Annotated in this window: 52 protein-coding genes and 2 tRNA genes (1 of these 54 only partly in view); 33 read left to right on the top strand and 21 right to left on the bottom strand. The window is 59.6% G+C overall.

From position 1 onward, the window contains the following. Window positions 1-3 precede the first annotated feature (3 nt). Window positions 4-951 carry a bile acid:sodium symporter family protein gene (locus JOE29_RS16720; RefSeq protein ID WP_057405489.1) on the bottom strand — a complete coding sequence of 316 codons (948 nt, stop codon included), beginning with the start codon at window positions 949-951 and terminating at the stop codon, window positions 4-6. Between the two features lie 96 nt (window positions 952-1,047). Next, window positions 1,048-1,968 carry a recombination-associated protein RdgC gene (gene rdgC / locus JOE29_RS16715; protein WP_003317427.1) on the bottom strand — a complete coding sequence of 307 codons (921 nt, stop codon included), beginning with the start codon at window positions 1,966-1,968 and terminating at the stop codon, window positions 1,048-1,050. Window positions 1,969-2,139: 171 nt separating this feature from the next. Between rdgC and JOE29_RS16710 the strand changes: the two genes are divergently transcribed. The 5 genes from JOE29_RS16710 (at window position 2,140) to JOE29_RS16690 (ending at window position 4,841) form a co-directional block, all read left to right on the top strand. Further along, window positions 2,140-2,215 (top strand) — tRNA-Val (locus JOE29_RS16710). 21 nt (window positions 2,216-2,236) lie between these two features. Next, a tRNA-Asp gene (locus JOE29_RS16705) sits at window positions 2,237-2,313 on the top strand. Window positions 2,314-2,681: 368 nt separating this feature from the next. Continuing rightward, the gene (locus JOE29_RS16700; protein WP_210079715.1) at window positions 2,682-3,077 is read left to right on the top strand and encodes a hypothetical protein; all 396 of its coding nucleotides are present in this window, start codon (window positions 2,682-2,684) and stop codon (window positions 3,075-3,077) included. A 125-nt stretch (window positions 3,078-3,202) separates the two neighbouring features. Continuing rightward, window positions 3,203-4,393, top strand: a complete 1,191-nt coding sequence (locus tag JOE29_RS16695) for a CoA transferase (protein ID WP_210079714.1) — start codon at window positions 3,203-3,205, stop codon at window positions 4,391-4,393. Between the two features lie 55 nt (window positions 4,394-4,448). After that, window positions 4,449-4,841, top strand: coding sequence for a VOC family protein (locus tag JOE29_RS16690; RefSeq protein WP_003346527.1), 393 nt, complete (start codon window positions 4,449-4,451; stop codon window positions 4,839-4,841). Window positions 4,842-4,873: 32 nt separating this feature from the next. Here JOE29_RS16690 and JOE29_RS16685 read toward each other — a convergent pair whose 3' ends face one another. Then, window positions 4,874-5,392, bottom strand: coding sequence for a hypothetical protein (locus tag JOE29_RS16685; protein WP_044311743.1), 519 nt, complete (start codon window positions 5,390-5,392; stop codon window positions 4,874-4,876). 246 nt (window positions 5,393-5,638) lie between these two features. Here JOE29_RS16685 and JOE29_RS16680 point away from each other — a divergent pair, with 246 nt between their 5' ends. The 5 genes from JOE29_RS16680 to JOE29_RS16660 all read left to right on the top strand — a co-directional run bounded on the left by JOE29_RS16680 (window position 5,639) and on the right by JOE29_RS16660 (window position 9,653). Then, window positions 5,639-7,048: a DUF4329 domain-containing protein gene (locus JOE29_RS16680; RefSeq protein WP_058444063.1), complete on the top strand. Its 1,410-nt coding sequence runs from the start codon at window positions 5,639-5,641 to the stop codon at window positions 7,046-7,048. Between the two features lie 206 nt (window positions 7,049-7,254). Beyond that, a complete protein-coding gene (locus JOE29_RS16675) occupies window positions 7,255-8,025 on the top strand; it encodes an FKBP-type peptidyl-prolyl cis-trans isomerase (RefSeq protein ID WP_057407554.1) in 771 nt (256 codons plus the stop codon). Window positions 8,026-8,390: 365 nt separating this feature from the next. Further along, window positions 8,391-8,843, top strand: a complete 453-nt coding sequence (locus tag JOE29_RS16670) for a YkvA family protein (RefSeq protein ID WP_003317434.1) — start codon at window positions 8,391-8,393, stop codon at window positions 8,841-8,843. A 100-nt stretch (window positions 8,844-8,943) separates the two neighbouring features. Beyond that, entirely contained in the window at window positions 8,944-9,285 is a 342-nt protein-coding gene (locus JOE29_RS16665; protein WP_058444065.1) for a helix-turn-helix transcriptional regulator, read from the top strand. Beyond that, the gene (locus tag JOE29_RS16660; protein ID WP_003390904.1) at window positions 9,282-9,653 is read left to right on the top strand and encodes a hypothetical protein; all 372 of its coding nucleotides are present in this window, start codon (window positions 9,282-9,284) and stop codon (window positions 9,651-9,653) included. Before JOE29_RS16665 ends, JOE29_RS16660 begins: the two co-directional genes overlap by 4 nt. Window positions 9,654-9,670: 17 nt before the next feature. Here JOE29_RS16660 and JOE29_RS16655 read toward each other — a convergent pair whose 3' ends face one another. Then, window positions 9,671-11,443, bottom strand: a complete 1,773-nt coding sequence (locus JOE29_RS16655) for a GGDEF domain-containing protein (RefSeq protein WP_024684444.1) — start codon at window positions 11,441-11,443, stop codon at window positions 9,671-9,673. Between the two features lie 117 nt (window positions 11,444-11,560). Beyond that, a complete protein-coding gene (locus tag JOE29_RS16650; RefSeq protein ID WP_003317439.1) occupies window positions 11,561-13,642 on the bottom strand; it encodes a carboxy terminal-processing peptidase in 2,082 nt (693 codons plus the stop codon). Window positions 13,643-13,780: 138 nt separating this feature from the next. Between JOE29_RS16650 and JOE29_RS16645 the strand changes: the two genes are divergently transcribed. Then, the gene (locus JOE29_RS16645) at window positions 13,781-14,743 is read left to right on the top strand and encodes an NAD(P)H-quinone oxidoreductase (RefSeq protein WP_003409516.1); all 963 of its coding nucleotides are present in this window, start codon (window positions 13,781-13,783) and stop codon (window positions 14,741-14,743) included. 19 nt (window positions 14,744-14,762) lie between these two features. Here the strand turns inward: JOE29_RS16645 and JOE29_RS16640 are convergent, their stop codons facing one another. From JOE29_RS16640 to JOE29_RS16615, 6 genes are all read right to left on the bottom strand, one after another. Continuing rightward, window positions 14,763-15,416: an HAD family hydrolase gene (locus JOE29_RS16640; RefSeq protein WP_003409519.1), complete on the bottom strand. Its 654-nt coding sequence runs from the start codon at window positions 15,414-15,416 to the stop codon at window positions 14,763-14,765. A gap of 85 nt (window positions 15,417-15,501) precedes the next feature. Beyond that, window positions 15,502-16,491 (bottom strand): ABC transporter ATP-binding protein, encoded by a 990-nt coding sequence (locus tag JOE29_RS16635; RefSeq protein WP_058444067.1) that lies wholly within the window; start codon window positions 16,489-16,491, stop codon window positions 15,502-15,504. A gap of 1 nt (window position 16,492) precedes the next feature. Next, entirely contained in the window at window positions 16,493-17,290 is a 798-nt protein-coding gene (locus JOE29_RS16630; protein ID WP_198711775.1) for an ABC transporter permease, read from the bottom strand. Continuing rightward, entirely contained in the window at window positions 17,277-18,119 is an 843-nt protein-coding gene (locus tag JOE29_RS16625) for an ABC transporter permease subunit (protein WP_024692267.1), read from the bottom strand. Before JOE29_RS16625 ends, JOE29_RS16630 begins: the two co-directional genes overlap by 14 nt. After that, window positions 18,116-18,922: an alkaline phosphatase family protein gene (locus JOE29_RS16620; protein ID WP_024665717.1), complete on the bottom strand. Its 807-nt coding sequence runs from the start codon at window positions 18,920-18,922 to the stop codon at window positions 18,116-18,118. Before JOE29_RS16620 ends, JOE29_RS16625 begins: the two co-directional genes overlap by 4 nt. Window positions 18,923-19,000: 78 nt before the next feature. Beyond that, window positions 19,001-20,068, bottom strand: a complete 1,068-nt coding sequence (locus JOE29_RS16615) for an ABC transporter substrate-binding protein (protein WP_003317446.1) — start codon at window positions 20,066-20,068, stop codon at window positions 19,001-19,003. A gap of 354 nt (window positions 20,069-20,422) precedes the next feature. On the opposite strand from JOE29_RS16615, the gene JOE29_RS16610 reads away from it, so the two are divergent. Both JOE29_RS16610 and JOE29_RS16605 read left to right on the top strand, forming a co-directional pair. After that, window positions 20,423-21,142 (top strand): UTRA domain-containing protein, encoded by a 720-nt coding sequence (locus JOE29_RS16610; protein WP_058444070.1) that lies wholly within the window; start codon window positions 20,423-20,425, stop codon window positions 21,140-21,142. A gap of 460 nt (window positions 21,143-21,602) precedes the next feature. After that, the gene (locus tag JOE29_RS16605) at window positions 21,603-25,619 is read left to right on the top strand and encodes an Ice nucleation protein (RefSeq protein WP_210079713.1); all 4,017 of its coding nucleotides are present in this window, start codon (window positions 21,603-21,605) and stop codon (window positions 25,617-25,619) included. 255 nt (window positions 25,620-25,874) lie between these two features. Here the strand turns inward: JOE29_RS16605 and JOE29_RS16600 are convergent, their stop codons facing one another. The 5 genes from JOE29_RS16600 to minC all read right to left on the bottom strand — a co-directional run bounded on the left by JOE29_RS16600 (window position 25,875) and on the right by minC (window position 30,096). After that, complete coding sequence (locus JOE29_RS16600; protein ID WP_003368366.1) at window positions 25,875-27,164, bottom strand: M18 family aminopeptidase; 1,290 nt, start codon at window positions 27,162-27,164, stop codon at window positions 25,875-25,877. A 167-nt stretch (window positions 27,165-27,331) separates the two neighbouring features. Beyond that, complete coding sequence (locus JOE29_RS16595) at window positions 27,332-27,967, bottom strand: RluA family pseudouridine synthase (protein WP_003317452.1); 636 nt, start codon at window positions 27,965-27,967, stop codon at window positions 27,332-27,334. Window positions 27,968-28,057: 90 nt separating this feature from the next. Further along, a complete protein-coding gene (gene minE, locus JOE29_RS16590) occupies window positions 28,058-28,312 on the bottom strand; it encodes a cell division topological specificity factor MinE (protein WP_003317453.1) in 255 nt (84 codons plus the stop codon). Then, window positions 28,312-29,124, bottom strand: a complete 813-nt coding sequence (gene minD / locus JOE29_RS16585; RefSeq protein WP_003317454.1) for a septum site-determining protein MinD — start codon at window positions 29,122-29,124, stop codon at window positions 28,312-28,314. Before minD ends, minE begins: the two co-directional genes overlap by 1 nt. Before the next feature lie 231 nt (window positions 29,125-29,355). After that, window positions 29,356-30,096, bottom strand: a complete 741-nt coding sequence (minC, locus tag JOE29_RS16580; RefSeq protein WP_003421295.1) for a septum site-determining protein MinC — start codon at window positions 30,094-30,096, stop codon at window positions 29,356-29,358. A 120-nt stretch (window positions 30,097-30,216) separates the two neighbouring features. Between minC and JOE29_RS16575 the strand changes: the two genes are divergently transcribed. Both JOE29_RS16575 and JOE29_RS16570 read left to right on the top strand, forming a co-directional pair. Then, window positions 30,217-31,149 carry a lipid A biosynthesis lauroyl acyltransferase gene (locus JOE29_RS16575; RefSeq protein ID WP_074952269.1) on the top strand — a complete coding sequence of 311 codons (933 nt, stop codon included), beginning with the start codon at window positions 30,217-30,219 and terminating at the stop codon, window positions 31,147-31,149. Window positions 31,150-31,181: 32 nt separating this feature from the next. Beyond that, the gene (locus tag JOE29_RS16570) at window positions 31,182-32,363 is read left to right on the top strand and encodes a patatin-like phospholipase family protein (RefSeq protein ID WP_003421307.1); all 1,182 of its coding nucleotides are present in this window, start codon (window positions 31,182-31,184) and stop codon (window positions 32,361-32,363) included. 67 nt (window positions 32,364-32,430) lie between these two features. On the opposite strand, the gene JOE29_RS16565 is transcribed toward JOE29_RS16570, so the two are convergent. From JOE29_RS16565 to JOE29_RS16555, 3 genes are all read right to left on the bottom strand, one after another. Further along, complete coding sequence (locus JOE29_RS16565) at window positions 32,431-33,285, bottom strand: pirin family protein (protein ID WP_024959119.1); 855 nt, start codon at window positions 33,283-33,285, stop codon at window positions 32,431-32,433. Between the two features lie 189 nt (window positions 33,286-33,474). Beyond that, window positions 33,475-33,885: a PA2817 family protein gene (locus tag JOE29_RS16560; protein WP_003317460.1), complete on the bottom strand. Its 411-nt coding sequence runs from the start codon at window positions 33,883-33,885 to the stop codon at window positions 33,475-33,477. Window positions 33,886-33,961: 76 nt separating this feature from the next. Continuing rightward, window positions 33,962-36,409 (bottom strand): acyl-CoA dehydrogenase, encoded by a 2,448-nt coding sequence (locus tag JOE29_RS16555; RefSeq protein ID WP_003415665.1) that lies wholly within the window; start codon window positions 36,407-36,409, stop codon window positions 33,962-33,964. A gap of 162 nt (window positions 36,410-36,571) precedes the next feature. Here JOE29_RS16555 and JOE29_RS16550 point away from each other — a divergent pair, with 162 nt between their 5' ends. The 10 genes from JOE29_RS16550 (at window position 36,572) to murB (ending at window position 45,649) form a co-directional block, all read left to right on the top strand. Next, window positions 36,572-37,195: a glutathione S-transferase gene (locus JOE29_RS16550; protein ID WP_058444083.1), complete on the top strand. Its 624-nt coding sequence runs from the start codon at window positions 36,572-36,574 to the stop codon at window positions 37,193-37,195. A gap of 183 nt (window positions 37,196-37,378) precedes the next feature. Next, window positions 37,379-38,311, top strand: coding sequence for an ABC transporter ATP-binding protein (locus tag JOE29_RS16545; RefSeq protein WP_003317464.1), 933 nt, complete (start codon window positions 37,379-37,381; stop codon window positions 38,309-38,311). Next, a complete protein-coding gene (locus JOE29_RS16540) occupies window positions 38,308-39,096 on the top strand; it encodes an ABC transporter permease (protein WP_010405533.1) in 789 nt (262 codons plus the stop codon). Before JOE29_RS16545 ends, JOE29_RS16540 begins: the two co-directional genes overlap by 4 nt. A 136-nt stretch (window positions 39,097-39,232) precedes the next feature. Continuing rightward, window positions 39,233-41,449 carry a DNA internalization-related competence protein ComEC/Rec2 gene (locus JOE29_RS16535; protein ID WP_210079712.1) on the top strand — a complete coding sequence of 739 codons (2,217 nt, stop codon included), beginning with the start codon at window positions 39,233-39,235 and terminating at the stop codon, window positions 41,447-41,449. 42 nt (window positions 41,450-41,491) lie between these two features. Continuing rightward, the gene (locus JOE29_RS16530) at window positions 41,492-42,208 is read left to right on the top strand and encodes a MotA/TolQ/ExbB proton channel family protein (protein ID WP_003317467.1); all 717 of its coding nucleotides are present in this window, start codon (window positions 41,492-41,494) and stop codon (window positions 42,206-42,208) included. Then, window positions 42,205-42,636 (top strand): biopolymer transporter ExbD, encoded by a 432-nt coding sequence (locus tag JOE29_RS16525; RefSeq protein WP_003317468.1) that lies wholly within the window; start codon window positions 42,205-42,207, stop codon window positions 42,634-42,636. The genes JOE29_RS16530 and JOE29_RS16525 overlap by 4 nt, the downstream gene beginning before the upstream one ends. After that, a complete protein-coding gene (lpxK, locus tag JOE29_RS16520; RefSeq protein WP_024648606.1) occupies window positions 42,636-43,631 on the top strand; it encodes a tetraacyldisaccharide 4'-kinase in 996 nt (331 codons plus the stop codon). Before JOE29_RS16525 ends, lpxK begins: the two co-directional genes overlap by 1 nt. A 17-nt stretch (window positions 43,632-43,648) precedes the next feature. Then, entirely contained in the window at window positions 43,649-43,834 is a 186-nt protein-coding gene (locus JOE29_RS16515; protein ID WP_002552679.1) for a Trm112 family protein, read from the top strand. Then, window positions 43,831-44,595 carry a 3-deoxy-manno-octulosonate cytidylyltransferase gene (gene kdsB, locus JOE29_RS16510; protein WP_003317470.1) on the top strand — a complete coding sequence of 255 codons (765 nt, stop codon included), beginning with the start codon at window positions 43,831-43,833 and terminating at the stop codon, window positions 44,593-44,595. The genes JOE29_RS16515 and kdsB overlap by 4 nt, the downstream gene beginning before the upstream one ends. Before the next feature lie 34 nt (window positions 44,596-44,629). Next, window positions 44,630-45,649, top strand: coding sequence for a UDP-N-acetylmuramate dehydrogenase (murB, locus tag JOE29_RS16505; protein WP_044311729.1), 1,020 nt, complete (start codon window positions 44,630-44,632; stop codon window positions 45,647-45,649). Between the two features lie 150 nt (window positions 45,650-45,799). Here murB and rne read toward each other — a convergent pair whose 3' ends face one another. Beyond that, complete coding sequence (gene rne / locus JOE29_RS16500) at window positions 45,800-49,105, bottom strand: ribonuclease E (protein ID WP_058444089.1); 3,306 nt, start codon at window positions 49,103-49,105, stop codon at window positions 45,800-45,802. Window positions 49,106-49,831: 726 nt separating this feature from the next. Here rne and rluC point away from each other — a divergent pair. Genes rluC through sppA form a run of 3 tightly spaced genes read left to right on the top strand, consistent with a single transcriptional unit; the run spans window position 49,832 to window position 52,463 of the window. Beyond that, window positions 49,832-50,788, top strand: a complete 957-nt coding sequence (gene rluC, locus JOE29_RS16495; RefSeq protein WP_003317474.1) for a 23S rRNA pseudouridine(955/2504/2580) synthase RluC — start codon at window positions 49,832-49,834, stop codon at window positions 50,786-50,788. Beyond that, window positions 50,778-51,440, top strand: a complete 663-nt coding sequence (locus JOE29_RS16490; RefSeq protein WP_016567559.1) for an HAD-IA family hydrolase — start codon at window positions 50,778-50,780, stop codon at window positions 51,438-51,440. Before rluC ends, JOE29_RS16490 begins: the two co-directional genes overlap by 11 nt. Window positions 51,441-51,464: 24 nt before the next feature. Then, complete coding sequence (gene sppA, locus JOE29_RS16485; protein WP_210079711.1) at window positions 51,465-52,463, top strand: signal peptide peptidase SppA; 999 nt, start codon at window positions 51,465-51,467, stop codon at window positions 52,461-52,463. Window positions 52,464-52,520: 57 nt separating this feature from the next. On the opposite strand, the gene JOE29_RS16480 is transcribed toward sppA, so the two are convergent. Next, a complete protein-coding gene (locus tag JOE29_RS16480) occupies window positions 52,521-53,099 on the bottom strand; it encodes a Maf family nucleotide pyrophosphatase (RefSeq protein ID WP_058444095.1) in 579 nt (192 codons plus the stop codon). A gap of 106 nt (window positions 53,100-53,205) precedes the next feature. Here JOE29_RS16480 and JOE29_RS16475 point away from each other — a divergent pair, with 106 nt between their 5' ends. The 5 genes from JOE29_RS16475 to fabG all read left to right on the top strand — a co-directional run. Next, complete coding sequence (locus JOE29_RS16475) at window positions 53,206-53,733, top strand: YceD family protein (RefSeq protein WP_003390869.1); 528 nt, start codon at window positions 53,206-53,208, stop codon at window positions 53,731-53,733. Between the two features lie 13 nt (window positions 53,734-53,746). Further along, window positions 53,747-53,929 (top strand): 50S ribosomal protein L32, encoded by a 183-nt coding sequence (gene rpmF, locus JOE29_RS16470; protein WP_002552688.1) that lies wholly within the window; start codon window positions 53,747-53,749, stop codon window positions 53,927-53,929. Between the two features lie 4 nt (window positions 53,930-53,933). Further along, window positions 53,934-54,956 carry a phosphate acyltransferase PlsX gene (gene plsX, locus JOE29_RS16465; protein WP_017279271.1) on the top strand — a complete coding sequence of 341 codons (1,023 nt, stop codon included), beginning with the start codon at window positions 53,934-53,936 and terminating at the stop codon, window positions 54,954-54,956. 116 nt (window positions 54,957-55,072) lie between these two features. Next, complete coding sequence (gene fabD, locus JOE29_RS16460) at window positions 55,073-56,011, top strand: ACP S-malonyltransferase (RefSeq protein ID WP_210079710.1); 939 nt, start codon at window positions 55,073-55,075, stop codon at window positions 56,009-56,011. Between the two features lie 15 nt (window positions 56,012-56,026). Beyond that, window positions 56,027-56,752: the 5' portion of a 3-oxoacyl-ACP reductase FabG gene (gene fabG, locus JOE29_RS16455; RefSeq protein ID WP_003318510.1), read on the top strand. It continues 18 nt past the right edge of the window; 726 of the gene's 744 nt are visible here — the first part of the coding sequence; it begins with the start codon at window positions 56,027-56,029; its stop codon lies off the right edge, out of view.

Below are 56,752 nucleotides of genomic sequence, written 5' to 3'. Positions count from 1 at the left end.
ACATCAACGGGCGGACGTATTCTCTTCCTCCGGCATCGTCCTGAAATACGTCGACAGCAACGCCCCGGAAATATTGTGCCAGACACTGAACAGCGCACTTGGCACCGCCGCCAGCGGCGAGAAATGCGCACTGGCCAGCGCAGCGCCCAGCCCCGAATTCTGCATGCCGACCTCCAGCGCCAGCGACTTGCGTTGTGCTAATGGCAGCTTGAAAACCTTGCCAGTGAAATAACCCAACAGAAAACCGAACGTGTTATGCAGAATCACCACCGCCATGATCAGCAGGCCGGATTCAGCGATTTTCGCCTGACTGGCCGCGACCACAGCGCAGACGATCATCACAATACTGACCACCGACACCAGCGGCAGCACGTCCACCGCATAGCTGACCCGCGCGCCCAACAGACGCTGGGCAACCACGCCCAACACAATCGGCAGCATGACCAGTTGCAGGATCGACCAGAACATATCGAGGAAAGACACCGGCAGCCACGCCGAAGCGAGGAACCAGATCAAGGTCGGGGTCAGCAGCGGGGCGAGCAGGGTAGTGACCGCAGCGATCGCCACCGCCAGCGCCAGATCACCCTTTGCCAGCCAGGCCATGACGTTGGATGAAGTGCCGCTCGGACAGCAGCCGACCAGAATCACGCCCACGGCGATCTCCGGCGGCAGTTGAAACACCTGACACAGCAACCAGGCCACACCGGGCATGATCACGAAGTGCGCAATCACACCCAGCGCCACTCGCCACGGGTTACGCGCCACTTCGGAAAAATCGTCGAGTTTCAGGGTCAGGCCCATGCCGAACATGACCAGCCCGAGTAGCGGCACGATCCAGCTCTTAAGGCCAATGAATGCCTGCGGAAACAGAAATGCCAGAATGGCGAACAACAACACCCAGTAGGCAAACGTGTTGCCGACAAAGCGACTCAAGGCTGCCAACGCACGCATGGCCTGTTCCTTCTGGTTGAATAACCGGGATGAAATGAATGCGCCGTCTGACGTGACGGCGCAGTGTTTCGAGCGGCAGTGTTGCAAAAGCGCGTATCAGATGCCTTGCGGAATCTCTTCGCCGCCCAATGCCTCGAACAGCTCCGGCAGAAATTCGCCGAAGGTCAGCATCATCAGCGTGAAGCTGGCGTCCAGTTGCCCCAACGCTTCGTCACCACCGTCCTGTTCGGCCTGATCCTGCAGCAGGTCCTCGAACTTCAGACGCTTGACCACCAGCTTATCGTCCAGCACGAACGACAGCTTGTCCTGCCAGGCCAGCGACAGCTGGGTCACGACCTTGCCTGTGCTCAGGTGCAGCTGGATTTCGTCGCCGGTCAGGTCCTGACGTTTGCAGCGCACGATGCCGCCATCTTCATGGGTATCGCGCAGCTCGCACTCGTCCAGCACGAAGAAGTTGTCGGCTGCTTTCTGAGTCTTGACCCAGTCAGTCATGGTCGCACTCGGTGAAACCTTGACCGTCAGCGGACGTACCGGCAGCGAGCCGATGACCTCGCGCAGGGTGGACAACAGGTCCTCGGCGCGTTTCGGGCTGGAGGCATTGACCAGGATCAGGCCCTGTTTCGGCGCGATGGCGGCGAAGGTGGCGGAGCGGCGGATAAAGGCGCGCGGCAGGAAGGCCTGGATGATTTCATCCTTGAGCTGATCGCGTTCCTTCTTGTAGACCTTGCGCATCTGCTCGGCTTCGATCTCGTCGACCTTTTCCTTGAGCGCGTCACGCACGACGCTGCCCGGCAGAATGCGTTCTTCCTTGCGTGCAGCGATCAGCATGAAGTCCTGACTGATGTGTACCAATGGAGCGTCTTCGCCCTTGCCGAAAGGAGCGACGAAACCATAGGTGGCTACCTCCTGGCTGGCGCAGGCGCGCGCCGGCTTGGTCGCCAGTGCTGTCTCCAGCGCTTCGGCATCAAAAGGCACGTCCTGGGTCAGGCGATAGACAAGCAGGTTTTTGAACCACATGAGGTGAATCTCTCTTTCTATACAAAGGCGGGCATTATTCGCTCCTCAGCCGCTGGGGCCAACCCTGTACAGAGCGTTTGTAAGCCTTTGGAAGGATTATAAAAATTATTTAAAAAAGTGCTTGCCAGAGTACAGGTCGCTCCGTAGAATGCGCGCCACACCGAGAGTGAAGGGTGATTAGCTCAGCTGGGAGAGCAGCTGCCTTACAAGCAGCGGGTCGGCGGTTCGATCCCGTCATCACCCACCAAACTCGCTTTTAGTGTTACGCGCAGCGGTAGTTCAGTCGGTTAGAATACCGGCCTGTCACGCCGGGGGTCGCGGGTTCGAGTCCCGTCCGCTGCGCCATATTCCGCTTCAAGGCCCTTGAACTCCTTGAAGCAAACAGAAAGCCCGCCTAGTGCGGGCTTTTTGCTTTCTGTCGTCTGGAAATCCCGCCCCCCTCGTGCAACGTGCAATGCCCCTGCTGCAGTTCTATTGAAGTTTTGTAAGAATTATTCTGCGCGGATGTAAGTAACATCCTTAATTATTGAAGTTTAAACCAGGCCTGCTAGTTAGCCTTGGTGAACGCTTGATTTATTCTCTTTGCTGGTATTAGCTGAATGGGTTGATGGGGTATTCAGTCATCAGAAGTTCTCTTGATGACCCCAAATAATTAATCCAGACCGACCGCAGAATCGAGGCGGTCTGATACTTCAGTGAGTAAAGGGATGACTATGAAAAATCGTTTTAAACTGTTTATAGGCACTACGGCCTTGATCCTGTCTGCGAGCGCGCTGGCCAAGCCAGTGCTGCACACCGCGACCATCGACCAGCGCGGTAATGTTGTTGCTCAGTCGTCCCCTTGGATCAAGTCTGTAAGTTACAGCAGCCAGAAAGACTACTTCGCAACCTATAAAGTGTTCTTCAAGGAAGGACAGTTTAAGAACTCTCCAGGTTTCTGCTCGGTGTCTTCCATTGATACCAGTGATCATGAACGGCTGTTCTATGGGCACGCCAAGTTGGGCAGCGCGGCAACTACGGAGCAGGTCAATGTATTGGGGCTTATGGTCGGTAAACGGGGGGGCTCGGGTGATTCCTCGATGAGTTTCCAGTTAGCCTGCAGCAATTGATTTAATGAACCCCGCCTGGTGCGGGGTTTTTACGGCGGTCTGGTCTGGCAGCGCACTGTCCGGCTTTCCATCCAGCGCATTTGCGCAGATCATTCCTCCACCTCCCAAACAAGAAAGGACGTGTCATGAGCCTACCTCTTCAGGGCATCAAGGTGGTGGAGCTGGGCCAGCTCATTGCCGGTCCATTCGCGGCGAAGATCCTCGCCGAGTTCGGTGCCGAGGTCATCAAGGTCGAGCCGCCGCTGACCGGGGATCCCCTGCGCAAATGGCGTTTGCTGCATAACGGCACGTCCGTCTGGTGGGCGGTGCAGTCCCGCAACAAACAGTCGGTGACCCTTGATCTGCGCCAGCCTCAAGCGCAGGAAATGGCACGACGGTTGATCCGGGATGCCGATGTACTGGTCGAGAACTTTCGCCCCGGCACGCTTGAAGGCTGGGGGTTGAGCTGGGAAGCGCTGCACGCCCTCAATCCGAAACTGATCATGCTGCGTGTCTCTGGCTACGGGCAGACCGGGCCGTATCGCGACCGGCCGGGTTTTGGCGTGATCGGCGAGGCCATGGGCGGTTTGCGTCATCTGTCGGGCGAGGCAGGGCGCACGCCAGTGCGTGTCGGCGTATCGATTGGCGATTCGCTGTCTGCGCTGCACGGTGTGATCGGCGTTCTGCTGGCGCTTCGTCACCGTGAGCAGAATGGCGGCGAGGGGCAGCAAATAGATGTCGCGTTGTACGAGTCAGTGTTCAACATGATGGAAAGCCTGATTCCCGAGTATTCGGTATTCGATACTGTCCGCGAGCCGGCTGGCAGCAGTCTGCCTGGCATCGCTCCGAGCAATGCCTACCGCTGCAATGACGGCAAGTACGCGCTGATCGCGGGCAATGGCGACAGTATCTTCCGGCGCCTGATGGAAAGGATCGGTCGCATGGATCTGGCCAGCGACCCCGAGCTTCAGCACAACGACGGGCGGGTCCGGCATGTGGCGCGCATCGATGCGGCCATTTCGACCTGGACCGCCGAGCGCTCGATGGACGAAGTCCTTGCGGCGCTCAACGAAGCACGTATCCCGGCAGGCAAGATCTACGACGCTGCCGACATCGCCAGTGACCCGCATTATCAGGCGCGAGACATGCTGTTGCAGGGCACGCTGGGCGACGGAACACCCGTCACCCTTCCGGGGATTGTGCCTAAACTTCAAGACACGCCGGGTCAGGTACGATCGTCTGCGCCGACACTCGGCCAACACACCGATGCCGTGCTTGAAGCCCATGGTATCGATGCTGGCACACGTGCCGAGTGGCGTCGGCTTGGCATTATCTGATCCGAAACGTGGCCGTTGTCGTAAACAGAACTCTATTCCAAACGGAGCTGATCCCGTGATTGATCATCTGGACCACCTGGTACTGACCACTGCCGATATCGACGCCTGTAAGGACTTTTACGTACGCGTTCTGGGTATGACCCCTGAACGCTTTCGTCAGGGACGTCTGGCATTCCGCTTCGGCAATCAGAAAATCAACGTCCATGAACGCGGCAAGGAATTCGAGCCCAAGGCTCATTTGCCGGTGCCAGGTGCGCTGGATCTGTGTTTCATCGCCACCATCCCGCTCGAGCAGGTGATTGTGCACCTGCAGGAGCAGGACTGGCCGATCGTCGAAGGTCCAGTCGAGCGCACCGGTGCTACCGGGCCGATCTGGTCGGTATATGTGCGTGATCCGGATCTGAACCTGATCGAAATTTCCGAGCCAGCGGCTGATGCGTCGATGTAATCACGGTTGATGGAGGCGGCTGCATCACTGCATCAGCAGCCCTTCGCAGACGCTCCGTCCTTCGGCACGAACGCGCCCTTGTCGCCTGGCTTGGTGATGACGTACGCACGTCGCCAAGGCTGATCGTCGATCAGCTTCCAGCGATGGCCGGGGCCTGTGGTGTCCTGCGCCAGCAACACTTCCCCGGGGTGCAGGACAAAGTTTTCGCCGCCAGTGGTGGAAAATTCCAGCGTGCCGGACAGGGTGATCACGTACTGCTCTTCGGGTGCCGGGTGCCAGTCAAAGGTCGAGTGCGCCGGGGTCTCCTTGAAGTGCAGGGCGCTGACATCGGTCATGGCCTGTTGATCGATCGAGCCTTCGATGACGTGTGAAAGCTTGTCGGAGCCTGTGCACAGGCGGTAGGCCTTGATGCCCTCAGTGACAACCAGAGGCGGTTTCTTGGCGGCATAGGCTGCGCTGACCGGCAACATGGCTGCTGCGGCGATCACGGCCAGGCTTGCCAACTGGCGGGCTGTCGTGCGCTTTGAACGAAAACGAGCGGTCGATTGCATAAAACGTTCCTGAACACGACAAACTGCATGAGCCCTGATCGCCAGTCGCGATGGTCGACGCAGGGGCTGGGCAGACTCGCCCACGCCGCGGATCGAAGCACATCCCGAAATGCTTAAAAATTATCTTTAATTTCATGTTGTCCGGCGCCGGCAGACCTAGGTAAGGTCATATTCATCTATGTCACTTGCCGTGTCGGGTTTCCTTACGCTCATGACTCAATCAGTCAGGCTTTCAAGGAGCCCCGGATGTACCCCAGAAAAAGACTCTACAAACGATCCATTGATCAGCACCCCGACATGCCGACGCTCAGCGCGCCCTTCGATCATCCTGACGATGCCGCGCGTTATGCCCATGAGCGGATCGGCGACCGGCGTGATCGCGAATACGGCGGTTTCATCCTGGTTCGCAAGGATGGCAAGTACATTGCGACCGAACCCATGAACGGCAGCCAGTTCAGCTTCGATCCCAACGAGGTTTTCCCGCGCAACGAGCAGGAAGGTTATGTGCTCTACCCGCAAGGGCATGAGGACTATGCGGTCTACCATTCTCACCCGTCACTGCAGGCCGGGCTCGACGAGTGGCCGGACAGTGAAAAGGTCACTTACCCGAACAGTTTTTCTGTCGGCGACATTTATGCGGTGATCGACGATCAGGAGGTGTGTGCGGCGACCTATCTTTCCGGGCCTGACGGCTCCCTGATCAAATACACGCTGTCCCGCTCTGCTGCCGAAGACGCTTTGTTTGCGCGCGTTTCTGGTCCGCGGAGCATGCCGCACTTGTGTGAACTCAGCCAGATCCACAAGGCGTTGCAGAACCTCAGCATGATGCCCAGTGATGTGGTCCGCTTGCTGGCCGGAGCCGGGGATCTGCACGTGATAGTGCCCAGCCGACTGTGGGGGCGGTCAGGCAAAGTGCCGGCCGACTGGCAGCCTTACCCGGACGACGCTGCCGCTCGTACACCTCCCGCCAAATCGCCTGCAAGCTGCGACGCGCAATGGCCACCCCGACCCCTGAGTCTCAGCGCGCCGTTCGACAGCGCCGATGAGGCTGCACGTTATGCACATGGCCGTATCGGCAGTCGTATTCATTCGCAGATCATCGGTTTTCTTCTGTTCAATCCGGTCGAGCGAGCCTATCGGATTGCCGAGCCGATTCTCGATGACGGCATGCCGGTGTACGCGCCGTGTTCGGCGTTCCATCCCGATGCGTATTACCGGCCTGCATTGCCTGACGGCTATCGTGTGGACGGTATGTATTTCTGTTCAGCCAATCTGGCCGTCGAGGGTGGGCGTGAAGTGATGAACGATTTCTTCGAGCCGGATGACCTGCATCGGATGTTCAGCTATCGGCACAAACCGGCACAGCGCCGCAAAGGCTTGCCGATTCGCTATGGTTTCGAGATGTCCGCCGTCTATTTCTCGGCAGCCGACGGCGCGCTGCTCTGTTACACCCCCAGCCAGTCCGCCGAGGAGTTTCAACTGTTGCAAAGCGTATCGCGCGTGTACTCCGGGGCCGAGTCCATTCAGGCGCAACTCGAAGCCGGTACCCTCAGCGTGCAGGATTTCGTCCGTCGGGTGGCGCGGGCCGGGCTTCTGCGCGTGCTACAGACCAGTGCGCGCTGGCCTGATGCCGGTGTGATCAGTCCCGTAGCCTGAGCCCTGTGCAGCGAGCCAGCGCCTTGCCTGTGCGAATCACAAACTGAACTGCAACTGAACAATGCGGTACAGATCCGGGAAAACCTTTGGATACCTGAACTTATCGGCGTTTTCTGCCTCTCATGCCGGTAGCCATTGATCGCGGCGGCCTGATAAGCTCGCGGCTTTACTCGTTTGCCCTTTTGGCGCATGAACAAGGAATTAGCATGAAACAGCATCGGTTGGCAGCGGCGATTGCCCTGGTCGGTCTGGTACTCGCAGGTTGTGACAAGCAAGCCAGCACCGTAGAGCTGAAAACCCCAGCACAAAAAGCGTCTTATGGCATCGGTCTGAACATGGGCAAAAGCCTGGCTCAGGAAGGTATGGATGATCTGGATTCCAAGGCTGTAGCCCTGGGTATCGAAGACGCTGTTGGCAAGAAAGATCAGAAACTCAAGGACGAAGAGCTGGTTGAAGCCTTCTCCGCGCTGCAAAAGCGTTCCGAAGAGCGTCTGGCGAAGATGAGCGAAGAAGCTTCTGCCGCTGGCAAGAAATTCCTCGAAGAGAACGGTAAAAAGGACGGCGTGGTCACCACCGCTTCCGGCCTGCAGTATCAGATCATCAAGAAAGCCGATGGCGCTCAGCCCAAGCCTACCGATGTTGTGACTGTTCACTACGAAGGCAAGCTGATCGACGGCAAGGTCTTCGACAGTTCCGTTGAGCGCGGCAGCCCGATCGACCTGCCTGTTGGCGGTGTGATTCCGGGTTGGGTCGAAGGTCTGCAACTGATGCACGTCGGCGAGAAGATCAAACTCTTTATCCCGAGTGATCTGGCTTACGGCGCACAGAGCCCGAGCCCGGCGATCCCGGCCAACTCGGTACTGGTGTTCGATCTTGAACTGCTGGGTATCAAGGACCCTGCAGCGGCACCAACGCCTGGTGCTGATGCCGACGAAGAAGAGGCAGCTCCTGCCGTTTCGGCTCCGGCCAAGAAGTAACGCACCACCTGGCTACAGAAAACGCCCTGTCTCGACAGGGCGTTTTTGTGTCCGTCTTATTTCCCGAACGCTTAGCCATTCGGGCAGTCCCACTATCATGGATGCATGCAAAAGCATTGTCCGACAGTCCGGCAAGATCAAGGCACTCGTTTCATCGAGGCTGGCGGGTTCACACGTTTGTAGTTTTTTTGTGAGTAAAAAACGCCCGATCTGACTATGGTCCCCCGAAAACGGGGTGTTGAGGCTGGAAAAAAGCCACTGTTCACAAGGTTATCCACAATTATTGTGGATAACCTTATGGCGCTGGCCAGGCAGGTTCAGCGAATCTGCTTTATCGAACGACATTTTGCTGAACGGGAGTGGGTATGAAAGCACCGTGGAACTTTATCCGTTATCTGCCCGGAGCCCGGCGTCTGCTGGCCGCTGGACGATTGCCAGGATTGCTGTTCGCTGTCGCGCGTAAAGGCAACAGTGAAGGCAGTCGTCTGGGCAAACTCAAGGAAGACCTGCGTTTGCTGCAGGCCTTGTGCCTGGCTTACTGGCGGGGCGAATACCGCGCCATCAGCCCTAAAGCGATCCTGTCCATCGTCGCCGGTCTGATGTACTTCCTCAGCCCGCTGGATGCGATCCCCGACTGGATACCCGGCCTCGGCATGCTCGATGACATCGCCGTGCTGGCGTGGGTTACCAAGCACCTGAGCAATGAGCTGGACGCCTTTCGTGCATGGCGCGCGCAGCAATCGCCCGAGAAACTCATCGTGGTCGAGCAACTGCCGAAGACTCAGGCACTGCTGGAGCAAGAGCGAGGCAAGGTGTAAGTCTCACGGATTGAACACAAGCCCTGGCGTTCCGCTGTTAAGATGCCTGCCTATGGATCAAGCCTGATCAGTCTGCAGTCGTGTAGTACAAGGTGACTCTATGGATCTTCAAGTGATATCCCGTGACGGGGAGCCTGAATACGCAGTGCTGCCCTGGGCGCAGTATCAAGCCCTGCTCAAGGCTGCCGGACTGGCTGGCAAGCCTTCCAGCGAGCCGGCTGCATCGACTTCCGGCACCACCACCAGTGAGCTTCCCGGCTTCGATGAATTGCGTGCACTGCGCGAGGCCAAAGGCCTTGAAGCGGCGAGCCTGGCGCGTACCGTCGGCATCAGCCCGTCCTACCTGGAGCTGATCGAGAACGGTACTCGTGAGCCGGACGGTGCCATCAAGCGCAGCCTGGCGTGGGAGCTTGGGGTGCCGGGCTGGCGAGGTGAGTCGTGAGCGTGCGCATCAGTCGTCAGCATTGGGATGGGCTGCTCAATGAGCTCGATCTGGCCCGTCGCCAACGGCATCTGCTGACCTATCGCGCGCTGGTGGAGCGCCTGCAACTGCCCAGCCCGGCCATGCAGACCCTGACCGCCGCCCTTGAGCACCTCGCCGCCATGGATGCCCGCGCTGAACAGCCCTTGCGCAGTTCGCTGGTCATCAGCCAGGGCGCAAGCCGCCTGCCGCGTCCTGGTTTTTTCGAGTGCGCTGAACGGCTGGGCCGCTTCACCGGACCTTCGGACGGCGTCGCGGCAGCCTCATGGCACGCCTCGGAAGTGGTTCGGGTGTTCGAATACAGTTATCCGGAAGTTGAAGCGCAGTAGGGGTATGACACCGGCCCTCACGCCTGCATCAACAAATCCAGCCGCGTCGAATCGATGACGTGAATGCTGGCGCCGGCGACATCCTTGGCGAAGTGCTTGGCCTGTGAAGCGAGGTCGGCCAACTGGCTGGCATCGACCAGTGTGCAGCTTTCTTCATGCAGGTGCACCACGCCAATCGACAGCGATAGCAGGGGAAACTCCTGGCGTTGGCCCTGACGATTGAGGGCGATGAAGCAACCGGCTTCCAGGTGTTCTGCGCGGTAGAAACGGCGGCATTGATTCTGAAAATCATCCAGCAGGGTCTTCAGGCGTCGTTCCCAGTCATCAAAGCCCAGCACCATCAGAAAATCATCCCCGCCGATGTGCCCGACAAAGTCTCTGGCCGGATCGATGCGGTCGTTCAGGCATTGCGCCAGACACAGCAGCACCTCGTCGCCACGCGCATAACCGTAGATGTCGTTGAAGGGCTTGAAGCTGTCGATATCCACGTAGCAGATCATCGATGCACGGCCTTGCTGCAGCAGCCGAGTCAGGCATTGCTGAATCGGAACATTGCCGGGCAGCAGGGTCAGCGGGTTGGCGTAACGTGCCTGCTGGATCTTCATTTCGGTAATCAGCTTGAGCACGTCGATCACCCGGCCCAGCCCAAGATAGGTGCCGTTCGAGGTGATGATGAAATCCTCCTCGATGCGCTGCCGGGCACGGCTGGTCAACAGCCGGCTGACCTGTTGCAGCGACTGGCTGACTTCCACGGCCAAAAAGTCACTGCTCATCAGGCGGCTGATTGGTTTGCGGGCAAACAGCTCGGTGCCGAAGGGCTTGAGCAGCGCCTCGGACAACGAGTGCCGGTGGACGATGCCACACGGTCGGGCGTCGTCATCCAGCACCGCCAGCGAGTTGAGGTTGGCCTGCCTGCGAAACGCTTCCAGCACTTCAGCCGTGGGGGTGGACTGGCTGACCGATGGCTGTGGGTTGAGCAGCGCAGACAGATCGGCCGCTTCTTCGTTGAGCGGCACCACTGTGATCTCTGTTTTTGGCAACATGGCGCGGGTGTCGCGCGGCGGGCGTTCCTGAGGACGCGCCAGCAGATAGCCTTGAACCAGGTTCACGCCCATGTCTTTCAGGGTCGCCAGCTCTTCCGGCAATTCGATGCCTTCGGCAATCACCGTCGCCCTGGAGGCCTTGGCCATCTGCAGCATGGAACCGACGAACTCGCGCTTCACCGCATCCTGGTGAATGCCGTCGATGAAGTGCCGATCGATTTTCACGTAGTCCGGACGCAGCTCCGACCAGAGTCGCAAGCTCGAATAACCGGCACCCAGATCGTCCAGCGCGATGGAAAAACCCATGTCGCGATAGTGGTGCAAGGCGTTGTATAGCAGGTCGAAATCATCGGTGGGCATCTGCTCGGTCAGTTCGATGACTACGTCCTTGGGCGCGATCTGGTAGCGACGCAGCATTTCCAGGGTCCGGCCCGGAGGGTGAGAGGTTTCGAGCAGCGATTCGGGGGAAACGTTGAGAAACAGCTTGCCCGGTAACTTCTGCTGACTGAAACGTCGGCAGGCGCTGTCCCGGCAACTCAACTCCAGCTCGCTCAGGCGACCGGCCTGGCGGGCGATGGCGAACAGGTTCAAGGGTGAGTGCAGGGCGCTGTTGGAGGGGCCGCGGGTCAGGGCTTCATAGCCCAGAATCCGGTGCTCCGACAGCGAGACGATGGGCTGGAACAAACTGTGCAAATCACCACGAGCCAGAATGGAACTCAGTGCGCTCAGCTGCTCTGTTATGGTCATGGTCGTCTCGGAGAGAATGAAAAAGGGCTGAACGATTTCGCGTTCAGCCCCGTATTTCACGACAGCTTCATGACTGTTTGATGACGTTGAAGCTAAATAGCCATCAATGAGCCTGCGTTACTTTTTCGCGACAGCGGCACTCAGGCCCAGGTAGTCGATGAGAATGCGCCCGGTCTCTGCCAGATAGGCATCGTCCTCGGGTTTGGTCTTCTCGTCTTCCACCGGCAGCGCGTCTTCGTCTTCCTTCTTCAGCTCTTTGAGCGGCTCCTCACCCTTGGCCTTGCGGCGGGTGTTTTCCAGCGCAAGTTGCTTGCTTTCGATCGAGGCATGCTCGGCACGACGGTCGGCTTCATTGAGGCTGACGGTCTTCTCGTTCATCAGCTTCTTGGCCAATGCCAGACGATCCTCGATGAACACGAACTCGGCGTCTTTGGCCGAGCGTGCTTCGTGACGTGCCTGCAGCTGGGCAAGGAACGGCTTGAACGGATCAATGGCCGGCTTGATCGCCGGTTTGATGCTGTCCCACGGCATGGCCTCGGGCAGCGCGCTCTCGCCGATTTCCTTGGTGTCGATCAGCGACGGGTAAGTGATGTCCGGTACCACGCCCTGATGCTGGGTGCTCTGACCGGAAACCCTGTAGAACTTGGCCAGCGTCAGTTTCAGTTCGCCGTGATTGAGCGGCTGAATGGTCTGCACGGTGCCTTTACCGAAGGTCTGACCACCGATCACCAGCGCGCGGTGATAGTCCTGCATCGCGCCGGCGAAAATCTCCGAAGCCGACGCAGACAGACGGTTGACCAGCAATGCCATCGGGCCTTTGTAGAACGCGCCCTTGGCTTCGTCTTCAAGCACATCGACCTTGCCGTCGGCATTACGCACCAGCACGGTCGGGCCCTTGTCGATGAACAGGCTGGTCAGTTCGGTGGCTTCCTGCAACGAACCGCCACCGTTGTTGCGCAGATCCAGTACCACACCGTCGACCTTCTCGGCCTGCAATTCGGTGAGCAGTTTCTTCACGTCACGGGTGGTGCTCTTGTATTCCGGATCGCCGGCACGGTAGGCCTTGAAGTCCAGATAGAAGGCCGGAATGTCGATGACGCCGAGCTTGTAGTCCTTGCCATCCTGCTTGATGTGCAGGATCGACTTCTTGGCCGCCTGTTCTTCAAGTTTCACCGCTTCACGGGTGATGGCAACGATCTTGCTGGTCTGGTCATTCGGCGCATTGCTGGCCGGGATGATCTCCAGGCGTACCACCGAGCCTTTCGGACCGCGGATCAGCTTGACCACTTCATCCAGACGCCAGCCGATCACGTCGACCATTTCCTTGTCGCCCTGGGCAACGGCCACGATCTTGTCGGCCGGCGCGACCTGTTTGGTCTTGGCCGCCGGACCTGCCGGGACCAGACGCACGATCTTGACGTTGTCGTTATCGCTCTGCAACACGGCGCCGATGCCTTCAAGCGACAGGCTCATGTTGATGTCGAAGTTCTCCGCGCTGTCAGGTGACAGGTAGTTGGTGTGCGGGTCGTAGGACATGGCGAATGTGTTGATGTAGGCCTGGAAGATATCTTCGGCACGGGTCTGGTTCAGACGCGCCTGCTGATTCTTGTAGCGCTTGGTCAGGGTTTCCTGAATCTTCGCCGGGTCCTTGCCTGCAATCTTCAAACGCAGGACTTCATCCTTGATGCGCTTGCGCCACAGTTCGTCGAGCTCGGCTGTATCCTTGGGCCATGCGGCGTCCTTGCGGTCGACCAGCAGGGTTTCCTTGGTGTTGAAGTCGAGCTTGTCGACACCCTTGCCCAACTCGCCCAGCGCAAAATTCAGACGCGCGTTGACGCGGTCCAGATAGCGCTTGTAGATGATGAAGCCGGCGTTCAGGTCGCCACTTTTCAGAAAGTCGTCGAACTGGAACTGCCATTTATCGAAATCGGCAATGTCGCTGGCCATGAAATAGCTGCGCGAGGGGTCCAGTTGCTTGATGTAGCTCTGGTAAATAATCGCCGAACGCTTGTCGTCAAGGGGCGGCTTGCTGTAGTGATGTCGTTTGAGCAGCTCAACCACGTTGAGGCTGGCAATCACTTCGTCGCGGTCCGGCTGAAGATTATCCCAGCTGTTGGCGGCAAAGGTACTGGCTGACATCGGCAAAACGCTAAGGCCGACAAACAGTGCGAGGGCAGTGCTGGGGAATAATTGCTTCATGCTGATTCGACGCGAGGACAATTGATAACGCATATTAGGCCGTCTTTGAGGTCGCCGGTTCCTTTGGACCCGGCCGCATAATGCAAAAGCCCGGGCAAAACAGCCACGGGCTCAGTCTGGACTCACTATGGAGGCACCGTGAAGGCATTGCAAGGCGTTGAAGGACATGTGGAATGGGTCGAGGAGCCGAGTCCGGCCCTTGATGTGGGGCAGGTACGTATCAAAGTGGCGGCTGCAGGTTTGAATCGTGCCGATCTGTTGCAGCGCGAAGGCAAGTATCCGCCGCCGCCTGGAGTCACTCAGACACTGGGTCTGGAGTGCTCCGGCGTAATCGCCGAAGTCGGTCCGGGTTCGTCCTGGGTGGTCGGAGACCGCGTCTGTGCGCTGTTGGCGGGCGGGGCGATGGCCGAAGAAGTGGTGGTCGATGGGCGACACGTGCTGCCGGTCCCGGAAGGTCTTTCGCTGCACGAGGCGGCGGCCATTCCTGAGGTCTATGCCACGGCGTGGTTGAACCTGTTCGAACTCGCCGGGCTCAAGCCTGGCGAGAAGGTTTTGCTGCACGCTGGCGCAAGTGGGGTTGGTTCAGCCGGGATTCAGCTTTGCAAGGCGTTTGGTAACCCGGTGTGGGTCAGCGTCGGCTCGGCCGAACGGCTGGCCTATTGTGTCGAGCTGGGGGCGCAGGGCGGTGTGGTGCGCAGCGAAAGTCTTGAAGGGCTGAGCGATTTTGCACCGTTCAACGTCATTCTCGACCCGGTGGGGGCGAGCTACGCCGAGCTCAACGTCAAACTGCTGGCTCTGGACGGTCGCTGGGTGCTGATCGGCATCATGAGCGGCCGCGAGGCGCAGGTGGACCTGGCTCACGTACTGGGCAAGCGTATCCAGTTGATGGGTTCGACCTTGCGCAGCCGCGACGACACATTCAAGGCCGACCTGCTCAGCGATCTGGGGCAGCACGTCTGGCCGCTGTTCACTGAGGGTCGCCTCAAGCCGCAACTGGCGAAATCCTTTGCGATCAAGGATGCCGAAGCGGCGTTCGAAGAGCTGGCGACCAACACGGTGTCCGGCAAGATCGTGCTGGTCATCGACGAAAGCCTGGTCTGATCAGGCGGTGCCTCTGGACTCAGCTCCAGTCGTGCACCGGCCAGCCAGCTTTCTGTGCGTGTTCCAGTAACACGGCATCGGGGTTGACCACGTTAGGGTGGTCAACCTTGAGCAGTAGCGGCAGGTCATTGCGCGAATCCGAATAGAAACTCGCACCCTCGAGATTTTCCCCCTCGGCATCCAGCCATTCCATCAGGCGCGTGATCTTGCCTTCCCGATAGGTCAGCACGCCGACGGTTGCACCGCTGTAGACGCCATGCTGCACGTCCAGCTCGATACCCAGCACCTCGTCGATGCCGAGGCGTTCGGCGATCGGCTTGACCAGATGCACACCCGACGCCGAGATCACCAGAATGCGGTCACCCTTAGCGCGGTGCTTTGCAATGCACGTGCAGGCGTCGCTGTAGATAATCGGCTCGATGACGTCCTCGACCCAAGGGCCGACCAGATGATCGATTTCTTCGGGGGTACGGCCAGCCATGGGTTCCAGGCTGAAGGCCATGTAGTCTTCCATCGCGAGCTCGCCCGCGCTGTAGGCGGCCATCAGTTCGTCGTTGCGTTGCATGAACGACGTCGAGTCAACCCAGCCCAGGCGACCCATCTGCTCGCTCCAGAGCGTGGCGCAGTCACCACCGATCAGGGTCTCGTCCAGGTCGAAAATTGCCAGGGGCATGTGTGCTTATCCTCAGTGTTGGTTACGTTAGCTTCAAGCTTCAAGCTTCAAGCTTCAAGCTTCAAGCGAAAGCTCGGCGGTTGCGTCAGTCAAGCGCGCACAGCGCCGACGGTTCGATGTTCAGTGTTACACGCCTTCCGTCCGGGTGCAGGTCGTCGGCGCTGCGGTTCAGTACGTCGACCACAAGGTCTACGCCACGCGCCTGCACCCGGTAGCGGATGACGTTGCCGAGCAGACTGTGACTGCGTACTTCGCCTTCCAGTTCGCCCGTCAGGCTCAATTGGATCGACTCAGGGCGGATCGCCACGCGGCTGTTGATCGGGCGCTGCATCAGGCGAGTGGCGTCGTCGGCTTCCAGCAGGTTGTAGTTGCCGATGAAGCCTGCGGCGAAGACGTCCACAGGCGCGGTGTACAGTGTTTCGGCGTCACCGCTCTGCACGATCCGGCCCTGGTTCATCAGGAAGATACGGTCTGACATGGTCAGCGCTTCTTCCTGGTCGTGGGTCACGAAAATAGTGGTCAGGCTCAGCTCGCGTTGAATGGCGCGGATCTGTTCGCGCAGGTTCTTGCGAATCCGCGCATCCAGCGCTGACAGCGGCTCATCGAGCAGCAGTAGACGCGGGCGAGTGACCAGTGAGCGCGCCAGCGCCACGCGCTGGCATTGCCCGCCGGACAGTTGATGTGGGTAACGCGTGGCAAAATCGTGCAGCTCGACCATGCGCAGAATCTCGGCAACGCGCCTTGCGCTCTCGTCGGTACTGACTTTCTGAATGCGCAGCCCGAAGGCAACGTTTTGCTCGACGGTCATGTTGGGAAACAGCGCATAGCTCTGGAACACCATGCCGATGTTGCGCTTTTGCGGCGTGAGCGGCACAAGGTCGCTGCCATCGAGCAGAATGCGCCCGCTGTTGACCGGGGTCAGCCCGGCGATGCAGCGCAATAAGGTGGATTTGCCGCAGCCCGACGGGCCCAGCAAGGTAACGAATTCGCCCTTCGCGATGCTGCAGTTGATGTCGCTGAACACTGACGTGCTGGCATAGCTTTTCTGCAGGTTTTCAATGCTGACAAAACTCATCTCAGTCTTTGTCCTTGTTCAGTCGATTGGCGGCCCAGGTCAGCACCAGCACGAAGAAGAAATAGGAAATCACCAGCGCACTGTTGAAGTGACCGCTGCTGTTGCGCATGTTGTTGAGGTAGACCTGCAGGGTTTCATAACGCGTACCGACCAGCAGGTTGGCGAACACGAATTCACCGAACAGGAACGAGAACGACAGCAGCAGGGCAATCATCAGACCTTTGCGCAGGTTGGGCAGCACGACCATGAACGCCGCCTGCCAGGTGCTGGCGCCGAGCAACTGGGCGGCGTCCATCAGGTCTGTCAGGTTGATGGCCTGCAGGTTGTTGGTGATGGCGCGGTACATGAAGGGCAGGGCGACCGTGAAGTAACAGCCGATCAGAATCCACGGTGTGCCGACCATCGCCATGGGACCTGAGCCATACAGCTGTAGCAGGCCGACCGATGAGACCACAGGCGGCACGGCGAACGGCAGCAGGATGAGGATGTTCATCAGCCCGTCGAGGCGCGGAAAGTAGTAATGCACGACGAACAGCAGGGGCAGAATCAGCACCACCGAAAGAACCAGTGCGCCGATGCAGACCAGCAATGACTGGCCGAACGCCGTCAGAAAGCGTGGGTCGCTCCACAGCGCCACGTACCATTTGAAGGTCAGGCCGCTGGGCAGAATGGTCGCCGACCAACTGGTCGCGATCGAGTACAGGAAAGTGCCGGCCAGCGGCAGCAACAGGATCAGGAACAGCAGGTAGACCACCGTCTTGTGATAAAAGCTCGCAGGTCCTCGTTCAACGCGTGACATGGTAGCTCCTTCTCAACAACCACTGATGGACCACGGTGACCAGGGTCATGAGCCCCACCAGAATCATCGCCAGCGCGCTGGCCATGTTCGGATCCAGCGTGATATCGCCCGCGACCATCGCCGCGATACGGATGGGCAATACGTTGAAATTGCCGGTGGTCAGCGCGTAAACCGTGGCATACGCGCCTAGCGCATTGGCCAGCAAAATGACGAAAGTGCCGAGCAGCGCCGGGGTCAGCACCGGCAGGCCGATGTAGCGCCAGAACTGGTAGCTGCTGGCCCCCAGCAGCGCTGCCGACTCGTTCCAGTCTTCGCGGACGGCATCGAATGCGGGGTATAGCAGCAGCACGCCGAGGGGGATCTGGAAGTAGGTATAAAGGATGATCAGTCCGGTCTTGGAATACAGGTTGAAGTCATCGATGATCCCGGTCTGCTTGAGGATCAGGGTCAGCGCGCCGTTGAACCCCAGCAGGATGATGAACGCGAACGCCAGTGGAACGCCGGCGAAATTGCTGGTCATGTTGGCGAACGAGTTGACGAAATCGCGCAGCCGCGAATCCACCTTGCGCAGTGAATAGGCGCCCAGAACGGAGATGATGATGCCGAACAGGCTCGACCAGAAGCTGATCTCCAGGCTGTACTGAATGGCCTGCCGATAGAACTTCGAGCTGAACGCCCGGGTGAAGTTTTCCCAGCCCCAGCCGGCATCGCTTTGCAGGCTGTGGATCGCGACCCACAACAGCGGTGCGATCTGAAACACGATGAAAAATACGGCGAACGGCAGCAGGCATAACAGCCCCAGCCACTTGCCTCGGGAAAGAGTCGTCAATTGAGAATCTCCCGGCAGACCGGTTTGTCGTGAGGGATACCCAGCAGCTCGCAAACGGTGCCGCACAGATCGGTCTGGCGCGGCGCAGCGTCGACATTCAGGCTGAAGGCATCGCCGATGACGAACAGCGGTACTTCACGCTCTTCCGGCAACAGCCCGTTGTGCGAGCGGTCATTGTTCATGCCGTGGTCGGCCGTCACCAGCACTTGATAACCCGCGTCCAGCCAGCGTTGCAGGTAGTCAGCCAGAATGATGTCGGCGCTGCGGGCGCTGTTGCGGTATTGCGCAGTGTCGAGGCCGTGCTTGTGCCCGGCGTCGTCAATGTTCATGGGGTGGATCAGTAGAAAGTTCGGGGCGTGCCTGAGGCGCAGACTTTCGGCGTCGGCGAACAGGTGCGAATCAGGGTAGTGATCGGCCCAGTAGAACAGCCCGTGCTGAATCGGCAGATCCGCGGCCTCGGTGTGGCGATCGCGTGCCGGGTCGAACGGCGTGCGGTTGTACAGCTCGCTGACCCAATGATAGGCCGCCGCTGCCGTGCTCAGCCCGGCGTCGCGAGCATAGTGAAAGATGCTGCGCTGATTCGACAGGCGCGAGACGTTGTTATGCACGATGCCGCTGTCGATGGGCGCGACACCGGTCAGTATGCATTCGTAAAGGGGGCGGGAGAGGGCGGGCAGTTCGCATTCCATCTTGTAGAGCGCGGCCCGGCCTGCAGCGTGCCAGGCTTGAAGGTGGCCCATCGCATGGCGGGCGACTTCGTAATTGAGGCCGTCTAGCACGATCAGGATGACGTTGTGTTTCATGGGCGACTCGCTTTGAAAGAACGGGCGAGACTGGCTCGCCCGGTGTACACGACTTCATCCCTGAGCCGCAGGAGAGAATCAGTTCATCTCGATGATGACCTGCTCGTTCCACATCTGCGGCAGCGCTTTGGAGGTTTTCTCCCACGCGTCTGCTTTCTCGATCGGCTTGGCATTCTTGTACTGGTCTTGCGGCAGCAGTTTGGCTTGAACGTCCTCAGGCAGTTTGATGTGCTCTACGCGAATCGGGCGTGCATTGCCTTCTGCCAGCCTGATCTGACCCGCATCGCTGAAGGTGTACTCACGCGCCAGCTTGGCGGCGTTCGGGTGCTTGGCGTATTTGTTGATGATGGTGGTGTAGCCGGAAATCACCGAGCCGTCCGACGGGATCAGCACCACGTAATCATCGGGCTTGGTCATCTTGGCTTTGTAACTCAGGCCATTGAAGTCCCAGACCACACCGACTTCGATTTCGCCTTTCTCGATGGTCTGAATGGTCGGGTTGGCCAGTGACAGACGCTTCTGTTTGGCCAGATCGGTGAACAGTGCCAGGCCCGGTGCGATGTTGGTTTCATCCCCTTTCATGGCGATGGCGGCTGCCAGTACACCATTGGCAGCCTGAGCCGCAGTGCTCACGTCGCCGATAGAAACCTTGTATTTGCCGGTTTTCAGGTCAGCCCAGCTTTTCGGGATTTCAGAGCCGTGCAGCAGGTTTTTGTTGACGATGAAGGCGATGGTGCCGGTGTAGGCCAGCGCCCAGTGGCCGTCCTTGTCCTTGGCCCAGGTCGGGATTTGCTCCCAGGTGGTTGGCTTGTAAGGCTGGGTAACGCCTTTTGCTGTGGCGATAGGGCCGAACGCTGCGCCTACGTCGCCAATGTCACCGCTGGCGTTGTCTTTCTCGGCCTCGAACTTGGCGATCTCCTGGGCCGAACTCATGTCGGTGTCCATGTGCTTGAGGCCATATTTGGCTTCCAGGTCTTTCCAGATGCCGCCCCAGTTTGCCCAGTCATCCGGCATGCCGAGGCTGTTGACCGCGCCTTCAGCCTTGGCAGCAGCCTCCAGCGTTTTAAGATCTGTGTCCGCAGCCATGACCAGAGAACTCATTGCCATGGCTGAACCGAGGAGTGATGCCAACAAAAGATGTTTCATTCGGAGCTCCTAGTGCACTTCTTGAGAGAAGTGTTCGTTGCGGATTGTTTGGTCTAGATCAGCAATACCTGAGCCAAGTTAGGCGTTTTGCATGACATTTTCGTGTCGTGTTACGCGGACAAAACCGTTTTTCACGGGCTCCGGCAGTGCCTGGCGCTAAGCGTAGACCATCGCAACGTGCCCGCTGAGCAGGGGTTTCAGGGCTGTTTTCGGCACAGTTGGCATGGAACGTGATTTGTCCTGTAACAGGACAGTCATCTACCCGGCCTAGGCTCATCGCAAAGGAGCCAACGGCGTTGGCCGCACTGATGTACGCCTCGTAACAGGGCTGGTCTAGTCCAGATGGATACCGGAATGCGCGAAGATGTGCCACGGGCGGTAACAACGATTTGCCATGCGCTGCAGGAGCAGATCGAACATGGCCTGTTGCCGCATGGCAGCAAGTTGCCCGCAGAGCGCAAGCTCAGCGAGGTATTCGCCACCACCCGCATTACCTTGCGTGAAGCGCTGTTGCAGCTCGAGGCTCAGGGGCTGATCTATCGGGAAGAGCGGCGCGGCTGGTTCATCTCCCCGCCGCGACTGGCCTATGACCTGATCAGGCGCAGCCATTTCCACGCAATGGTCTGTGCTCAGGGACGGGTGCCGCACACCCAGCTTTTGTCAGCACGCCTGCAACCTGCTTCAGCGCTGATCTGCGAAATGCTGGAACTGCCGGCGCTGTCGAGCGTGATCCAGATCTGCCGTGCGCGTCGTATCGATAAGCGCTTGGTGCTCTACGTGGAGCATTACCTGAGACCGGAGTTGTTCCCCGGCATTCTCGAGCATGATCTGAACGAATCACTCACCGAGCTTTATGCTCGCAGTTATGACGTGCATTACGGGCAAGTGCGTTTCGACATGGTGCCGACCGCGTTGCATGCCGACGCGGCTGCCGCCCTGAAGGTTTCGCTTGGCAGCCCGGGCCTGCGCATTGCACGTGTCAATTATGATCGCAAAGATCGGTTGATCGACTGTGACCTCGAATACTGGCGTCATGATGCTATTCATGTGCGCGCCGAGGTGCATGGAGACTGAATGCCGGTGTGGCAAACCGGCTTTGTGGGCACTGACCTGCAACTCGTTAGTTGACTGTTTTTTATAAGTAAATACTCGTCTCGTTGATAAAAACTTGCGCAGTCCACCGCCTCTTTAATAGGTTTTTTATAAGGCCTGCGTTTGATTAACAAAAAAAATCAATGAGCGTTTTTCTATTGCTGCTGGCGACGCAGGGTTAAATTAGTTGGTTTTTTTTCATGAGATTTTCCAGAGTAATTATTCTAATTTTTAGCGAGCTGTAAGAAAAAATCTCAATCTTAATTAATACTTCTTAATAGGGTGTGGTAGGTTTTTAGTGTGGAAGGGGGTGCGCTGCTTAGTTGGTGTTATGTGCACCATCGTTCCACTTTAGGATTAAGGCTGACATGGCGGTTGTCCTGTAAAGCAATGCTTGATAAGTGCAGCTGCTTTTATTTAAAGGATCTATGAGGATGCTGTAATGAATCTCGACAAGGCGTTGGTGCTGCGTACCTGTGCAAATAACATGGCCGATCATTGCGGCCTTATATGGCCCGCTTCTGGCACGGTGGAATCCAAATACTGGCAGTCAACCAGGCGGCATGAGAATGGTCTGGTCGGTTTACTGTGGGGCGCTGGAACCAGCGCTTTTCTAAGCGTGCATGCCGATGCGCGATGGATTGTCTGTGAAGTCGCCGTTGCCGACATCATCAGTCTGGAAGAACCGGGAATGGTCAAGTTTCCGCGGGCCGAGGTGGTTCATGTCGGCGACAGGATCAGCGCGTCACACTTCATTTCGGCACGTCAGGCCGACCCTGCATCAACGCCGACGCCAATGGCCACGCCCACACCCACGCCCGCGGCAGCAAATGTCACGTTACCGGTGGCCGAACAGGCCAGTCATGAAGTGTTCGATGTGGCGTTGGTCAGCGCGGCTGCCCCCCCGGTAAATACCCTGCCGGTGACGACGCCGCAGAATTTGCAGACCGCCACTTACGGCAGCACGTTGAGCGGCGACAACCACAGTCGACTCATTGCCGGTTATGGCAGTAACGAGACTGCTGGCAACCACAGTGATCTGATTGCCGGTTATGGAAGTACGGGCACCGCCGGCTCCGACAGTTCGTTGGTAGCAGGCTATGGAAGCACCCAGACCGCCGGAGGGGACAGCGCGCTGACGGCGGGTTACGGCAGCACCCAGACCGCCCGCGAAGGCAGCAACCTGACGGCAGGGTATGGCAGTACGGGAACAGCTGGCTCGGATAGTTCGTTGATCGCCGGTTACGGCAGTACTCAGACTTCCGGAGAAGACAGCTCGCTCACAGCGGGTTACGGCAGCACGCAAACGGCTCAGGAAGGCAGCAACCTGACGGCCGGGTACGGCAGCACCGGCACGGCGGGCTCCGATAGCTCGCTGATCGCCGGTTATGGCAGTACACAGACCTCTGGAGGTGACAGCTCGCTGACGGCGGGTTACGGCAGCACGCAGACGGCCCAGGAAGGCAGTAACCTGACGGCCGGGTACGGCAGCACAGGCACGGCGGGCTCGGATAGTTCGTTGATCGCCGGTTACGGCAGTACTCAGACTTCCGGAGAAGACAGCTCGCTCACGGCGGGTTACGGCAGCACGCAAACGGCTCAGGAAGGCAGCAATCTCACCGCAGGGTATGGCAGTACCGGCACTGCGGGCTCGGATAGCTCGTTGATCGCCGGTTACGGCAGTACCCAAACTTCGGGCGGCGACAGTTCGCTGACCGCAGGCTACGGCAGCACGCAGACGGCTCAGGAAGGCAGCAACCTGACCTCCGGGTACGGCAGCACTGGTACCGCAGGTGCCGACAGCTCGTTGATCGCCGGCTATGGCAGCACGCAGACTTCGGGAAGCGACAGCGCCCTGACCGCAGGTTACGGCAGCACGCAAACTGCTCAGGAAGGCAGCAATCTCACTGCAGGGTATGGCAGCACCGGCACGGCAGGTTCCGACAGCTCGCTGATCGCCGGTCACGGCAGCACGCAAACCTCGGGCAGCGACAGTTCGCTCACGGCGGGTTACGGCAGTACGCAGACGGCCCAGGAGGGCAGCAATCTGACGGCGGGGTACGGCAGCACGAGTACAGCAGGTGTCGACAGCTCTCTGATCGCGGGATACGGCAGCACGCAGACCTCGGGAAGTGACAGTGCGCTGACAGCAGGTTACGGCAGTACACAGACGGCTCAGGAAGGCAGCAACCTGACTGCGGGCTACGGCAGCACTGGCACAGCAGGTGCCGACAGTTCGCTGATCGCGGGATACGGCAGCACGCAGACCTCGGGAAGTGACAGTGCGCTGACGGCAGGTTACGGCAGTACACAGACCGCCCAGGAGGGCAGCAACCTGACTGCGGGCTACGGCAGTACTGGAACGGCAGGTGCCGACAGTTCGCTGATCGCAGGATATGGCAGCACGCAGACATCAGGCAGCGAAAGTTCGCTCACCGCAGGCTATGGCAGTACCCAGACTGCCCGTGAAGGCAGCACCCTGACGGCCGGGTATGGCAGTACGGGAACAGCTGGCGCTGACAGCTCGTTGATCGCCGGTTATGGCAGCACACAAACCTCGGGCAGTGAAAGCTCGCTCACGGCAGGTTATGGCAGTACCCAGACCGCACAGCAGGGCAGCGTACTCACCTCAGGCTATGGCAGTACGCAAACGGCCGGGGCTGCCAGTAACCTCACCACCGGCTACGGAAGTACAGGCACCGCAGGGCATGAAAGCTTCATCATCGCGGGTTACGGGAGTACACAGACAGCGGGCCACAAAAGTATCCTGACCGCTGGTTATGGCAGTACCCAGACGGCCAGGGACGGTAGCGACCTGATTGCGGGCTATGGCAGTACCGGAACCGCAGGCTCAGGCAGTTCGCTGATCGCAGGTTATGGCAGCACCCAGACCGCGAGCTACAGAAGCATGCTGACCGCCGGCTATGGCAGTACCCAGACCGCCAGAGAACACAGTGACCTTGTCACAGGCTATGGCAGCACTTCGACGGCAGGGTCAAACAGTTCGCTGATCGCCGGCTACGGCAGCACTCAGACGGCGGGTTTCAAAAGCATACTGACCGCAGGTTATGGCAGTACACAGACAGCACAGGAGCGCAGCGACCTGGTCGCAGGCTACGGCAGCACGTCGACTGCGGGCTATTCCAGTTCCTTGATCGCCGGCTATGGCAGCACGCAGACGGCAGGCTACGGGAGCACCTTGACGACCGGTTATGGCAGTACGCAAACCGCTCAGGAAAACAGCTCGCTCACCACAGGTTACGGAAGTACCTCTACTGCGGGCTATTCCAGCTCGCTGATCGCGGGTTACGGCAGTACCCAGACGGCAGGCTACGAGAGCACGTTGACCGCCGGTTACGGCAGTACGCAAACCGCGCAGGAGCGCAGTGACCTGGTGACAGGTTATGGCAGTACTTCCACTGCTGGCTACGCGAGTTCGTTGATTGCGGGTTATGGCAGTACGCAGACTGCGGGGTACGAGAGCACCTTGACCGCCGGTTACGGCAGTACGCAAACCGCACAGGAAAACAGCTCGCTCACCACCGGCTACGGAAGTACTTCCACTGCCGGCTTTGCCAGCTCGCTGATCGCCGGTTATGGCAGTACGCAGACAGCCGGCTATAAAAGTACCCTTACGGCCGGTTACGGCAGTACTCAGACCGCAGAGTACGGAAGCTCGCTTACTGCGGGCTACGGCAGCACTGCAACGGCCGGGCAGGACAGTTCATTGATAGCCGGTTATGGCAGCTCCCTGACCAGCGGAATCAGGAGTTTTCTGACCGCAGGCTATGGCAGTACGCTGATCGCCGGACTTCGCAGCGTTTTGATCGCCGGCTATGGCAGTAGCCTTACATCGGGCATTCGCAGCACATTGACTGCGGGTTATGGCAGTAACCAGATTGCAAGTTATGGCAGCTCGTTGATTGCAGGCCATGAAAGCATTCAGGTCGCCGGAAATAAAAGCATGCTGATCGCCGGCAAGGGCAGCTCGCAGACAGCAGGTTTTCGCAGCACGCTGATTGCCGGTGCGGGCAGCGTACAACTGGCGGGTGATCGCAGCAGGTTGATTGCCGGTGCAGACAGTAATCAGACCGCGGGTGACCGCAGCAAACTACTGGCCGGTAATAACAGTTATCTGACTGCCGGCGATAGAAGCAAACTGACCGGCGGACATGACTGCACCTTGATGGCGGGAGACCAAAGCAGATTGACCGCTGGAAAGAACAGTATCTTGACGGCAGGCGCGCGTAGCAAGCTTATTGGCAGTGAAGGCTCGACGCTCTCGGCGGGAGAAGACTCCACGCTTATTTTCAGGCTCTGGGACGGGAAGAGGTACAGGCAATTGGTTGCCAGAACGGGTGAGAACGGTGTTGAAGCCGACATACCGTATTACGTGAACGAAGAGGACGATATTGTCGATAAACCCGACGAGGATGATGACTGGATAGAGGTCGAGTAGCCCGCGTTATTCCAGCACTCCACGACTGAATCATCGACAGGGTGCGTCGATGGAATTCGGGACATGAAGTCCCTTTATAAACTAACGACTTGTTGTTGCGTACCAGGTGGTTATGCCTGACGCAGGCAAACGCATCTTTTTTATCGTTGTGATTAGAGAAAGTTTTATTTCTTTCCATGGGCATTTTAGCGGGCGTCAACACCAACATGCGGGAGCAGCAGGCCGCTCCCACGTTATCGGTGATCGCCTCAGCCGTTATGGCAACTCGTGGCTGGCATAGAACGCGCTCAATACCTTGACCAGATGCGCCAGGTCATGGCTGCCGGCCAGTTCGCGAATCGAGTGCATGGCGAACGTCGGCAAGCCGATGTCTACCGTGCGAATACCCAGATGACTGGCAGTGATCGGTCCGATGGTCGAGCCGCAACCCATGTCACTGCGCACCACAAAGCTCTGCACCGGGACTTCTTCGGCCATGCACAGATGGCGGAAGAAACCGGCGGTTTCGCTGTTGGTGGCGTAACGCTGGTTGCTGTTGACCTTGATCACCGGCCCGGCGTTGAGCTTGGGACCATGATTGGCGTCGTGCTTGTCAGCGTAGTTGGGATGAATGCCGTGGGCGTTATCGGCTGAGATCAGCAGCGACTTCTGAATCGTGCGCACGTAGTCTTCGCTGCTTGGCAACAGGCGCTGGACGATCTGCTCGAGCATCGCACCGTCTGCGCCACAAGCGGAAGACGAGCCGACCTCTTCGTGATCGGTGCACACCAGCAGGGCGGTTTCGTCGCTCTCGGTGTTGAGCAGTGCCTGCATCCCGGCGAAACACGACAACAGGTTGTCCAGGCGTGCACCTGCCAGGAAGTCCCCGTTGAGGCCGACCACGGCGGCGCCCTGAGTGTCGTAGAAACTCAGCTCGTAATCGAGCACCACATCGGCATTGAGTCCGTGTTCGCGGGCCAGTTGGTCGGTCAGCAGCGCCCGGAAGTCCGCTCGCTCGTCACCGGCAACCTGCGCCAGAATGGGGGGCAGTTCGTTTTGCGCGTTGATCGCCCAGCCTTCGTTGGCCGTGCGGTTCAGGTGAATCGCCAGATTGGGAATCACGGCGATCGGCAGCTTGAAGTCGATCAGTTGGCTTTCCACCTTGCCATCACGGCGGAAAGTGACACGACCGGCCAGCGACAGATCACGATCGAACCAGGGAGCCAGCAAAGCGCCGCCGTAGACTTCGACGCCCAATTGCCAAAAACCCTGACGTTGCAGTTCCGGTTGCGGCTTGACCCGCAGGCACGGGCTGTCGGTGTGTGCGCCGACCATGCGGATGCCGCCAGTGAGTGGCGACTGACGACCCATCCGGAAAGCGACGATAGAAGAGTCATTACGGGTAACGAAGTAACGACCGCCGGTTTCTACCGCCCACGTGTCACGTTCGTCCAGCCGCTGAAAACCTGCGGCTTCGAAGTGTTGCACGAGTGTGGCAGTGGCGTGGAAGGGGGTAGGAGAGGCCTTCAGGAAATCAATGAGGCCTTTGTTCAACTCTGCGCGCATAAATAGCTCCAGACAACAATGGCGCGAGTTTACCGTATTGGATGATGTGCTGCCTTGGGTTGCGCTCATCGCGATACACAAGCCCGACGGGCTCTCGTGCCGACGCTCTATGTTGCATGCATTTCGTGACGCGGAGCATCTGCAAGATAGTCAGCGCATCATTCAGATCAGAACGGCGCAGCACACTCGAAGGTCATTCGCTCGCCAGTCCCAGGATGCGTGAAGCTCAGCATGCTGGCATGCAGACACAGACGCGGATAGGCCGCCAGCGCTTCCGGATGCGCGTACAGACCATCACCCAACAGCGGATGCCCGATCGACAGCATATGCACACGCAACTGATGCGAGCGGCCGGTGATCGGTGTGAGCTCGACACGACAGTGAGTATCATGCCGCTCGACAACCTTCCAGAACGTCAGCGCGTGCTTTCCACCCTCGTGATCCACCACATGCCGGGGCTTGGTAGGCGGGTCATAGCGCAATGGCAGATCGATACTGCCACTGTCCAGTGACGGTTGGCCCCAGCACAGCGCGGTGTAGGCTTTCTCGGTTTCGCGGTCATGAAACTGACGCGACAGCTCGCGATGCGTATCGGCATCACGGGCCAGCAGAATGATGCCCGAGGTTTCCCAGTCCAGGCGATGGACGATACGTGCTTCGGGGTAACCGTTTTCCTGCAGGCGGGTAATCAGGCAATCCTTGTTATCGTCGGCACGGCCGGGAACGGAAAGCAGCAGGGTAGGCTTATCGATCACCAGAACGGCGGCGTCCTGATGAATGATGCGGATGTTCGACAACGGCATGCAACGGCCTCGAAACGCTAGAAACGCCAACGGCGGCAAGGGCGCAGCTTCCATAGAAGTACGCCGATACCGCCGCGAGCGACTGCCTGATCAGCGATCGGGCAGGGTGATATTGAGTTCCAGAATCGAACAGCTGCCCTGGCTTTCCAGAGCGACCTGTACCTGGTCAGACTCGATATTGACGTATTTACGGATCACTTCCACCAGTTCTTTCTGCAGCGCAGGAAGGTAGTCCGGAGTACTGCGTTGGCCGCGTTCGTGAGCAACGATGATCTGTAGACGCTCTTTCGCTACCGAGGCCGTGCTTCCTTTTTTGCGGTCACGAAAGAAGTCAAAAATATTCATTAATTACCCCCGAACAGGCGTTCAAAGAATCCTTTCTTATGCACATCCAGAAACCGGTGCTCAAGTGTTTTGCCCAGCAGGCGGTCAACCGCATCGCTGTAGGCCTGACCCGCGTCGCTCTGGTCATCGAGAATGACCGGCACGCCCTGGTTGGAAGCTTTCAGTACAGCCTGGGATTCGGGAATCACGCCGAGCAGGGTAACGGCAAGGATTTCCTTGACGTCTTCCACGCCGAGCATTTCGCCCTTGCTGACGCGCTCTGGGTTGTAGCGGGTCAGCAGCAAGTGTTCCTTGATCGGGTCTTCGCCACGTTCGGCGCGACGCGATTTGCTGGCCAGCAGGCCCAGCATACGGTCGGAGTCACGTACCGACGAGACTTCAGGGTTGGTCACGACGATGGCTTCGTCGGCGAAGTACATGGCCAGGTGAGCACCGGTTTCGATACCGGCCGGCGAATCGCAGACGATGTATTCGAAGGATTCCTTCAGTTCCATGAGGACTTTTTCAACGCCCTCCTTGGTCAGCGCTTCCTTGTCGCGGGTCTGGCTGGCGGCCAGCACGAACAGGCCTTCGATCTTCTTGTCCTTGATCAGCGCCTGTTGCAGGTTGGCTTCGCCATTGACCACGTTGACGAAGTCATACACGACACGACGTTCGCAACCCATGATCAGGTCGAGGTTACGCAGGCCGACGTCGAAGTCGACGATGACTGTCTTGTGGCCGCGCAGTGCGAGACCGGTACCGATGGCGGCGCTGGTGGTGGTCTTGCCCACACCACCCTTGCCGGATGTAACAACGAGAATCTTGGCCAAGGTGTATCACCCCTAGAGGAAAAGGACATTGAGTCCCTGAAAGGCATCTCTTGGCGCCGCGTCCGCCGAAGCATTCTGGAAGTCCTGGGGTCTGATTCCGGAAAGCTAGCACTAAGCTATTACTTTCGACTCATATACCCGCTGAAAAGCAGTGCTTTCTAGAACTTCCTGCCGCCTTCACGACAATTTCGCGACGAATCAGAGATGCTTTGAAAATTGCGGCAGTATCCGTTAAAGACGAATGATGTTCAACACATCACCTGACAAGCTGATCTGGACCGGCGAGCCCCATAACGGGTCCCTGCGCAAGTCCTCGGACACCTTGTATTGCCCGGCAATCGAAATCAGCTCGGCACTCAACTGCTGACAGAAGATCCGTGCCTTGGTATCGCCCTTTATTCCCGCCAGTGCCCTGCCACGCATCGGGCCGTAGACATGGATGTTTCCATCAGCGAGAAGTTCCGCACCGGGACTGACCGGAGCGACTACCACCAGGTCGCCGCCCTGGGCGTATATCTGCTGACCGCCGCGTACTGGAGCGGTTATCACGCGGGTCGGCTTGATCAGGGGTTCGGGCGGTTTTTCCGGAATTTTTTTCGGTGCTTCGGCTTCAACCGGTTCGATCACGCGTTCACGTGCGCCGGACGGTGGCAGGACCGGGAGGTCGACGGCAATCGCCGCAGCAATGTCTTCGATACGGTTGGCGCGGATCGCCAGGGTTCGCAGGCCGTGCTGGCGACAGATACGCACCAGGCCCGGGAGGTCCACCGGACCCTCGTGCGGTGCGAGTTTGTCCAGAGCCAGGATCAACGGCGTATTGCTGAAGAAGTTGGGGGCTTGTGCAACCTTGGCCGCCAACTGCCTGTCGAGCGCTTCAAGGTTGGTTCGGGCCAGCTCCATCACGGTGATGGCGAGCATGCTGCCCTTGAGCTGAAATACAGGTTCCGGGTTTTGCGATTCAATCTGGCTCATGGTTGATATACACAACAGCTTGTCGCTAAAAGTGCCGAGACTTATAGCGAGAACGCCCGCGAGCCGCAAGCGGCTAGAACCGTTGTAGAATGCGCGGCCTTTGTTCTGACGGAACCCCAAATGGATCGCCCGCGCTTTAAAGCCAGTTTCCTTCACCCCCGTTTCTGGCCGCTATGGCTGGGACTGGGGCTATTGTGGCTGATTGTCCAATTGCCATTTCGCGTTCTGCTGGTCATCGGTCGGGCACTGGGCGCCATCATGTACCGTGTGGCCACTGATCGAAAAAAAATCGCGGCACGCAATCTGGAGCTGTGCTTCCCGCATTTGTCCGCGGCCGAGCGCAAGCGTCTGCTCAAGGAAAACTTCGCCTCCACCGGGATTGCCTTCTTCGAGATGGCCATGAGCTGGTGGTGGTCGAAAAAACGTCTGGCCAGGCTTGCCCACGTCGAAGGGCTCGAGCATTTGCAGAATGCCCAGGAAAAAGGCGAGGGCGTGATTCTGATGGCGCTGCATTTCACCACGCTGGAAATCGGCGCTGCGCTTTTGGGCCAGCAGCACACCATCGACGGCATGTATCGCGAACACAAGAACCCGTTGTTCGACTTCGTCCAGCGTCGCGGGCGTGAGCGCCATAACCTGGATTCGCTGGCTGTGGAGCGCGATGACGTGCGCGGCATGCTCAAGTTACTGCGTGCCGGCCGGGCGATCTGGTACGCGCCGGATCAGGACTATGGCGCCAAGCAGAGTATTTTTGTGCCGCTGTTCGGCATTCAGGCCGCAACGGTGACCGCCACCAGCAAGTTCGCCCGCCTGGGCCGTGCGCAGGTCGTGCCCTTCACTCAGCGGCGTCTGGCAGACGGCAGCGGTTACCGGCTGGTGATTCATCCGCCGCTGGACAACTTTCCGGGTGAGAGCGACGAAGCCGATTGCCTGCGCATCAATCAATGGGTAGAAAGGGCTGTCACTGAATGTCCGGAACAGTATCTTTGGGCCCATCGACGCTTTAAAAGTCGACCAGCCGGTGAACAGAAGCTATATGAGAAGCATAGATAAAAAGCGTCGTTGATCACCGAGGTCAGTCGTAGATGCAGGATCGCGCAGTAACGAGCAGTGCAGTAAGCGGTGTCGAGCCTGTAACCGGGCTGATTTTATCGGGTGGCGGGGCGCGTGCGGCCTATCAGGTCGGCGTACTGGCAGGCATTGCCGATCTGCTGCCTCCCGGTTCGCCCAATCCCTTTCCGGTCATCGTCGGTACGTCGGCTGGCGCGATCAATGCCGTCAAACTGGCCAGTGGCGCGCTGCATTTTCGAATCGCCATCCATCAATTGACCGAGTTCTGGCAGTCATTTCGCAGCCATCAGGTGCTGCGCAGCGACTGGTCCGGGGTGATTCATCAGGCCAGCCGTTTTTTCGGTCGCAGCCTGTTGGGTTTCGGGCGCAATATCCCGGTCGCCTTGCTCAACAGTTCGCCCCTGCGTGACCTGCTCAATGATCGTCTGGACCTGTCCGGAATCGAAGCGGCCATCGATGCTCATCATCTGCGTGCAGTGGCGGTGACGGCCTTCGGTTACGAATCGGGTCAGGCGGTCACGTTCTATCAGGGCCGCGGTACGATTGAACCCTGGCTGAGACATCGCCGCATCGGCCGTCCGACGCAACTGACCGTGGATCACTTGCTCGCCAGCTCAGCCATTCCCTTGCTGTTCGCCCCCGTGATGCTGGACGAGGAATACTTTGGCGACGGGGCCGTGCGCCAGTCGGCACCGATCAGCCCGGCGCTGCATCTGGGCGCCAATCGTGTGCTGGTGGTCGGCGTCAGCGGCAACCCGCGAGGCCTCAAGGCCGAAAGACCGGCACCCCGCGCGCCACGCGGCGCTCAGCCAAGCCTGGCGCAGATCAGCGGCCACATGCTCAACAGCACCTTCATCGACAATCTGGAAAGCGATATCGAACTGCTGGAACGCTTGAACACCGCCAGTGCGTTGCTGCCCGAGGATCAGGCCCGGCAGCCGGGCATGGAGCCGGTGGAAGTGCTGGTGATTTCGCCGAGCCGTCCGCTGGATGAAATCGCCGCCCGTCACCGCCGCGAGCTGCCCCCCGCGCTGCGCACTTTTCTGCGCGGGCCGGGTGCGACCAAGAGCAGCGGGGCCAGTGTGCTGAGCTATCTGCTGTTCGAGTCAGGTTATTGCAGCGAATTGATCGAACTGGGGCGTCACGATGCGATTGCTCAGGGTGCCGAACTTAAGCGCTTTTTGCGTCTGGATTAACGCGGCCAGACAGAGGCGGGGCCCCTGTCTGTTGATCGGCGGGCGCAGGGCCCAGTGACCGACGTCGTCACGCCGTCAGACGATCTTCCCGGAAGTCACGAATCGCCTGCTCGATCTCTTCCTTGGTGTTCATCACGAAGGGGCCGTATTGCACGATCGGCTCACGTAACGGCTTGCCTGCAATCAGTAACAGCCGCGCACCGGCGGCGCTGCTGATCTGCACTTCACCGCTGTCGGACAGGCGTGCCATTTGGCGTTTACCGATCGGCTGGGTGCTGCCTTCCAGCTCGACACTGCCTTCATAAACGTACAGCAGCACAAGGTGCCCTTCGGGTACGTGCGGGCTGATACAGCTGCCGGCAGGCATGTCAAAGTCAAAGTACAACGGCTCGGTGTCCGGGCGCTGTACCGCCCCGGCCTGGCGAACCTGGCCATCGTCGAAATGACCGGCCAATACCACCACCTGCACACCGGCCTGAGTGGTGACACTCGGAACGTTTTCCGGCTGGATGTCCTGGTAGCTGGCATCGCTCAGCTTGTTCTTGCCCGGCAGGTTCAGCCAAAGCTGAAAGCCGCGCATGGTGCCTTCTTCCTGTTCAGGCATTTCGCTGTGAATGATCCCGCGTGCCGCAGTCATCCACTGCACACCGCCGCCCTGCAGAAGGCCGACATTGCCCATATGGTCTTCGTGACGCATACGTCCCTCAAGCATGTAGGTCACCGTTTCGAAGCCCCGGTGCGGGTGAGGTGGAAAGCCGGCGATGTAGTCATCCGGCTTGTCCGACCCGAACTCGTCCAGCATCAGAAACGGATCGAACTGCTCCACGCCACGCCCGCCGAAGACACGCGTCAGTTTGACGCCCGCGCCATCGGACGCTGGTTGACCCGTTTGAATGGACAGGACTTTACGAAATTGAGTCATGGGAGAGAGGGCACTCCTTATCAGGTGATACGAAGTGTCATGGTATACCTGTTTATTCGATAAATTTATTCGAATGCCGGGATTTGATGATCGTTTAAGTCGATGGGTTACGCTGGATAGCGGATTGACGCGGTGTGACAGGCCACCTGCCCGGAATGACCTCCGGAGCAGGCTTGGAGCCAGGGATGCTCAGTGCTTGCTGCCCTGTGTCGACATGCTAAGTAGCTGTTTCTCCTGATTCCAGTCGAACGGTTCTTCGTTCTGCTCGGCTTCGTAACGGCGTTCTTCCAGCGCCTGATACAGCTCGATTTCATCATCCGGCATGAAATGCAGGCAGTCACCGGCGAAGAACCACAGCAGGTCGCGCGGTACCAGGTGCGCGATTTGCGGGTAGCGCTGGATGACCTGACAGAGGATGTCCTGACCCAGGTACTGGCTTTCGATGGGATCCTGCGGCAGCAGCTCGACCAGTTCGTCGAAACGCTCCATGAACAGCGCGTGGCTTTCTTCCGGAACCTGCTCGGCCTCGCCCAGCGCGACCAGAATGCTGCGCAGGTGTGCCAGCAGGCCAAGTTGGTGATCGAGAGTGGCATCGGCCATTGGGTAATCCTCAAATGCAAAAACAGGCGCGAGAGTATAAAGCTCTACGCGCCTGCTGTGTGGTGCGACCTGACTATCAGCGAATCTTGCCGGCTGCCAGGGTCAGTTCTTCCTTGTCGAAATCATCCACATCGATCACCTTGCGGCGCGCTGCCTCAGCGGTACGCAGGGTCTGCGCTTCGTCGGCCTGCAAAACACCGATGCGCAGCGCGGCGTCGATGACAGGCTCGCCAGCGTCCGGCTTGACCTGACCACTCTTGATTGCCACTTGCAGCTTCTTGTGCAGCGGATACGCAGCGCTGAGCAGATCGATGGCTTGTTGCAGCGCGCCGACCGGATCGTCTGCCGATTGCGGGCGATAGCAGCCTGCCAGCAGCTCTTCCAGCGTCGGATCGCCTTTGGCGCGGCCCAGTACCTGAGCAACTTCGGCATCCAGTCTGTCCGACGGCCCCTTGTGCCGGCGACCGAACGGGAACACTACGGCACGCAGCACCCCGCCCAGTATGCGGTTGGGGAAGTTGCTGAGGATCTCGTCCATCGCACGTTCCGAATGCCCCAGGCTTTCTTCCATGGCCCAACGGAACAATGGGCTCATGTGGTCCGGCGATCCGAGGTCGTGATAACGCTTGAGCGCCGCCGAGGCCAGGTACATATGGCTGAGCACGTCACCCAGGCGCGCCGACAGGCGTTCGCGGCGTTTCAGTTCGCCACCCAACAGCATCATGCTCAAGTCAGCGAGCATTGCGAACGCGGCTGCCTGACGGTTAAGCGCGCGGAAGTAGCCCTGGCTGAGGCCGTTGCCCGGCGCTCTTTCGAAATGACCGAAGCCCAGGTTGAGGATGAAGGTGCTGGCGGCATTGCTCACCGCAAAGCCGATGTGTTTGAGCAACAGGCTGTCAAACTCGATCAGCGCTTGCTGCTTGTCCTCACGCCCGGCCAGGGCCATTTCCTTGAGCACGAACGGATGGCAGCGAATCGCGCCCTGGCCGAAGATCATCAGGTTGCGCGAAAGGATGTTGGCGCCCTCGACAGTGATGAAGATCGGCGCACCTTGCCAGTTGCGACCCAGGTAATTGTTCGGGCCCATGATGATGCCCTTGCCGCCATGCACGTCCATGGCGTGACCGATACACTCGCGGCCACGCTCGGTCAGGTGGTACTTGAGAATCGCCGAGAGCACCGATGGCTTCTCGCCCAGGTCGACCGCATTGGCCGTCAGCATGCGCGCACTGTCCATCAGCCAGGCGTTGCCGCCGATACGCGCCAACGCTTCCTGGATGCCTTCGAATGCGGAGATAGGCACATTGAATTGCTCACGCACCTTCGCGTACTGGCCGGTGACCAGGCTGGTGTATTTCGCAGCGCCGGTGCCGACGGCCGGCAGCGAGATCGAACGCCCCACCGACAGGCAGTTCATCAGCATCATCCAGCCCTTGCCCAGCATCGGTTGACCACCGATCAGGTAGCTCAGCGGGATGAACACATCCTTGCCCGAGTTGGGGCCGTTCATGAACGCCGCGCCCAGAGGCAGGTGACGGCGGCCGATTTCCACGCCGGGCGTCTCGGTCGGAATCAGCGCGAGGCTGATGCCCAGATCTTCTTTTTCGCCGAGCAGGTGCTCAGGGTCGTGGGCCTTGAAGGCCAGGCCGAGCAGAGTGGCGACCGGGCCGAGGGTGATGTAGCGTTTTTCCCAGGTCAGGCGCAGGCCGATGACTTCTTCACCCTGCCACTGGCCTTTGCAGATGATCCCGGTGTCGGTCATCGCACCTGCATCGGAACCGGCCAGCGGACCGGTCAGCGCGAAGCAGGGAATGTCTTCACCGCGTGCCAGACGTGGCAGGTAATGATTGCGTTGCTCGTCGGTGCCGTAGTGCAGCAGTAGTTCAGCCGGGCCGAGGGAGTTGGGCACCATCACTGTGGAGGCCAGGTCGCCGCTGCGAGTGGCCAGCTTCATGGCTACCTGGGAGTGGGCGTAGGCGGAGAAGCCCTTGCCACCGAATTCCTTGGGGATGATCAGCGCGAAGAAACCGTGCGCTTTCATGTGCGCCCAGGCTTCAGGCGGCAGGTCCATGGCCTGGCCGATTTCCCAGTCGCTGACCATCGCGCAGAGTTCTTCGGTCGGCCCGTCGATAAAGGCCTGTTCCTCTTCGGTCAGCTGGACTTTCGGGTAGGCCAGCAGCTTGTCCCAGTCCGGGCGACCGCTGAACAGCTCGCCATCCCACCAGACCGTGCCGGCATCGATCGCATCACGCTCGGTTTGCGACATCGGCGGCAGGACTTTTTGAAACCAGCTGAACATCGGCGCAGTGAAATGCTTACGGCGCAGATCGGGCAGCATTACCGGTATGAACACTGCCAGCCAGAGCAACCAGAACACCGTCAGCAGCCATCCTGGCGCGTGACTGAAAATACCCATGGCCAGCAGGTAGACAGCTACCACGCCAAGCGCCGGGAGCGGGGCGGTTCGCCGATGAGCCAGCCAGGCAATGCCGACGACCAGCACAACAATCCACAACAACAGCATAAGTATTCCTCCGTGATGACCGCCGCCGTGGCAGCGTTCAAGAACTGGTCGCCAGGCAGTGGTGGGGCGACATCGATAGTGACCCCTGGTTGACGAGTAAGTTGCCGCCGCTTCGGGGTAGACTGTGAGCCTTTATTTATCAGCGACTGCGAGGGGAACGCAATGCTCAAGATCTGGGGGCGGAAGAATTCCAGCAATGTGCGCAAGGCACTCTGGATTGCCGAGGAAGTGGGCGTGCCCTACGAGACGCAGGACGCCGGTGGTGCATTCGGCCTGGTCAACGACGCGGCCTATCGCGCGAAAAACCCTAACGGCCGGATTCCGATGATCGAAGACGGCGACTTCGTGATGTGGGAGTCCAACGCCATCGTGCGCTATCTGGCCGCCCGCCATGCCCCCGATTCTGATTTATACCCCGCAGATCTGAAGGCCCGCGCCAATGCAGACAAGTGGATGGACTGGACCACCTCGACCATCGCCGCGCCGTTTAGCCCGGTGTTCTGGGGCGTAGTACGCACGCCGGCCGAGAAACAGGACTGGCCGGCCATCGAGCAAGGCATCAAGACGCTGCACAGCCTGCTGCTGGTGGCCGACGAGGCGCTGTCGCGACAGCCCTACCTGTCTGGCAATGCGTTCGGTATGGGCGATATTCCCTTGGGATGCTTCGCCTACGGCTGGTTTGAAATGCCGATTGAACGTCCGCCGCTGCCTCACCTCCAAGCCTGGTATGAGCGTCTCAAGATGCGCCCGGCTTATCGCAAGGCGGTCATGACCCCTTTGACCTGAGCATGTGATGTGAGCAGGAGAAAGGGCTGATCGGGTGCATGTCCGGTGCTCGATATTTACTATTAACAGATGTGTCTGTACTTGAACGGCGCAGCCGAGCACCATTGCGCGGCTGGGTCGTCACGGCAGGCGGCTGGTGACAGTCATCTTCAATTCCTTTTTCTGATGAGTACCTTTCCCGATATGTCTTCCGCTCTGTCCATTCGGCAGTTAACCAAAACCTACGGCAACGGTTTCCAGGCCTTGAATGGCATCGATCTGGACGTCGCCGAAGGTGATTTCTTCGCCTTGCTGGGCCCCAACGGCGCTGGCAAATCCACCACCATCGGCATCATCTCGACACTGGTCAACAAGACCAGCGGTACGGTGAACATCTTTGGCCACGACCTGGATCGCGAGCCTGCTGCGCTCAAGCGTTGCATCGGTGTCGTGCCGCAGGAGTTCAACTTCAACCAGTTCGAGAAGACCCTGGACATCGTCGTCACTCAGGCGGGCTACTACGGCATCCCGGCGAAAATCGCCAAGGAGCGAGCCGAGCAGTACCTGACGCAGCTGGGACTGTGGGAAAAGCGCGATGTGCCTTCACGTTCGCTGTCCGGCGGCATGAAGCGGCGTCTGATGATCGCCCGTGCGCTGATTCACGAGCCGCGCTTGCTGATCCTCGACGAACCCACCGCAGGCGTGGACATCGAGTTGCGCCGTTCGATGTGGACCTTTCTGACCGAGCTGAACAGCAAAGGCATCACCATCATCCTCACCACGCACTACCTGGAAGAAGCCGAACAGCTGTGCCGCAACATTGGCATCATTGACCACGGGGTGATCGTGCAGAACACCGGCATGAAGCAGCTGCTCAGCACGTTGACCGTCGAGACGTTCGTGCTCGATCTCAAGGCGTCTTGGCAGACCGCGCCACAATTGCCCGGTTTCCCTTGCCGCCTGCTCGACAGTCACACGCTGGAAGTGCAGGTCGACAAGAACGTCGGCATCACTGCGTTGTTCAGCCAATTGGCCTTCCAGAATATCGAAGTCTTGAGCCTGCGTAACAAATCCAATCGCCTTGAGGAGTTGTTTGTGTCCCTGGTGGAAAAAAACCTCGCGAAGGTGGCGGTATGACCGTACCCAACGGCGAGTTGCGCCCCAACCTGATTGCCCTGAAAACCATCGTCTACCGTGAAGTGCACCGCTTCATGCGGATCTGGCCGCAGACCCTGCTGCCGCCAGCCATCACCATGGTTCTGTACTTCGTCATCTTCGGTAACCTGATCGGTCGCCAGATCGGTGACATGGGCGGCTTTACCTACATGCAGTACATCGTGCCGGGCCTGATCATGATGTCGGTGATCACCAACTCCTACGGCAACGTGGTGTCGAGCTTCTTCGGTGCCAAGTTTCAGCACTCCATCGAAGAGCTGATGGTGTCGCCAGTCTCGCCGCACACCATTCTGGTCGGGTACACCCTGGGCGGTGTGTTGCGTGGGCTGATGGTCGGTTTCATCGTCACCATGCTGTCGATGTTTTTCACCGACCTGCAAGTGCACCACTTGGGCGTGACCATCATCGTGGTCGTGCTGACGGCGACGATCTTCTCGTTGCTGGGCTTCATCAACGCAGTGTTTGCGCGCAACTTCGATGATATCTCGATCATTCCGACCTTCGTCCTGACCCCGCTGACCTACCTGGGCGGCGTGTTCTACTCGATCAACCTGTTGCCGCCGTTCTGGCAGACCGTGTCGCTGGCCAACCCGGTCCTCCACATGGTCAATGCCTTCCGTTACGGCATTCTGGGCGTCTCCGACATCAAGATCAGCATCGCCCTGGCGTTCATGATCGTGGCGACCATCGTGCTGTATATCGGCTGCGCCAGGTTGCTGGTGAGCGGTCGCGGTATGCGTCAGTAACACATTGGCTTCGACCCGCCAGGCTGGCGGGTCGAGCGTTGGCCGGGACCGGCCGTTCAGATTCTGCAACACACCACCTCTTCCGACATTTCCCCAGTGCGCTGATTCTTGAGGCTTTCCGCTGCAAGGAACCGTCATGCGCACAGGGATGATCGCGCTCGCGCTCGGGCTGCTTGCCCTGCGTTTTCTACCGGCGCTGCCGCCGACCTGGCTATTGCTGCTGATGCCGACACTGGCGTTGATGCTGCTGCCGTTCCGTACCTATCCACTGGCGTTGTTCCTGCTCGGTTTCACCTGGGCCTGCGTGTCGGCGCAGTGGGCGCTGAGTGACCGGTTGGCGCCGCGTCTCGATGGTCAGACGCTGTGGGTACAGGGCAAGGTGGTCGGTTTGCCGAGTGTCGCCGAAGGTGTGGTGCGTTTCGAGCTGGAAGGCGCCTGGTCACGACGTGCCAAGCTGCCCGCGCGAATCCGGGTGGCCTGGTATGGCGGCCAGCCCGTTAACAGCGGGGAGCGCTGGCGCATGGCGGTCAAACTCAAGCGGCCGGCCGGGCTGGTCAATCCCGATGCTTTTGACTATGAGACCTGGCTGCTGGCGCAGCGCATCGGTGCGACCGGCACGGTGGTGGATGGTCAGCTATTGGCACCCGCGCGTGCCGCCTGGCGCGATGCCCTTCGTCAGCGCCTGCTGGCGGTCGATGCGCAGGGCCGGGAGGGCGGTCTGGCAGCGCTGGTGCTGGGCGATGGCTCAGGGCTATCGAGCACCGACTGGCAGGTGTTGCAGGATACCGGCACTGTGCATCTGCTGGTCATTTCCGGCCAGCACATCGGTTTGCTGGCCGGGGTGATTTACGCTTTGGTCGCAGGCTTGGCGCGCTGGGGGCTGTGGCCACGCTCTTTGCCCTGGCTGCCGTGGGCGTGTGCGCTGGCGTTCAGCGCTGCACTGGGCTACGGACTGCTGGCCGGTTTCGAGGTGCCAGTCCGGCGCGCCTGTGTGATGGTCGCGATGGTGCTGCTGTGGCGCTTGCGTTTTCGCCATCTGGGCGTGGTCTGGCCCTTGTTGCTGTCCTTCAACGCGGTGCTGATCTTCGAGCCGCTGGTGACGCTGCAGCCCGGTTTCTGGCTGTCCTTCGCGGCGGTCGGCATTCTGATCCTGATTTTCAGTGGGCGTCTCGGCGCCTGGCGCTGGTGGCAAAGCTGGACACGGGCGCAATGGCTGATCGCCGTTGGCTTGTTGCCGATTCTGCTGGCACTGAACCTGCCGATCAGCCTCAGTGGGCCGTTTGCCAACCTGCTTGCCGTGCCTTGGGTCAGCGTGATCGTCCTGCCTCCGGCATTGCTCGGAACGCTGTTGCTGCCAGTCCCTGTAGTCGGGGAAGGTCTGCTATGGCTGGCGGGCGGGGCGCTGCAGTGGCTGTTCGTGTTCCTCGACGCGGTGGCTGCAGCATTGCCGGCCTGGCTGCCCAGTACGGTGCCGGTCTGGGCATGGTGGTTGAGTCTGCTCGGGGCCTTGCTCTTGTTACTGCCCAAGGGCGTGCCCATGCGTCCGCTGGGCTGGCCGTTGCTGTTGCTGTGCGTTTTTCCGCCGCTCGAATCAGTGCCTGAAGGCCAGGTAGACGTCTTGCAACTGGATGTGGGGCAGGGCCTGGCGATTCTCCTGCGCACTCGCAATCACACACTTCTGTATGACGCAGGTCCGCGTTTCGGTGAGTTCGATATCGGTGAGCGCGTGGTCGTGCCCGCCATGCGCAAGGCAGGCGTCCGCCATCTTGACCTGATGTTGATCAGCCATTCCGACGCAGACCATGCCGGCGGTGCAGCAGCGGTTCATCAGGCTTTTCCGGTAAGCCGGGTGCTGGGTGGCGAGCTGGCCAGACTTGCGCCGCAACTCGACGCCCGATTGTGCGAGAGCGGTGCGCGCTGGGAGTGGGATGGCGTGGTTTTTTCCACGTGGCGCTGGGAGCAGGGGCCTGACGGCAACCCCGCCTCCTGCATCCTCAGCGTCGACGCCGGGGGCGAGCGTCTGCTGCTGGCGGGCGATATCGACGTGAGCGCCGAGCGCGCGGCAATCGACAGCGGGTTCGACCTGCGTGCCCACTGGTTGCAGTCGCCGCATCACGGCAGCCGGACCTCATCGTCCAAAGCGTTTCTTCGCGCCGTCGCACCGGTCGGCGTGCTGATTTCCCGTGGTCGCAACAATGCGTTCGGTCACCCACACCCGTTGGTCATGGCGCGCTATCGAGGCTTGGGCATCGCCAGTTACGACAGTGCCGAGCTGGGCGCTGTGCGTCTGCAACTGGGTACGTTCGGAGCGCCGCAGGCCGAGCGTGCGCAACGGCGCTTCTGGCGTGATTGAGTGAATGGATATCGATCTCGGCGTTCGGCACTTGGCGACCCTATGGTAGAGTGGCGCCAATTTTTCGAGGGAGTGATCACTGTGTGGGAACTGGTCAAATCTGGCGGCTGGATGATGCTGCCGATTATTCTGAGCTCCATCGCCGCCGCCGGCATCATCATCGAGCGCCTGTGGACGTTGCGTGCCAGCCGTATCACGCCACCGCACCTGCTCGGGCAGGTCTGGCAGTGGATTCAGGAAAAGAAGCTGGACGGCGAAAAACTCAAGCAGCTGCGCGCTGACTCGCCGCTGGGCGAAATCCTTGCCGCAGGTCTGGCCAATTCCAGGCATGGTCGCGAGATCATGAAGGAATGCATCGAAGAAGCCGCTGCCCGGGTCATTCATGAGCTGGAGCGCTACCTCAGCGCACTGGGCTCGATCGCTGCCATGGCGCCGCTGCTTGGTTTGCTGGGCACCGTGCTGGGCATGATCGATATCTTCGGCTCGTTCAACAGTTCCGGGGCCACCGCCAACGCCGGCGTGCTGGCAGGTGGTATTTCCAAGGCGCTGATCTGTACGGCGTCGGGTCTTATCGTCGCGATCCCGGCGATTTTCTTTCATCGCTTCCTGCAGAGCCGCGTTGATGAGCTGGTGGTCGGCATGGAACAACAGGCCATTCGTCTGGTTGAAGTGGTGCAGGGCGACCGCGATGTCGATCTGATCGACGCCAAGATCGATCTCAAGTCGCTGGCCAGAGCGGGCGGGGGCAAGAAGAAGTGAAATTTCGCCGTCGCAGACCCCGGGAAAACATCGACATCAATCTGGTCTCTCTGATTGACGTGGTGTTCATCCTGCTGCTGTTCTTCATTGTGACGACCACCTTCACTCGCGAAACCCAGTTGCGGGTCGATCTGCCACAGGCCGTTACCGGAACGCCGGACGTGGACGCCAGCGCCAAACAGCTGGACATTGCCATCAACGCCGACGGGATTTTCTCGCTGAACAATCAGTTGTTGCCGAAAAACGATCTGGCGACGCTGATCGAGGCGCTGCAGCGCGAGTCGGGGGGCGATACCAGCCTGCCGCTGTCGATCAGCGCCGACGGCAAGACCCCGCACCAGTCGGTCATCACGGCCATGGATGCGGCAGGCAAGCTGGGCTTCAGTCATTTGCGCATGACCACTGTCGAGGCCACACCGGCTAACTGATGGCATTCACTGACCGTTTGCTCGATGCCTGGTACAAGGGCCACCCTGCGCTGGCGCTGTTGCGCCCGCTCGAAGGTCTTTACCGGCGTGTCGTAGAGCGCAAACGGGCACGGTTTCTGGCGGGCGAGGGTGATATCTATCGCGCGCCGGTGCCGGTCATCGTGGTGGGTAATATCACCGTCGGTGGCACTGGCAAGACGCCGTTGATTCTCTGGATGATCGAGCACTGCCGCCGTCGCGGCCTGCGTGTCGGTGTGGTCAGCCGCGGTTACGGCGCCACGCCGCCAAGCCTGCCGTGGCGCGTTCTGCCTGAACAAAGTGCCAGCGAGGCGGGGGACGAGCCCCTGCTCATCGTGCAGCGCTGCGGCGTGCCGCTGATGATCGATCCGGATCGCAGTCGCGCCGTACAGGCCTTGCTCGCTGCCGAACCGCTGGATGTGATTCTTTCCGACGACGGCTTGCAGCATTACCGGCTGGCCCGCGACCTGGAGCTGGTGCTGATCGATGCCGCCCGTGGCCTGGGCAATCGCCGTTGTCTGCCTGCCGGGCCTTTACGCGAACCGGTCGAGCGGCTGAGCAGTGTCGACGCCTTGCTTTATAACGGCGCGACGGCGGACAGGGACGACGGCTATGCCTTCAGGCTCAAGCCTTCGGCGCTGATCAATCTGCGCAGTGGCGAACGTCAGCCGGTGGATTATTTCCCGGCCGGTCAGGCGCTGCATGCGGTCGCCGGAATCGGCAATCCCCAACGTTTCTTCAATACCCTCGAAGGATTACACTGGCGGCCGGTGACTCACGCATTCGCCGACCATGCTGTCTACAGTGCCGAGGCGCTGACATTTACCCCCGCGCTGCCTTTGGTCATGACCGAGAAGGATGCGGTGAAATGTCGTGCCTTTGCCGCTGATGACTGGTGGTATCTGGCAGTGGATGCACTACCTTCCGATGCCTTTGTCGGTTGGTTCGACCAGCAACTGCTACGTCTTTCTCCATGATTGCTTCAGGATCTCCTATGGACACCAAACTACTCGATATCCTCGCTTGCCCCGTCTGCAAGGGACCATTGAAGCTCAGCGCCGACAAGACCGAGCTGATCAGCAAGGGCGCAGGTCTTGCCTATCCGGTGCGCGACGGCATTCCGGTGATGCTCGAAAGCGAAGCTCGCACCCTGAGCACCGACGAGCGGCTGGAAAAATGACCGCAGCGTTTACCGTTGTCATTCCCGCGCGCTACGGCTCCAGCCGCTTTCCGGGCAAGCCGCTGAAAACCATTGCCGGCAAACCCATGGTTCAGCTGGTCTGGGAGCAGGCGTGCAAGAGCAGCGCCGAGCGTGTGGTGATTGCCACCGACGATGCACGCATTGTCGAAGCCTGTCAGGCTTTTGGTGCCGAAGTGCTGCTGACGCGCGACGATCACAACTCCGGCACCGATCGTCTGGCCGAGGTGGCCGCGCAACTTGGCCTGGCGGCTGACGCGATTGTCGTCAATGTGCAGGGCGACGAGCCGATGATCCCGCCAGCGGTGATCGACCAGGTGGCGTCCAATCTGGCCGCCCATCCCGAAGCCGGCATGTCTACGCTGGCCGAGCCTATCGACGACGTGGCCGCGTTGTTCAACCCCAACATCGTCAAGGTAGCTACGGACATCAACGGCCTGGCGCTGACGTTCAGCCGGGCTCCCTTGCCGTGGGCGCGCGATGCGCTCGCAGCAAACCGCGACCAGTTGCCTGCCGGCGTGCCTTATCGTCGGCACATCGGTATCTACGCCTACCGTGCGGGCTTCCTGCATGACTTCGTCAGTTGGGGGCCGTGCTGGCTGGAAAACACCGAAAGCCTGGAACAATTGCGTGCGCTGTGGAATGGCGTGCGGATTCACGTTGCCGACGCGCTCGAAGCGCCACCCGGTGGCGTCGATACGCCCGAAGACCTGGAGCGCGTAAGGCGCTTGCTGGAGGGTTGATGCGCTTCGTCCAGTGGTCCGGGAAGGCGAGGGTATGACCTTGCAGGTGCAGTCCGCGATTTCCCTCAAGCCGTTCAATACGTTCGGTGTTGATGTGCAAGCCCGGTTATTTGCCGAAGCGCATAGCGATGATGACGTTCGCGAGGCGCTGGCCTATTCGGCCGAGCACGATGTGCCACTGCTGGTGATTGGCGGTGGCAGCAACCTGCTGCTCAGCGCTGACGTGCAGTCACTGGTGGTGCGCATGGCCAGCCGCGGCATTCGCATCGTGCACGAGGACTGTCTCGAGTCGATTGTCGAAGCCGAGGCCGGCGAGCCCTGGCATCCGTTTGTGCAGTCCTGTCTGGAGCTGGGGCTGGCGGGGCTGGAAAACCTCAGTCTGATCCCAGGCACCGTTGGCGCGGCACCCATGCAGAACATCGGTGCTTATGGCGTCGAGATCAAGGATGTCTTCCATAGCCTGACGGCGCTGGATCGTGAAACCGGCGAATTGCGCGAGTTTTCTTTGCAGGACTGTGCGTTCGGCTACCGCGACAGCGTGTTCAAGCATCAGGTCGCGCGCTGGTTGATCCTGCGTGTACGTTTCAAGCTCAGTCGCGTCGCTCGCCTGCACCTCGAATATGGCCCGGTTCGTCAGCGTCTCGACGAGCAGGGTATCGATCAGCCGACGCCGTTCGATGTCAGCCGTGCGATCTGCGCCATTCGCAGTGAAAAGCTGCCTGACCCCGCTGTGCTGGGCAATGCCGGTAGTTTCTTCAAAAACCCGATAATCGCTGCCGAATTGTACGCAACGATCAAACAGCAGCACCCAGGCGTGGTCGGCTACCCGCAGGACGATGGCCAAGTGAAGCTGGCGGCCGGGTGGCTGATCGAGCAGGCGGGCTGGAAGGGGTATCGCGATGGTGATGCTGGCGTGCACAAGCTGCAGTCGCTGGTGCTGGTCAACTATGGGCAGGCCAGTGGCTTGCAGTTGCTAAGTCTGGCGCGCCGTATCCAGACCGATATCGCCGAACGTTTCGGTATCGAGCTGGAGATGGAGCCGAACCTCTACTGATAGCCTGGAAAGGGGCTCTTGTGGGGGCTCGCTCGCGAAGAGATCAGATCAAGCGCCGCGTATTGAAGATGAACGCGGTGCAATCCTCAACCAGCGGACATGAAAAAGCCCCGCCTGTTTGCACAGGCGGGGCTTTTTCATGGGCCGGGGTTAGACGAGGGGTTTAGGCTCGTTTTCTTTCTCGGCTTCATGTTGCGGTTTAACTGCTGGTTGCTCAGTTGCCGCTTCTTCGGTCTTTTCCTCGGCTGCCGGTGAAGGCTGGGCCGATTCTGCTTCAGTGGCAGCAGGCGCTGCTTCGACGACTGGAGCGCTGGCAGCAGCGGCTTCCTGTTGACGACGTGCTTCTTCTTCACGCTTGCGACGACGAACTTCACGAGGATCGTTCGGTGCGCGGCCCGTGCTGCTGACCACTGGTGCAGGCGCTGCTTCTTCAGCCGCAGGTGCCTGCTCTTGTGGGGCAGGTGCCTGTCCTTCAACGACCGGCTGAGGCGCGACGTAAGGAGCAGGCTCTTCTTTCAGAGCTACCGGCTCGACAACAGCAGCAGGCGCAGGCGTTGGCAGTTCGGATGATTCAGTGGCTGGCACTTCCTCATGAGCCGCTGCTTCGACCGGCGCCTGTGGTGCTGGCTCTGGCGTCGGCTTGAACGGCACTACGCGTTCTGCGTGAGGTGCTTCGAACAGTTCGGACTGTGCCGCAATCGCAGGTGCTTCGACCGCTGCCGGCTGAACTTCAACCTCTGGAGCAGGCTGTGCTACAGGAGCATCGTCTGCCACAGGGGCTTCAACGGCAGGTGCTTCGACAGTCGGTTCGGCAACGGTCGGTGCTTTTTCGGCAACCGGTGCTTCGGTGGCTGACGTTTCAGCTACTGGCGTTTCAGTCACAGGCGCTTCGGCAGCAGTTTCCTGATGCACAGGCTCGGCGTCTGCAGCGGCTGCGTTGCTGTTGGCACGTTCGGCCTGCTGATGCGCGTCGGCTTCGGCAGGCGCGCTGATCACGCTGCTGGCAGCGGAAGCTGCGGCGGTGAAGCCCAGACCCGCCGACAGGTCGGTGGCGCTGCCTTCTTCTTCGTTGCCGTTCTCTTCGGAGCCTTCGATCACGTTGCCATTGGCATCGCGCTGACGCTCACGACGATTGCTGCGACGACGCTGGCCACGCGAGCGGCGGCGAGGGCGGTCGCCTTCGCTACCGTCGTTGCCTTCCTGGTTCTCGTCGTTGGTCTGCTCTTCGTTGAGCAGCACTTCCTCTTCTTCGCTCACGGCAGCCGCGGCCTGTTCGGCGCGTGGTTGACGTTCTTCACGAGGTGCGCGCGGCTGGCGCTCTTCGCGTGGTGCGCGTTCAGGACGCTCCTCGCGAGCGAGGTTCACTGCCGGGGCTGCATCCAGAGGCTCGCGCAGTTCGCGAACCGGGCGATCTTCGCGCGCTTCACGTGGCTTGCGCTCGCGGGTGGTACGGGCTGGACGCTCTTCGCGCGGTGCCGACTCGTCACGGGCTTCACGCGGTTCGCGAACGGTGCGCTCTTCACGAGGTGCACGTTCCTCACGTGGAGCACGCTCTTCACGCGGTGCGCGCTCTGCACGTTCTTCGCGCGGGGCGCGTTCTTCACGAGGCTTGCGCTCTTCGTCGCGGCGATTGTTGCGGCCACGGCTCTGCTGGCGGCCGTTGCGGCGTTCCTCGTTGCGGGCTGGACGCTGTTCTGCAACAGGCTTTTCAACCACGACCGGAGCGACAGGCTCTTCCTTGGTCGCGAACAGGCTGACCAAGGATTTCACCAGACCCTTGAACAGGCTTGGCTCGTGAGCGACGGGTGCCGGTGCAGGCGTTGGCGCAGGGGCAGCGGCTTCTACCGGGACCGGCGCATTGGCACGGGCCGGGGCAGTCTTGACGGCTGCTTCCTGACGAACCAGGGTGCGGGTTGCGGCGGCCAGTGGTGCAATTTCTTCCACTTCGGCAGCGGCAGCAGCAATTTCGTAGCTGGTCTGGCTGCTGTGCGCTTCAGGGCTGTCATCACGCAGGCGCTGAACTTCGAAGTGCGGAGTTTCCAGCTGATCGTTCGGCAGAATGATGATGCGGGCACGGGTGCGCAGTTCGATCTTGGTGATCGAGTTGCGTTTTTCGTTGAGCAGGAAGGCCGCGACCGGAATCGGCACCTGAGCGCGCACTTCGGCAGTACGGTCTTTCAGGGCTTCTTCTTCGATCAGGCGCAGGATGGCCAGCGACAGCGATTCAACATCACGGATGATGCCGGTGCCGTTGCAGCGAGGGCAGACGATACCGCTGCTTTCGCCCAGCGATGGACGCAGGCGCTGACGGGACATTTCCAGCAGGCCGAAGCGCGAAATACGACCGATCTGCACGCGGGCACGGTCGGCTTCCAGGCTTTCGCGGACTTTCTCTTCCACGGCGCGCTGGTTCTTGGCCGGCGTCATGTCGATGAAGTCGATGACGATCAGGCCGCCGATGTCACGCAGACGCAATTGACGGGCGATTTCCTCAGCCGCTTCAAGGTTGGTCTGCAGGGCGGTTTCTTCGATGTCGCTGCCTTTGGTGGCGCGCGCCGAGTTGATGTCAATGGACACCAGGGCTTCGGTCGGATCGATGACGATGGAGCCACCGGAAGGCAGTTCGACAACACGCTGAAAGGCGGTTTCGATCTGGCTTTCGATCTGGAAGCGGTTGAACAGTGGAACGCTGTCTTCGTACAGCTTGATCTTGCTGGCGTACTGCGGCATCACCTGACGGATGAAGGTCAGTGCTTCTTCCTGGGCTTCGATGCTGTCGATCAGGACTTCACCGATATCCTGGCGCAGGTAGTCACGGATGGCGCGGATGATGACGTTGCTTTCCTGGTAGATCAGGAAAGGGGCGGAGCGATCGAGGGACGCTTCCTTGATGGCGGTCCACAGTTGCAGCAGGTAATCGAGGTCCCACTGCATTTCTTCGCTGCTGCGGCCCAGGCCGGCAGTACGAACGATCAGACCCATGTCGGCTGGCGCGATCAGGCCGTTGAGGGCTTCACGCAGTTCGTTGCGCTCTTCACCTTCGATACGACGCGAGATGCCGCCGGCACGAGGGTTGTTGGGCATCAGAACCAGATAGCGGCCAGCGAGGCTGATGAAGGTGGTCAGGGCTGCGCCCTTGTTGCCACGTTCTTCTTTCTCGACCTGAACGATGACTTCCTGGCCTTCGCTCAGGACGTCCTTGATGTTGACGCGGCCTTCGGGGGCTTTCTTGAAGTACTCGCGGGAGATTTCCTTGAGTGGCAGGAAGCCGTGGCGCTCAGAGCCGAAATCGACAAAGGCAGCCTCGAGGCTGGGTTCGATGCGAGTGATTCGGCCTTTATAGATGTTGGCCTTCTTCTGCTCGCGTGCACCTGACTCGATGTCCAGGTCGTAGAGGCGCTGGCCGTCTACCAGTGCAACACGCAACTCTTCGGGTTGAGTTGCGTTAATCAGCATTCTTTTCATGTAGTACCGTCGGTTTCCGGGCTGCCGGAAACGGCGTTCGGCACACACGACTTCTCACGGTCGGTGTCAGGGCACGTCAGGAGTGGTTGGACACTCCAGTGTCTAGCGAGGTCCTCGCCCAGAGGGGGCGGAGGGTCGCGACGACGTTTCCTGCTTGCTGTGGTGGCATAAGACACCCCTTTCAGCAAAAGCTTTGTCAGGAGGAGGAATCGACCATCGGTAGCGGACGAGATGAAGCGTCTAGAACAAGCCTTGTGCTACACAGTCCGATGGTTGTGCGTCTCCACCCTACACGTATCCCTGATAATTCGGGTGCTGCCGCGCGCAGAATCCGCAGCGGGTTGGCATTTACCGCGACCTTCGATAGGGAAGGTCGCGCATCATGGCTTGAGGCGTTGTTCCCGAAGCATTCGCTCGTAGCGTCTGAAAGCGACTGCACTTTGTGAACTGGCCATGAACTGTCCGCACTGGCCGCGAGCTGTCTGCTCTGCTGTCAGGCGTGTTTCCGGCCTCATGTCACCTGCGCTTGTTACATTTTCAGCGTGCTCCGTTGTCACCGAACACTGCGTAGGACGGCCTCCCGTCCTTGTGAATTGCGTTGGTCAGGGCCGGTTGTCAACCGTTGGTCCGCTGTCCGGCCGCTTTTGGCGGCGTTCGCGACTATAGCAGCAATCATTAAGTGCTTCAAATCCATAAAAAATTGTTATCATTTGCGGCATGACGAATATTGCCCCTCCAACCCCCGGCGTCCAGCTGGTTGAGGTTGCCCCGGAACTTGCCGGTCAACGCATCGATAACTTTCTGATCACTTATCTCAAGGGTGTGCCCAAAACCTTGATTTACCGCATTTTGCGCAAAGGCGAAGTGCGTGTGAACAAGGGGCGGATCAAGCCGGAGTACAAGTTGCAGGCAGGCGACATCGTGCGCATTCCTCCTGTGCGCGTGCCTGAGCGCGACGAGCCTGTGCCGGTCGCGCAGGCATTGTTGCAGCGTCTCGAAGCTGCGATCGTCTACGAAGACAAGGCGCTTATCGTGCTCAACAAGCCTGCAGGTATCGCCGTGCATGGCGGCAGTGGCCTGAGCTTTGGCGTGATCGAAGCGTTCCGCCAGTTGCGCCCTGATGCCAAGGAGCTCGAGCTGGTGCACCGTCTCGATCGCGATACATCCGGTTTGCTGATGATCGCCAAGAAACGCAGCATGCTGCGTCATCTGCACGAAGCCCTGCGCGGCGACGGCGTCGACAAGCGCTACATGGCGCTGGTCCGCGGTAACTGGGCAACGGCGTTGAAGCAGGTTCGTGCACCGCTGATGAAAAGCAACCTGCGCTCCGGCGAACGCATGGTCGAAGTGAATGAAGAGGGCAAGGAGGCCCTGACGATTTTCAAGGTGCTGCGTCGTTTCGGCGATTTTGCCACCATGGTCGAAGCCAAACCGGTCACCGGGCGTACTCACCAGATCCGTGTGCACACCTTGCACGCGGGGCATGCCATTGCAGGTGACACCAAGTACGGTGACGAGAATTTCAGTCGCGAAATTCGCGATCTGGGCGGCAAGCGCCTGTTTTTGCACGCCTACATGCTCACGGTGCCGATGCCCGATGGCAGCAAACTTAATGTGCAGGCGCCTGTCGATGACATGTGGGCCAAAACAGTGGAGCGTTTGAGTGCGCCGTGATTACGACCTGTTGATTTTCGACTGGGACGGCACGCTGGCCGACTCGGTCGGGCGCATCATCCTGTCCATGCGTACGGCGGCCATCGAGACTGACCTTGAAATTCGCGACGATACCGCGATCAAGGGGATTATCGGCCTGGGGCTGCCTGAGGCGATTCGAACCCTGTATCCGCAGATCAGCGGCAATCAACTAATCGATTTTCGCCAGCACTACGCAGACAGTTATATGGCAATGGATAACGTGCCGTCTCCGCTGTTCGACGGTGTTGTAGAGTCGATGCAGGCGTTTCGCGAGGATGGTTATCGTCTGGCGGTCGCTACCGGTAAGGCGCGTCGCGGGCTCGATCGTGTGCTGAAGGCCAATGGCTGGCAGGATTACTTCGATGCCACGCGGGCGGCCGACGAGACCGCCAGCAAGCCTGATCCGCTGATGTTGAACGAGATCATGGCGCATTGTGAGGTTACCCCGCAGCGTTCGCTGATGATTGGCGATGCTTCGTTCGATCTGCTGATGGCTCGCAATGCGGGTATGGATTCGGTTGCGGTGGGCTATGGCGCTCAGCCGCTGGAGTCGCTGCGTCAGTTCGAGCCGCGGCTGGCTATCGAGCATTTTTCCGAGCTGCGCACCTGGTTGAACGGGCGCGGCGTCTAGTTTTCGGGTTGGAGTGATTGGAACATGTCTGACGAATGGAAGGCACCCGTTTCGCAAAGCGCGGACGAGGGCATCAATGGCAGGGAAGAGGCAAAAAGCTGGAAGCTTCTTGAAAAGACTCTGCTGGCCAGTGTTCAGGAGCAGCGCCGGGCGCGTCGCTGGGGAATCTTTTTCAAGCTGCTGACGTTCGCGTTCCTGTTTGTTGCAGTGATCATACCGATGCTGGATTTCGAGGGCGGCACTTCGCGCCGTTCCAGCCACACTGCGCTGATCGATGTGCAGGGCGTGATTGCCGACAAGGAAGCGGCCAGTGCCGAGAACATTGTCACTGCGCTGCAGAAGGCCTTCGAGGATGAAAAGACCAAGGGTGTGATTCTGCGTATCAACAGCCCGGGCGGCAGTCCGGTGCAGTCGGGCTATGTCTACGACGAAATTCGACGTTTGCGCGCGACGAAGCCGGACATCAAGGTGTATGCGGTCATTACCGATCTCGGTGCTTCGGGTGCTTATTACATCGCCAGTGCCGCTGATCAGATCTATGCCGACAAGGCCAGTCTGGTGGGGTCGATCGGTGTCACGGCGGCAGGTTTCGGTTTTGTCGGTGCCATGGACAAGCTCGGTGTTGATCGTCGTACCTATACCTCCGGCGAGCACAAGGCCTTCCTTGACCCGTTCCAGCCGCAGAAGGCTGATGAAACGCAGTTTTGGCAGGGCGTGCTGGACACGACTCATCGCCAGTTCATTGCCAGTGTCAAACAGGGTCGTGGCGACCGGCTGAAGGACAAGGAGCACCCAGAGCTGTTCTCCGGGCTGATCTGGACCGGCGAGCAGGCTGTTGCGCTGGGTCTGGTGGATGGTCTGGGCAGTGCAAGTTATGTTGCGCGTGATGTGATCAAGGAAAAGGACATCGTCGAGTACACCGTCGAAGAGTCGCCTTTCGATCGCTTTTCGAAAAAGCTGGGCACCAGTATCGCTGAGCGAATTGCCATGCTGGTTGGTTTCAACGGCCCAAGCCTGCGTTGATGGCTTGATGTAGACATAAAGAACCCGGCCAATGGCCGGGTTCTTTATATGTAAGGGTCAGGGTACGCTGACGCCTTCCTTTATAAGCATGTCCACCAGGCGTATCAGCGGCAGGCCGATCAGGCTGGTAGCGTCGCTGCCTTCGGTGCTGCGGAACAGGCTGACGCCAAGGCCTTCTGCCTTGAAGCTGCCTGCGCAGTCATAGGGCTGTTCGGCGTGCAGGTAGCGTTCGATGCTGGCCCGCTCGAGTGCGCGCATGTGCACTGTAAAAGGCACGCAATCCACCTGGCACTCGCCGGTCGAGCTATTGAGCACGGCCAGGCCGGTCAGGAAGGTCACGCTTTTGCCGCTCGCTGCCGTCAGCTGTTCCAGTGCGCGCTCGAAGCTGTGTGGCTTGCCCAGGACCTGTTCGTCAAGGACGGCGACCTGGTCGGAGCCGATGATCAGGTGGTGTGGATGCTCGGCGGCGAGCGCTTGGGCTTTCTCTCGGGCAAGGCGCTGTACGAGGTCGAATGCGGCCTCGTTCGGTCGCCGGCTTTCATCGATATCCGGAGACCTGCAGGTGAATGGCAGGCGCAGGCGGGCGAGCAGTTCGCGGCGGTATGAGGAGCTGGAAGCGAGGAGCAGGGATGGCATGCGGTTCTCCGTAGGCTGAGCGTTGATTCTAAAGAGTGGCCGGAGTGACGAACAGGCCTGAATTTCCTTTGACATGCCCGGGGGGCATCCCTAGAATGCTGCGCCTATGTTGAATGACCCGATTCCATCTCACGTTGACCCGCGCAAATTGTCCGATCGCGGCACTACCCTTCAGGGTGAAGTGCTGCTGGGCGATCTGAAGAGACTCTGCGACCCGCTTGCCGACACTGTCGGTACGGTGCAGGCGAAATTCGTTTTTGAGCGTGACGAACGCCGTTCTGTGGTTATCCACAGTTCGATAGACGTCCCGGTCAAGATGGTTTGCCAGCGTTGTCTTGAGCTGGTGACCCTGCCGATCCACAGCGAATGCAGTTACGTTGTGGTGAAGGAGGGTGCGAATACCCAGTCGTTACCGAAAGGTTATGACGTGCTGGAACTGGGCGAAGATCCTTTGGATCTGCTGGCATTGATCGAGGAGGAGCTTTTGCTCGCCTTGCCCATTGTGCCTGCTCATCATCCTGAAGAATGCCAGCAACCGGCGGGTCTCGATGAGCCCGAACCGAGCGTGGACGAGGTAACGCGGTCCAACCCGTTCAGTGTATTGGCGCAGTTAAAGCGTGACCCAAACGTTTAGGAGTTAATCAATTATGGCTGTTCAGCAGAACAAAAAATCCCGCTCTGCCCGTGACATGCGTCGTTCGCACGACGCTCTTGAGGCAAGCACTCTGTCGGTAGAAAAGACCACTGGTGAAATTCACCTGCGTCACCACGTATCGCCAGAAGGCGTATACCGTGGTCGTAAAGTGATCGACAAGGGCGCTGACGAGTAATTTCTTGTCCGCTCCGATCATCGCGATCGACGCAATGGGCGGGGACTTCGGTCCCCGCAACATTGTTCAGGCAAGCCTCGCGTGCCTGACAGCTACTCCCTCGCTTCACCTGGCCCTTGTCGGTCAAGCCTCCCTTATTGAAGAACTCGTCTCTGCTCATGAAGCTGTGGACCGTTCGCGCCTGCGTGTCATTCATGCCAGTGAAGCGATCGCGATGGACGAGCGTCCGTCTCAGGCGTTGCGTGGCAAGCCTGACTCCTCCATGCGCGTAGCTCTCGAGCTGGTGGCCAGCGGTCAGGCCCAGGCATGTGTCAGTGCCGGCAATACCGGTGCGCTGATGGCGCTTTCCCGGTTTGTGCTCAAGACCTTGCCAGGGATTGATCGCCCGGCAATGATCGCAGCCATTCCCACTCGCTCAGGTCATTGCCAGTTGCTGGACCTGGGGGCGAACGTTGATTGCAGTGCCGAGGCGCTTTATCAGTTTGCAGTGATGGGCTCGGTGCTTGCCGAGATCCTCGGTGTCGCAACGCCCAGAGTGGCCTTGCTCAATGTGGGCACTGAGGACATCAAGGGCAATCAGCAGGTCAAGCGTGCTGCCGGTCTTTTGCAGTCTGCCTCGGGGCTTAACTACATTGGCTATGTCGAAGGTGACGGGTTGTACAGGGGGGAAGCTGACGTAGTGGTGTGTGATGGTTTCGTCGGCAACGTATTGCTCAAGTCGAGTGAGGGGCTGGCGACCATGATTGCGGCCAGGATCGAGACGCTGTTCCAGCGCAATCTGCTCAGCAGGGCGGTCGGCGCGCTGGCGTTGCCCTTGCTGAAGCGCTTGCAGACCGACCTGGCGCCCGCCCGTCATAATGGCGCGAGCCTGCTCGGGTTGCAGGGGGTCGTGGTGAAAAGCCATGGCTCTGCAAGTGTTTCAGGCTTTCAGAGTGCGATTCAGCGAGCGCTCGTCGAGTCCCGTGAAAACCTGCCACAGCGTTTGAAGGGGCGGCTTGAAACGATGTTCCAGGACGACCGAAGCTGAAAATGTGACGCATCAGACTGGTCAGTCATCCAACCGATCAGTCATATACATTAGAATTCCCGCGTTCGGCCTGTCCGGACGCCCATTTTGGCGACAATAATTCAGAGGCTTGTCAAATGTCTGCATCCCTCGCATTCGTCTTTCCGGGTCAAGGATCGCAATCGCTCGGTATGCTCGCCGAACAAGGCGCGCAACATCCGCTGATCCTCGACACTTTCGAGCAGGCTTCCGAAGCCCTCGGCTATGACCTGTGGGCATTGACTCAGAAAGGTCCTGCCGAGCTGCTCAATCAGACCGACAAGACCCAGCCGGCCATTTTGACCGCTTCGGTTGCCTTGTGGCATGTGTGGCTGGCCGAGGGCGGTGCGGTTCCTGCGTTCGTCGCCGGTCACAGTCTGGGTGAATACAGCGCACTGGTAGCCGCGCAAAGCCTGAGCCTGGCCGACGCCGTAAAGCTTGTCGAGCGTCGCGGCCAGTTGATGCAGGAAGCGGTGCCAGCGGGTCAGGGCGGCATGGCCGCCATTCTGGGGCTCGATGATGCCGACGTTATCGCAGCCTGCGCCGAAGCGGCACAGGGTGAGGTCGTCAGTGCTGTGAATTTCAACTCGCCGGGCCAGGTGGTGATCGCCGGTTCCGCTGAGGCTGTCAAGCGTGCCATGGAGCTGTGCAAGGCCCGTGGCGCCAAGCGCGCTTTGCCATTGCCGGTCAGCGTGCCATCGCACTGCGAACTGATGCGCCCGGCCGCCGAGCGTTTCGCCGAGGCCGTTGAAGCCATCGAATGGCAAGCGCCGGAAATTGCGCTGGTACAGAACGTCAGCGCCAGTGCCGTCAGTGATCTGGCGACGCTCAAGCGTGATTTGCTGGAGCAGTTGTACAAGCCGGTACGCTGGGTCGAATCCATTCAATGCCTGGCCAGTCGCGGTGCGACCCAGCTTGTGGAGTGCGGTCCGGGCAAAGTGCTGGCCGGTCTGAACAAGCGTTGCGCCGACGGCGTGATGACCTACAACCTTGATACCCCGGACGCCTTTGCCGCCGCGCGCGCGGCACTGGCCTGATTAGGAGAAGCCTGCATGAGCCTTCAAGGTAAAGTGGCACTGGTAACCGGTGCAAGTCGCGGCATTGGTCAAGCCATTGCTCTGGAATTGGGACGCAACGGTGCTGTTGTCGTGGGTACCGCGACGTCAGAGTCCGGTGCCGAGCGCATCAGCGCGACGTTCAAGGAAAACGGCATCGAAGGCTTTGGCCTGATGCTGGATGTCTGCGATGCCGAGTCTGTGAATTCGGTTCTGTCCACCATTCAGGAGCGCGTCGGCGCACCGTTGATTCTGGTCAATAACGCCGGCATCACCCGTGATAACCTGATGATGCGCATGAAAGATGACGAATGGTATGACGTCGTCAACACCAATCTGAACAGCCTTTTCCGTCTTTCCAAGGGCGTTCTGCGTGGCATGACCAAAGCGCGTTGGGGGCGTATTATCAGCATTGGTTCGGTTGTGGGTGCCATGGGCAACGCCGGTCAAGTAAACTATGCTTCCGCGAAGGCCGGTCTGGAAGGCTTCAGTCGGGCTCTGGCCCGTGAAGTGGGCTCGCGGGCGGTCACCGTGAATTCGGTGGCACCGGGTTTTATCGATACCGACATGACGCGTGAGCTGCCTGAGGCTCAGCGTGAGTCACTGATTACCCAGATACCCCTGGGCCGTTTGGGACAAGCCGAAGAGATTGCGCACGTAGTCGCTTTTCTTGCGTCCGAAGGCGCAGGCTACGTTACCGGGGCCACAATCCCTGTTAACGGC

The organism is Pseudomonas sp. PvP009 (assembly GCF_017832995.1).
In the GTDB taxonomy this organism is placed as follows: Bacteria; Pseudomonadota; Gammaproteobacteria; order Pseudomonadales; family Pseudomonadaceae; genus Aquipseudomonas; species Aquipseudomonas syringae.
Note: the sequence above shows the minus strand (reverse complement) of the source record. Positions and strands in the feature narration are given on the sequence as shown.

What these genes read in the sequence shown, in the direction of transcription:
- JOE29_RS16720 (WP_057405489.1), bottom strand. Translation starts at nt 951, where the DNA reads ATGCGTGCGTTGGCAGCCTTGAGTCGCTTTGTCGGCAACACGTTTGCC.
- JOE29_RS16480 (WP_058444095.1), bottom strand. Translation starts at nt 53,099, where the DNA reads ATGCCATCCCTGCTCCTCGCTTCCAGCTCCTCATACCGCCGCGAACTG.
- minC (WP_003421295.1), bottom strand. Translation starts at nt 30,096, where the DNA reads ATGAGCCAGATTGAATCGCAAAACCCGGAACCTGTATTTCAGCTCAAG.
- rne (WP_058444089.1), bottom strand. Translation starts at nt 49,105, where the DNA reads ATGCTGATTAACGCAACTCAACCCGAAGAGTTGCGTGTTGCACTGGTA.
- JOE29_RS16545 (WP_003317464.1), top strand. Translation starts at nt 37,379, where the DNA reads ATGTCTTCCGCTCTGTCCATTCGGCAGTTAACCAAAACCTACGGCAAC.
- JOE29_RS16550 (WP_058444083.1), top strand. Translation starts at nt 36,572, where the DNA reads ATGCTCAAGATCTGGGGGCGGAAGAATTCCAGCAATGTGCGCAAGGCA.
- JOE29_RS16635 (WP_058444067.1), bottom strand. Translation starts at nt 16,491, where the DNA reads ATGAGTTTTGTCAGCATTGAAAACCTGCAGAAAAGCTATGCCAGCACG.
- JOE29_RS16530 (WP_003317467.1), top strand. Translation starts at nt 41,492, where the DNA reads ATGGTAGAGTGGCGCCAATTTTTCGAGGGAGTGATCACTGTGTGGGAA.
- JOE29_RS16570 (WP_003421307.1), top strand. Translation starts at nt 31,182, where the DNA reads ATGCAGGATCGCGCAGTAACGAGCAGTGCAGTAAGCGGTGTCGAGCCT.
- JOE29_RS16685 (WP_044311743.1), bottom strand. Translation starts at nt 5,392, where the DNA reads ATGCAATCGACCGCTCGTTTTCGTTCAAAGCGCACGACAGCCCGCCAG.
- JOE29_RS16575 (WP_074952269.1), top strand. Translation starts at nt 30,217, where the DNA reads ATGGATCGCCCGCGCTTTAAAGCCAGTTTCCTTCACCCCCGTTTCTGG.
- JOE29_RS16565 (WP_024959119.1), bottom strand. Translation starts at nt 33,285, where the DNA reads ATGACTCAATTTCGTAAAGTCCTGTCCATTCAAACGGGTCAACCAGCG.
- JOE29_RS16555 (WP_003415665.1), bottom strand. Translation starts at nt 36,409, where the DNA reads ATGCTGTTGTTGTGGATTGTTGTGCTGGTCGTCGGCATTGCCTGGCTG.
- JOE29_RS16665 (WP_058444065.1), top strand. Translation starts at nt 8,944, where the DNA reads ATGGATCTTCAAGTGATATCCCGTGACGGGGAGCCTGAATACGCAGTG.
- JOE29_RS16620 (WP_024665717.1), bottom strand. Translation starts at nt 18,922, where the DNA reads ATGAAACACAACGTCATCCTGATCGTGCTAGACGGCCTCAATTACGAA.
- JOE29_RS16615 (WP_003317446.1), bottom strand. Translation starts at nt 20,068, where the DNA reads ATGAAACATCTTTTGTTGGCATCACTCCTCGGTTCAGCCATGGCAATG.
- JOE29_RS16670 (WP_003317434.1), top strand. Translation starts at nt 8,391, where the DNA reads ATGAAAGCACCGTGGAACTTTATCCGTTATCTGCCCGGAGCCCGGCGT.
- rdgC (WP_003317427.1), bottom strand. Translation starts at nt 1,968, where the DNA reads ATGTGGTTCAAAAACCTGCTTGTCTATCGCCTGACCCAGGACGTGCCT.
- JOE29_RS16595 (WP_003317452.1), bottom strand. Translation starts at nt 27,967, where the DNA reads ATGCCGTTGTCGAACATCCGCATCATTCATCAGGACGCCGCCGTTCTG.
- JOE29_RS16515 (WP_002552679.1), top strand. Translation starts at nt 43,649, where the DNA reads ATGGACACCAAACTACTCGATATCCTCGCTTGCCCCGTCTGCAAGGGA.
- JOE29_RS16600 (WP_003368366.1), bottom strand. Translation starts at nt 27,164, where the DNA reads ATGCGCGCAGAGTTGAACAAAGGCCTCATTGATTTCCTGAAGGCCTCT.
- sppA (WP_210079711.1), top strand. Translation starts at nt 51,465, where the DNA reads ATGTCTGACGAATGGAAGGCACCCGTTTCGCAAAGCGCGGACGAGGGC.
- JOE29_RS16640 (WP_003409519.1), bottom strand. Translation starts at nt 15,416, where the DNA reads ATGCCCCTGGCAATTTTCGACCTGGACGAGACCCTGATCGGTGGTGAC.
- minE (WP_003317453.1), bottom strand. Translation starts at nt 28,312, where the DNA reads ATGAATATTTTTGACTTCTTTCGTGACCGCAAAAAAGGAAGCACGGCC.
- JOE29_RS16535 (WP_210079712.1), top strand. Translation starts at nt 39,233, where the DNA reads ATGCGCACAGGGATGATCGCGCTCGCGCTCGGGCTGCTTGCCCTGCGT.
- murB (WP_044311729.1), top strand. Translation starts at nt 44,630, where the DNA reads ATGACCTTGCAGGTGCAGTCCGCGATTTCCCTCAAGCCGTTCAATACG.
- JOE29_RS16650 (WP_003317439.1), bottom strand. Translation starts at nt 13,642, where the DNA reads ATGAAGCAATTATTCCCCAGCACTGCCCTCGCACTGTTTGTCGGCCTT.
- JOE29_RS16630 (WP_198711775.1), bottom strand. Translation starts at nt 17,290, where the DNA reads ATGTCACGCGTTGAACGAGGACCTGCGAGCTTTTATCACAAGACGGTG.
- JOE29_RS16675 (WP_057407554.1), top strand. Translation starts at nt 7,255, where the DNA reads ATGAAACAGCATCGGTTGGCAGCGGCGATTGCCCTGGTCGGTCTGGTA.
- kdsB (WP_003317470.1), top strand. Translation starts at nt 43,831, where the DNA reads ATGACCGCAGCGTTTACCGTTGTCATTCCCGCGCGCTACGGCTCCAGC.
- JOE29_RS16560 (WP_003317460.1), bottom strand. Translation starts at nt 33,885, where the DNA reads ATGGCCGATGCCACTCTCGATCACCAACTTGGCCTGCTGGCACACCTG.
- JOE29_RS16695 (WP_210079714.1), top strand. Translation starts at nt 3,203, where the DNA reads ATGAGCCTACCTCTTCAGGGCATCAAGGTGGTGGAGCTGGGCCAGCTC.
- JOE29_RS16540 (WP_010405533.1), top strand. Translation starts at nt 38,308, where the DNA reads ATGACCGTACCCAACGGCGAGTTGCGCCCCAACCTGATTGCCCTGAAA.
- rluC (WP_003317474.1), top strand. Translation starts at nt 49,832, where the DNA reads ATGACGAATATTGCCCCTCCAACCCCCGGCGTCCAGCTGGTTGAGGTT.
- JOE29_RS16610 (WP_058444070.1), top strand. Translation starts at nt 20,423, where the DNA reads ATGCGCGAAGATGTGCCACGGGCGGTAACAACGATTTGCCATGCGCTG.
- lpxK (WP_024648606.1), top strand. Translation starts at nt 42,636, where the DNA reads ATGGCATTCACTGACCGTTTGCTCGATGCCTGGTACAAGGGCCACCCT.
- fabD (WP_210079710.1), top strand. Translation starts at nt 55,073, where the DNA reads ATGTCTGCATCCCTCGCATTCGTCTTTCCGGGTCAAGGATCGCAATCG.
- JOE29_RS16605 (WP_210079713.1), top strand. Translation starts at nt 21,603, where the DNA reads ATGAATCTCGACAAGGCGTTGGTGCTGCGTACCTGTGCAAATAACATG.
- JOE29_RS16680 (WP_058444063.1), top strand. Translation starts at nt 5,639, where the DNA reads ATGTACCCCAGAAAAAGACTCTACAAACGATCCATTGATCAGCACCCC.
- rpmF (WP_002552688.1), top strand. Translation starts at nt 53,747, where the DNA reads ATGGCTGTTCAGCAGAACAAAAAATCCCGCTCTGCCCGTGACATGCGT.
- JOE29_RS16655 (WP_024684444.1), bottom strand. Translation starts at nt 11,443, where the DNA reads ATGACCATAACAGAGCAGCTGAGCGCACTGAGTTCCATTCTGGCTCGT.
- JOE29_RS16475 (WP_003390869.1), top strand. Translation starts at nt 53,206, where the DNA reads ATGTTGAATGACCCGATTCCATCTCACGTTGACCCGCGCAAATTGTCC.
- JOE29_RS16700 (WP_210079715.1), top strand. Translation starts at nt 2,682, where the DNA reads ATGAAAAATCGTTTTAAACTGTTTATAGGCACTACGGCCTTGATCCTG.